34 protein-coding genes and 1 tRNA gene (1 of these 35 running past the window's edge) are annotated in these 57,671 nt (G+C 42.2%); 21 read left to right on the top strand and 14 right to left on the bottom strand.

Annotated features, from left to right (window positions below):
• From ACFO6W_RS25465 to ACFO6W_RS25420, 10 genes are all read left to right on the top strand, one after another.
• On the top strand, window positions 1–909 hold the 3' portion of the coding sequence (locus tag ACFO6W_RS25465; protein WP_380001833.1) for a RagB/SusD family nutrient uptake outer membrane protein. The gene continues 852 nt to the left of window position 1, outside the view; only the last 909 of its 1,761 coding nucleotides appear in the window; the start codon falls outside the window, past its left edge; the stop codon is at window positions 907–909.
• A 26-nt stretch (window positions 910–935) separates the two neighbouring features.
• Window positions 936–3,107, top strand: a complete 2,172-nt coding sequence (locus ACFO6W_RS25460; protein ID WP_380001831.1) for a right-handed parallel beta-helix repeat-containing protein — start codon at window positions 936–938, stop codon at window positions 3,105–3,107.
• Window positions 3,108–3,157: 50 nt separating this feature from the next.
• Window positions 3,158–4,927, top strand: coding sequence for a glycoside hydrolase family 3 protein (locus ACFO6W_RS25455; protein ID WP_380001829.1), 1,770 nt, complete (start codon window positions 3,158–3,160; stop codon window positions 4,925–4,927).
• A 23-nt stretch (window positions 4,928–4,950) separates the two neighbouring features.
• Window positions 4,951–6,237 carry an SGNH/GDSL hydrolase family protein gene (locus ACFO6W_RS25450; RefSeq protein WP_380001827.1) on the top strand — a complete coding sequence of 429 codons (1,287 nt, stop codon included), beginning with the start codon at window positions 4,951–4,953 and terminating at the stop codon, window positions 6,235–6,237.
• Window positions 6,238–6,339: 102 nt separating this feature from the next.
• Window positions 6,340–7,722 carry an alpha-L-fucosidase gene (locus tag ACFO6W_RS25445; protein WP_380001825.1) on the top strand — a complete coding sequence of 461 codons (1,383 nt, stop codon included), beginning with the start codon at window positions 6,340–6,342 and terminating at the stop codon, window positions 7,720–7,722.
• Window positions 7,723–7,773: 51 nt separating this feature from the next.
• Entirely contained in the window at window positions 7,774–9,609 is a 1,836-nt protein-coding gene (locus ACFO6W_RS25440; protein WP_380001823.1) for a glycoside hydrolase family 97 protein, read from the top strand.
• Window positions 9,610–9,617: 8 nt separating this feature from the next.
• Entirely contained in the window at window positions 9,618–10,706 is a 1,089-nt protein-coding gene (locus ACFO6W_RS25435) for an alginate lyase family protein (protein WP_380001821.1), read from the top strand.
• 7 nt (window positions 10,707–10,713) lie between these two features.
• Window positions 10,714–11,631: an alpha/beta hydrolase gene (locus tag ACFO6W_RS25430; RefSeq protein ID WP_380001819.1), complete on the top strand. Its 918-nt coding sequence runs from the start codon at window positions 10,714–10,716 to the stop codon at window positions 11,629–11,631.
• An 81-nt stretch (window positions 11,632–11,712) separates the two neighbouring features.
• On the top strand, window positions 11,713–12,927 hold the full coding sequence (locus ACFO6W_RS25425) for a glycoside hydrolase family 88 protein (protein ID WP_380001817.1): 1,215 nt from the start codon (window positions 11,713–11,715) through the stop codon (window positions 12,925–12,927).
• 23 nt (window positions 12,928–12,950) lie between these two features.
• Window positions 12,951–14,339 (top strand): hypothetical protein, encoded by a 1,389-nt coding sequence (locus ACFO6W_RS25420; RefSeq protein WP_380001815.1) that lies wholly within the window; start codon window positions 12,951–12,953, stop codon window positions 14,337–14,339.
• 181 nt (window positions 14,340–14,520) lie between these two features.
• On the opposite strand, the gene ACFO6W_RS25415 is transcribed toward ACFO6W_RS25420, so the two are convergent.
• The 4 genes from ACFO6W_RS25415 to ACFO6W_RS25400 are packed head-to-tail and all read right to left on the bottom strand — an operon-like array spanning window position 14,521 to window position 21,719.
• Window positions 14,521–16,323, bottom strand: coding sequence for a glycoside hydrolase family 2 protein (locus tag ACFO6W_RS25415; protein WP_380001910.1), 1,803 nt, complete (start codon window positions 16,321–16,323; stop codon window positions 14,521–14,523).
• 45 nt (window positions 16,324–16,368) lie between these two features.
• On the bottom strand, window positions 16,369–18,663 hold the full coding sequence (locus tag ACFO6W_RS25410) for a glycoside hydrolase family 2 protein (protein WP_380001813.1): 2,295 nt from the start codon (window positions 18,661–18,663) through the stop codon (window positions 16,369–16,371).
• A gap of 4 nt (window positions 18,664–18,667) precedes the next feature.
• Complete coding sequence (locus ACFO6W_RS25405) at window positions 18,668–20,314, bottom strand: arylsulfatase (RefSeq protein ID WP_380001908.1); 1,647 nt, start codon at window positions 20,312–20,314, stop codon at window positions 18,668–18,670.
• A gap of 49 nt (window positions 20,315–20,363) precedes the next feature.
• A complete protein-coding gene (locus ACFO6W_RS25400; protein ID WP_380001811.1) occupies window positions 20,364–21,719 on the bottom strand; it encodes a sulfatase family protein in 1,356 nt (451 codons plus the stop codon).
• A gap of 356 nt (window positions 21,720–22,075) precedes the next feature.
• On the opposite strand from ACFO6W_RS25400, the gene ACFO6W_RS25395 reads away from it, so the two are divergent.
• The 3 genes from ACFO6W_RS25395 (at window position 22,076) to ACFO6W_RS25385 (ending at window position 26,986) form a co-directional block, all read left to right on the top strand.
• Window positions 22,076–23,452 (top strand): sulfatase-like hydrolase/transferase, encoded by a 1,377-nt coding sequence (locus tag ACFO6W_RS25395; RefSeq protein WP_380001809.1) that lies wholly within the window; start codon window positions 22,076–22,078, stop codon window positions 23,450–23,452.
• Window positions 23,453–23,467: 15 nt separating this feature from the next.
• Window positions 23,468–24,859 (top strand): arylsulfatase B, encoded by a 1,392-nt coding sequence (locus ACFO6W_RS25390; RefSeq protein ID WP_380001807.1) that lies wholly within the window; start codon window positions 23,468–23,470, stop codon window positions 24,857–24,859.
• Window positions 24,860–25,420: 561 nt separating this feature from the next.
• Complete coding sequence (locus ACFO6W_RS25385) at window positions 25,421–26,986, top strand: sulfatase family protein (protein ID WP_380001805.1); 1,566 nt, start codon at window positions 25,421–25,423, stop codon at window positions 26,984–26,986.
• A gap of 42 nt (window positions 26,987–27,028) precedes the next feature.
• Here ACFO6W_RS25385 and ACFO6W_RS25380 read toward each other — a convergent pair whose 3' ends face one another.
• Window positions 27,029–31,063, bottom strand: a complete 4,035-nt coding sequence (locus tag ACFO6W_RS25380) for a hybrid sensor histidine kinase/response regulator transcription factor (RefSeq protein ID WP_380001803.1) — start codon at window positions 31,061–31,063, stop codon at window positions 27,029–27,031.
• A 531-nt stretch (window positions 31,064–31,594) separates the two neighbouring features.
• Here ACFO6W_RS25380 and ACFO6W_RS25375 point away from each other — a divergent pair.
• Both ACFO6W_RS25375 and ACFO6W_RS25370 read left to right on the top strand, forming a co-directional pair.
• On the top strand, window positions 31,595–32,974 hold the full coding sequence (locus ACFO6W_RS25375; RefSeq protein WP_380001801.1) for a sulfatase family protein: 1,380 nt from the start codon (window positions 31,595–31,597) through the stop codon (window positions 32,972–32,974).
• Entirely contained in the window at window positions 32,971–34,170 is a 1,200-nt protein-coding gene (locus ACFO6W_RS25370) for an anaerobic sulfatase-maturation protein (RefSeq protein WP_380001799.1), read from the top strand. Before ACFO6W_RS25375 ends, ACFO6W_RS25370 begins: the two co-directional genes overlap by 4 nt.
• Window positions 34,171–34,253: 83 nt before the next feature.
• On the opposite strand, the gene ACFO6W_RS25365 is transcribed toward ACFO6W_RS25370, so the two are convergent.
• From ACFO6W_RS25365 to ACFO6W_RS25335, 7 genes are read right to left on the bottom strand one after another with little or no spacing between them, the layout of a single operon-like run.
• Window positions 34,254–35,309 (bottom strand): glycoside hydrolase family 43 protein, encoded by a 1,056-nt coding sequence (locus ACFO6W_RS25365; RefSeq protein ID WP_380001797.1) that lies wholly within the window; start codon window positions 35,307–35,309, stop codon window positions 34,254–34,256.
• A gap of 11 nt (window positions 35,310–35,320) precedes the next feature.
• A complete protein-coding gene (locus ACFO6W_RS25360) occupies window positions 35,321–37,378 on the bottom strand; it encodes an arylsulfatase (RefSeq protein WP_380001795.1) in 2,058 nt (685 codons plus the stop codon).
• A gap of 49 nt (window positions 37,379–37,427) precedes the next feature.
• Window positions 37,428–38,345, bottom strand: coding sequence for a BT_3987 domain-containing protein (locus tag ACFO6W_RS25355; protein WP_380001793.1), 918 nt, complete (start codon window positions 38,343–38,345; stop codon window positions 37,428–37,430).
• Window positions 38,346–38,381: 36 nt separating this feature from the next.
• Window positions 38,382–40,145: a RagB/SusD family nutrient uptake outer membrane protein gene (locus ACFO6W_RS25350; RefSeq protein ID WP_380001791.1), complete on the bottom strand. Its 1,764-nt coding sequence runs from the start codon at window positions 40,143–40,145 to the stop codon at window positions 38,382–38,384.
• Between the two features lie 24 nt (window positions 40,146–40,169).
• Entirely contained in the window at window positions 40,170–43,217 is a 3,048-nt protein-coding gene (locus tag ACFO6W_RS25345) for a SusC/RagA family TonB-linked outer membrane protein (protein WP_380001789.1), read from the bottom strand.
• Window positions 43,218–43,248: 31 nt separating this feature from the next.
• Window positions 43,249–44,997: a RagB/SusD family nutrient uptake outer membrane protein gene (locus ACFO6W_RS25340; RefSeq protein ID WP_380001786.1), complete on the bottom strand. Its 1,749-nt coding sequence runs from the start codon at window positions 44,995–44,997 to the stop codon at window positions 43,249–43,251.
• A 19-nt stretch (window positions 44,998–45,016) separates the two neighbouring features.
• On the bottom strand, window positions 45,017–48,202 hold the full coding sequence (locus tag ACFO6W_RS25335; RefSeq protein ID WP_380001784.1) for a SusC/RagA family TonB-linked outer membrane protein: 3,186 nt from the start codon (window positions 48,200–48,202) through the stop codon (window positions 45,017–45,019).
• 489 nt (window positions 48,203–48,691) lie between these two features.
• Here ACFO6W_RS25335 and ACFO6W_RS25330 point away from each other — a divergent pair, with 489 nt between their 5' ends.
• From ACFO6W_RS25330 to ACFO6W_RS25320, 3 genes are all read left to right on the top strand, one after another.
• Window positions 48,692–48,952 carry an outer membrane protein assembly factor BamD gene (locus ACFO6W_RS25330; RefSeq protein ID WP_380001782.1) on the top strand — a complete coding sequence of 87 codons (261 nt, stop codon included), beginning with the start codon at window positions 48,692–48,694 and terminating at the stop codon, window positions 48,950–48,952.
• A 111-nt stretch (window positions 48,953–49,063) separates the two neighbouring features.
• Window positions 49,064–50,758, top strand: a complete 1,695-nt coding sequence (locus ACFO6W_RS25325) for a glutamine--tRNA ligase/YqeY domain fusion protein (protein WP_380001780.1) — start codon at window positions 49,064–49,066, stop codon at window positions 50,756–50,758.
• Window positions 50,759–51,130: 372 nt separating this feature from the next.
• On the top strand, window positions 51,131–52,546 hold the full coding sequence (locus ACFO6W_RS25320) for a tetratricopeptide repeat protein (protein ID WP_380001778.1): 1,416 nt from the start codon (window positions 51,131–51,133) through the stop codon (window positions 52,544–52,546).
• Here the strand turns inward: ACFO6W_RS25320 and ACFO6W_RS25315 are convergent.
• The gene (locus tag ACFO6W_RS25315; RefSeq protein ID WP_380001776.1) at window positions 52,536–53,747 is read right to left on the bottom strand and encodes an MFS transporter; all 1,212 of its coding nucleotides are present in this window, start codon (window positions 53,745–53,747) and stop codon (window positions 52,536–52,538) included. The genes ACFO6W_RS25320 and ACFO6W_RS25315 overlap by 11 nt on opposite strands.
• Before the next feature lie 650 nt (window positions 53,748–54,397).
• On the opposite strand from ACFO6W_RS25315, the gene thiL reads away from it, so the two are divergent.
• The 3 genes from thiL (at window position 54,398) to ACFO6W_RS25300 (ending at window position 57,161) form a co-directional block, all read left to right on the top strand.
• Window positions 54,398–55,435 (top strand): thiamine-phosphate kinase, encoded by a 1,038-nt coding sequence (gene thiL / locus ACFO6W_RS25310; protein ID WP_380001774.1) that lies wholly within the window; start codon window positions 54,398–54,400, stop codon window positions 55,433–55,435.
• A gap of 195 nt (window positions 55,436–55,630) precedes the next feature.
• Window positions 55,631–55,703: transfer RNA gene (locus ACFO6W_RS25305), tRNA-Phe, on the top strand.
• Window positions 55,704–55,940: 237 nt separating this feature from the next.
• Window positions 55,941–57,161: a site-specific integrase gene (locus ACFO6W_RS25300; RefSeq protein WP_380001773.1), complete on the top strand. Its 1,221-nt coding sequence runs from the start codon at window positions 55,941–55,943 to the stop codon at window positions 57,159–57,161.
• A 66-nt stretch (window positions 57,162–57,227) separates the two neighbouring features.
• Here the strand turns inward: ACFO6W_RS25300 and ACFO6W_RS25295 are convergent, their stop codons facing one another.
• Window positions 57,228–57,443 (bottom strand): helix-turn-helix domain-containing protein, encoded by a 216-nt coding sequence (locus ACFO6W_RS25295; protein WP_380001771.1) that lies wholly within the window; start codon window positions 57,441–57,443, stop codon window positions 57,228–57,230.
• Window positions 57,444–57,671 lie beyond the last annotated feature (228 nt).

The following is a 57,671-nucleotide window of genomic DNA, read 5'->3' as shown; positions in this document are numbered from 1 at the left end:
CGTTCAGCCTTTACCTCCGATTGGAATTATTACATGCCAACCCCTGACCTGGTCGATCTGTATGAAAATAAGGATGGCTCTAAATTCAACTGGGGTAATATTATTCCCGAATATTCAAGTTTAACTGTTGCCGAAAGGGAGGTCTTTTTCCTTAGAGATAATCTGACTGCTGCTGAACAAAGTGCTGCGGCATTAAGAGGAGCTAAAATGAGTTTATATTTACCAACAGGTAATGAGGCACGGATATTAAAAGCTTATGAAAACAGAGATCCGCGTTTGGCTGCAACCGTAATAACCCCTTACTCTACATTTGTAGGAGCATACAATAATACCGCAACAGTAGCTATTGCGACTATGAGATGGCCATATAGGGCTCAGGCATTAATTAATGGAGACTTACAAACCGATACTCAAAACTATTTTTACTATCTGTATCGCAAATTTGTGATCGAAGGTGTAACAGGTATCATAAGCCGGGATTACGGTCCGATAGATATGCCTGTAATCCGTTATGCGGATGTACTGCTTTTGTGGGGCGAAGCATTGAATGAACAAGGTCTATTGACCGAAGCCATAGACAAAGTAAATGAAGTCCGCCAAAGAGCTGGTGTTGCGCTCTTAAACTCTAATATAGCAACTACAGTAAGCGGACAAGCCGATTTGAGGGTACGTATTCAAAACGAACGAAGTATCGAATTTGCAGGTGAAGGTATCAATTATTTCGACCAGCTACGCTGGAAAATATGGAAAGAACGCACATTCTATGAGGGAAATGGGAGTAAACAAGTGTGGGGAGGTATAGTTAGCCCTTATTCATTCAAGGGAGATTATATTTATTCGTGGCCAGTACCGGCTTCGGAGGTCCAAATAAATCCCAATTTGAAACAGAATGACGGATGGATTAACTAGTTATTATCCATTTAAATCATTTACTTATGAGATTTATTTTAATCGCTATTTCTTTTCTCTTTGCCGGACAGCCTGTCGTAGCCAATCCTATAAAAGAGTTCTACATCTCCTCTAATGGGGGTAAACCCGGGAATACAGGGACTATACAAAAGCCATTCATATCTTTGAGTGAAGCGAAGAAGGCAGTGCGTGCATACAAAGAGAAGGGTAAGGCTGGGAAAATAATAGTATGGATAAGAGGAGGTACTTATGAACTGACTGAAAGTTTTGAACTGACAAAAGAAGATTCAGGCTCTGAAACTTGTAATATCTCCTATAAATCCTATGCGAAAGAAAGGGTAATAATAACGGGAGGTCGAAAGATCTCCCCTAAAGTGATAAAACCTGTCACTGATTATTCTCAAAAAGAAAGGTTTATCGATCAAACTGCCCTTAGCAAGATAAGAGTGATCGATCTCAAGGCTTTAGGCCTTTGTGATTATGGACAGACTCGAATAACAGGGTTTCGCAGATCGTATGTCAATCCTGCAATGGAGTTGTTTATCAATGGTCACCCTTTTCATCTGGCACGATATCCAAATAAAACCATGATACGGATAAAGCCTGAAGATGTGATAGATGCAGGCATGATTGATAAGGATTTTTATCCAGGGACAATTCGTTTTGATAAAGACAGGACTGTTCTTTGGAGTAAGGCCTCTGATATTTTTACCTGTGGCAATTATAAATATGCCTGGGCCACCGACCAACTCAGGGTAGAGGATATTGACTCTGATACAGGAGAAGTAAAATTTGCGGATGCTCATATGTTTGGTATTTCGGGAGAGAATGAGTGGAATCAATATTACTATTTCAACCTCATGGAAGAGCTGGATGATCCGGGGGAATACTATATCGAGCATGAAAAAGGGCTGTTGTTTTTTTACCCTTTTACGGAGGTGAAATCTACTGATACAATAATAGTCTCTCTGTTGGAAGATCCTTTGATTACCTTGAAGGATGCCAGTTATATTGAATTTAAAGATATTTCTTTTGAAGCAGGACGCGGTATAGGGATATATATGGAAAATACCGAGTCGAATAAAATTGAGAACTGTACTATCAGGAATATGGGGATTGTGGCCGTTTCTATCGGAAAAGGAAGTAAACCTGCAACAATCTATTGCCATCCGGATGAAGCAACCCCGTTCTTACCCAAGGAGAAGCTTTCGGGAGGTCTTGGCAGCCTCTATGATTATTTATATGAGAACACTACTTTCGACCGGGATGGAGGAAAGAATAATGGTATAATAAATTGTCTGATCGAAAATACAGGTTGTGGAGGTGTTAGTATAGGGGGTGGTAATCGCTTGGCATTGGAAAAAGCTGGAAATTATGTTTATAATTGTGAATTTACGAATTGCGGGCGTTTGGATTATTCTTATAAATCCCCTGTCAATATGGACGGAGTCGGAAACAAAATTCAACACTGCCAGTTCAATACCTGTCAGGCAACAGCTATATACATTCATGGAAATGACCATATAATAGAGTATAATGTCATAGATGGAGCCTGTAAATTTATGGACGACCAGGGAGCTGTCTATTTAGGGCGTGACCCATCGGAATTAGGAACCATTATTCGCTACAATTTCTTAAAGAATATAGGAAATATAGGAATTACCATGGGCGTATACTTCGATGACGGTGCTTGTGGAACACAGTTATACGGTAATGTATTTTATAAAGCCGGCACACGAAACGTTCTTATAGGGGGAGGTCAATATAATAAAGTTGAGAACAATATTTTTATTGATTCTGAAATGGCAATACATCTGGACAATAGGCTCGAAAGCTGGGCTAAAAACTGCCTGTTGCCTAATGGTATATTCGAAATAAGGCTGAATGCCGTGAATTATCAAAAAGAACCTTTTGCCAAAGCATATCCTGAGATGATACATTATTTCGAAGACAGCCCTGCCACTCCAAAGCATAATGCCATTCAAAATAATGTTTTTGTACGGATGAAGCTGATTCATAGTGGAGAAAAAGAATGGGGGCCTGTCCTAGATCAAAATTTGATTACAGATCAGAATATTGGTTTCGCCAGCGAGGAAAATTTAGATTTTTCACTAAAGAGCAATTCTGTTGTTTTTAAAAAACTTCCGGAGTTTAAGGCGATTCCATTTAATAAGATAGGTCGCATAAAGAAAAAATAAAATATTATTATACCCATCTGTTCAGAGGGTATTTAAAAACTGATTATTACATGAAGCATTTATCACTTATTGTATTAATAATTGTTAGTTTATTGGTTTTTAGCTGCAAAAAGAAATCTACCGGTGGTGAACCTATCCCTTTCAATCAGAAAGTAGAATTGTCATTATCCGACACAACCTGGAGATCATTGACTTTGCGGCAAAAGATTGGGCAATTGATGTTGATGCTTCCCGATCGGCAAAAAGAGCTGGAACTCGGAAATGGTTCATTAGCTGCCTATTTTGAAAGGTATCCTGTATCCGGATTTTTCATGGGTTGGAAGTTATGGGATGGCGTACAACGCGATCAATATCTGGATCATATAAAAAAAGCATGTGGCGAATATCAACAGGCCAGTAAATTGCCTCTGATTTTTCAGGAAGATTATGAAAGCGGCGTAACATTACCTGGAATGACATCTTTCCCGAACGAAATGGCTCTTGGCGCTGCAAACTCAACCGAATTGGCTTATCAGTACGGAAAAACAGTTGCACAGGAAAGTAAGTCAGTCGGAATAAAATGGGTATTACATCCTGTTGCCGACCTTAATATAAATCCTTTTAATCCGGTTACAAATACCCGAAGCATTTCTGACGATCCGGATAAGGCGATCCGCTTGTTGAGCCAGCAAATCAAAGGATTGCAAGACAATGGGGTAGCTGCAACAATCAAACATTTTCCGGGCGACGGAGTCGATTATCGTGATCAGCATTTACTGACTACGTGCAATTCGTTACCATATGATGTATGGAAAGAGCATCATGGAAAAGTTTTTAAAGCGCTGATAGATGGGGGAGTCAAATCTATAATGCCCGGGCATATCACATTGCCCGGATATCAGAAAGAAAAGAAAAACGGGCATTATTTGCCTGCAACTTTATCGAAAGAATTGCTGACCGGTTTACTAAAAAATGAAATGGGATTTAAGGGTGTAGTAGTCTCTGATGCAATGGTAATGGGTGGTTTCCGCGGGTGGTATGACAATCTTCTCGAGGGAGAGGTACAGAGTTTTCTGGCAGGTGTCGATGTACTATTATGGCCATCTTATGAATTTATGGATACGCTCGAAGCCCGCATTCTGAGAAAAGAAATACCCGAAGAAAGACTAAATGACGCAGTTAGCAGAGTATGGAACTTCAAAAAAGGGTTAGGCTTGCTGGAGAAAGATATAAAACTAATACAGCCAATGACACCTGAAGAAAAGACATTAGCTCGATCTGTTTCTGATAAAATTTGTGAACGGGCAATTACTTTGATCCGTGACAAAAACAATGTACTTCCTTTGGACAAATCGAAAGATAAAAAAATCCTGGTTGTAGGAGTTACACCTATTAGCCGGAAAGGAGGGGACTCATCACTTACAAGAATGAGATCATTTAGTGATTCACTTCGTCAGAAAGGATTTGAAGTTGATTTCCAACATAATATTCTATATGAGACACAGGATTGGACAGAATCGGTAACCACCCGCTACGATCGCATACTGTTCCTGATAGATCGCCATATGCATGCGCCATTCGGCCCGCTGGAGTTTTGGGATGATGAAGCTCAAACCGTCTGGGGAATTAACGCGATGCCCAAAGACAAACTTATTGTCATATCATTGGGAAGTCCTTACTCTATTAATGAATATTTTGAACGGGTCAATACCTGTATCAATGCATATTCAAATACGACGGTAATGCATACAGCCTTGATAAAGGCCCTGACCGGAGAGATTGAAATGAAAGGGATCTCCCCTGTTAATCTGGATATACAAAGTAAATTTAAGTTATACTGATTTATTAAAGAAGTTTGGTTAGGATGAAGAGAGTAATAAACTATTTCGTTGCTGGTATTATTTTAGCCGGATTGTCTGTTACGGTATATGCACAGACAGCAGACAGTCCGGATTTTGTATCCAGGGAATTACAGATCAGGGGAGGATTGCCAAATTTCATGTCAAAAGCCAATAAGAGTAATTCCCTCAGAATTGCATATTTGGGAGGAAGTATTACAGAACAAAATGGTTGGAGGATTTATTCGCTTGAATGGTTTAAACAACTTTTTTCAAAAACAGAATTCATTGAGATCAATGCAGCCATAGGAGGGACAGGTTCTGATCTTGGGGCCTACCGTTTAGAAGATCAGGTCTTAAAGTTCAGTCCTGATCTGGTTTTTGTAGAATTCTGCGTAAATGATAACGGAGTTTCTCCAGGAAGGATAATTCGTTCAATGGAAGGGATAGTCAGGCAGATATGGAAGAAAGATCCAACAACGGACATATGCTTTATATATACTATTATGGAAGATTATTTGGCTAAGGAAATAGCTGGAAATTTACCAGAATCGGTTGAACTAATGGAGCAAATAGCCGACAGATATGCGATACCTTCTGTTAATTACGGAAACGAGGTATGCTATCAGATCCATAACAAGCGCCTTGTTTTTAAGGGAAAGTCCAAAGAAATAGCTGGAATTAAAGTATTTAGTCCTGATGGCGTACATCCATATCCGGAAACGGGACAAATGATTTATCACGAGGTATTAACACGCTCATTAAAAAAAATGATACAGAGTTCGGCACAACAGAGCCGGCCGCATATGTTACCTTTCCCAATCGATCCGGAATGCTTTGTCAACACCCGGATGGTAGATATCTCTCAGTTACATTTAGGGGAAGGGTGGGAGGTACTGCCTGTAAAAGATAATCCACTTTTCTCAGAATTTACAAAACACTTAGAGAAAATAGGGAAGGCTACTCTCGGTTCCAAATTAAATTTTCGGTTCAAAGGCACATCATTTGGCGTATTTGATGTTATCGGCCCCGGATCCGGCAAGGTCGAGGTGATGATAGACGGAACTGTTGTTGACACGATAATGCGTTTTGATGCATATTGTACCTATTGGCGCAAACATTATTTCATTATCGACCAATTAGAAGATACTACGCACGATATCACTATACGGGTATTGCCCGGTTCGTTTGATAAAAGCCTGATTCTATCAAGGCTCAATCGTAGCATGAAAGATCCTGATGAATATAAAGAATATAACTGGTATGCAGGTAAAATTCTGATTGATGGTATCTGTCTATCCATACGGGAATGAGCAGTATATAATCATTTGCATTTATTGAAATATTTATATTAATTGATTTGGGAAAGTTAACGAAAGGTGTAAAGCTCAAATCTGATTTATAAACTTTTACTTATGAAAAAAACATTTTTTATTTCTTTGATTTTATCGTTTAGTTTACATTGCGGATATGCTCAGGTATATAAGCCAACCTGGGAATCGATCGATAGCAGACCTGTTCCTGAATGGTTTTCGGATGCTAAATTTGGAATTTTTATTCATTGGGGATTATATTCAGTTCCGGCATGGGCGCCAACAAAAGGTCCTGTATATGAAAAATACTCGGAATGGTATTGGGCCCGGCAAAATCCTAAGGACAAACCTTTCCCCGCGTTTACGGAGTTTCACAATTCTGTATATGGAGCTAAAACAAGTTATACCGACTTTGTGAGTGACTTTAAAGCGGAGATGTTCGATCCGGCCAAGTGGGCTGAAATTTTTAAGCAATCGGGAGCAAAATATATTGTCCTAACATCCAAGCATCATGATGGTTTCACCTTATGGCCATCCGAACAGGCCTGGAATTGGAATTCTGTAGAAGCAGGTCCTCATCGCGACTTAGCAGGAGATCTTACTCAAGCCGTGAAACAGGCAGGTTTGCATATGGGATTTTACTACTCACTATACGAATGGTACAATCCCCTCTATAAAAAAGATCTGCCGAAATATGTTTCAGATCACATGATCCCTCAAATGAAAGATTTGGTAGACCGCTATCGTCCTGAAATATTGTGGACAGACGGAGAATGGGAACAAACAAGTGATCAGTGGAAGAGTCCTGATTTTTTAGCCTGGTTATACAATGAATCTCCTGTGAAAGAAACAGTGGTAGTAAACGATAGATGGGGAAAGGAAACACGAGGTAAACACGGCGGATTCTACACCACAGAGTATGATCTGGTTGGAGATCTGGCTGCTGATCGCGTAAAATTCGGGCATCCTTGGGAAGAGTGCCGGGGTATCGGAGGCTCTTTCGGTTATAATCGTAACGAAAATCTGGAAGATTATGAGTCATCCGAATCATTGATCCGTATTCTGATCGATAAAGTCTCTATGGGAGGTAACCTGTTACTCAATATAGGGCCAACAGCAGATGGACGAATCCCTGTTATTATGCAGCAGCGATTGAAGGATATAGGCGATTGGCTTTCCATAAATGGAGAGGCTATCTATGGTACCCGTGCATGGAAAAATACAATTAAAGAAAAAAAAGGGGAAAATATCTTTTTTACCGCCAAAGGAGATGATCTGTATGTTATTGCTACCCAATGGCAGAATCAGCCGATCAAGGTGCAGGGCGTAACCAAAGCAAATACAGTTTCGATGTTAGGATTCAAAGGAAAAATCAATTATAAGGTTTCAGAAAATACGATCACAATTAATTTCCCGCAAGTTTCTCCTTCTCATAGCCTCAGTAAATATGCCTGGGTATTGAAGATAGCGGGCGGAGCCAAATAAATTATAATTTATAGATAAAGGATAAATGAAATATTATATAAAACCAAAAATATGAGAACGAATCATATTCTCTTTATTCTGTTGGTGCTACTAATATCGGTTGCGTGCAGGGATAATAGTATTATATCCGTTAAAAGCCCTGGAGAAAAAGTAGTAGCAACGGTCGATCTTTCCGGCAATCGGGTGAAGTTATCCGTATCTAAAAACGGGAATACAGTGCTGACGGATTGTTCGTTAGGGTTGCTTATCGATAGTGTCGATATTGGGACAGAGGCTTCCCTTGCTGATAAAGTAAGAGAAAAAACTATCAATGAAGAATATCCGCTGCATGGAAATCATAGCAAGGCGGTCAATCACTGTAAAGAAATATCAATCCCACTGAAATATCAAAAACTGAATTATCAATTGCTTATAAGAGCGTATGATGATGGTATAGCTGTAAGATATATTATACCCAATGCAAAAGGCAAAATAATAAACAGTGATAATACAACTTTTTATTTACCGGATTCAGTTCAATGTTTCTGGGCAGATTATGCAGATAGTAACGAAGAATTGCATAAAGAATCTAAATTTGGAGACATTCCGGATAATCATGCGATTGCGGCCCCAGTCACTGTATATACCGGTGTGAACTACCTTGCTTTCAGTGAAGCGGAAGGTCTCGATTTTCCGGACATGAGCTGGATAAAACGAAATGGACGGATCAAAGCGAATTTCACAACCAATCCGGATGGATGGGAAAGCCGGAAAGATACCATTATATCACCTTGGAGATCGGTTATTTTAGCTGACGACCTCACTCAGTTAGCCAATAGCGACCTAATTACTAACTTATGCAAGCCTCCTCTTTCCGGCACTGATTTTAGTTGGGCTAACCCGGGGCGTGTATTGTGGCAATGGTGGAGTGTAGGAGCTCCTCAATTCGCAGATCAGAAACAATGGTATGATGCCGCTGCCCGGCTCACATGGGAATACTATCTGGTCGATGATGGCTGGCGGGATTGGAAACAGCCGGGTAAAGATCAGTGGCAATGCCTGAAAGAGGTTATTAGCTATGGCGACTCAGTTGGAGTAAAAAGCATAGTATGGGTCAACTCTGAAGAGATGCGGGACAGAGAGGGTATTCGAAAATATCTGACTAAAGTAAAAGAGGTTGGAGCAAAAGGTATTAAGATAGATTTTATTCCTTCCGGAACACCGGAAATCATGCAATGGTACGAAGCTGCACGTGAGGAAACCTATAAACTGCAGTTAATGTGTGTATTCCATGGTTGTGTAAAACCCTCCGGATTACAAAGGACGTGGCCTCACGAAATGACGCGCGAAGCTGTACGTGGTAATGAATATCAGATTACCCGCTACGACAGGTTGATGCCCCAGGATCAGGATGTAATTATTCCGTTTACCAGATTTCTTATAGGCCCTGCCGATTATACGCCTGTTATATTTGACAGGAGAGAACTCAGAGGATACACATGGGCACACGAATTGGCTCAGGTTATAGTTTATTACTCTCCATTAACACACTTTGCGGATAACTACCGGAATTATTTGGGTAATCCGGCAGAAGACATGCTGAGGGATATACCTGTAGTATGGGATGAAACAATTGTTTTGCCGTGTTCAGATATTGGTAAGGTTGTTGCTTTTGCCAAAAGAAAGGGTACTGAGTGGTGGATTGGTGTAATGAATGGTAAAGAAACGTCGGATATTTCATTTTCACTCGACTTCTTAGCGGGTGATGCTACTGCATTTATCCTTTCAGATAATAAGAACGATACTCCTGATTCCTTTATTTACGAAGAAAAGGAAGTCAGTAAAGGAGACTTTGTCTCCATGCAGTTGCAGCCTGGTGGCGGATATGTGATGAGACTGAAAAATTAGTAATAGCGATGAAGAAAATATTATTGTCAATACTTATCTTATGCTCCGCTGTATGTATGGCACATCAAAGTTCAATGCATCCGGATGCCCAGATTCGTTATGTAAAATCGCAGATAAAGCAGAAAGCAGGACCCTGTTTTGATACATATCTGCAATTGATACATACAGTAGATTCTCTTTTGGGAGTATCGCATCGTGCTGTTGAAGATTTTTCTGTTCCGGGTTTTTATTTCAATGCTCAGGGGCACAGGGCCAGTTCTATGGCATTATCCGGTGATGCTTTTGCAGCGTATGCCTGTGCCCTGTCATATCGCCTGTCGGGCAATCGTAAGTATGGCGAAAAGGCATGCTACTTTCTGAATGCCTGGGCTTCAGTTAACAAGAAATATTCCGAATACGATGGGGAATTAGTAATGGCCTATAACGGATCGGCACTATTAATTGCTGCCGAGCTGATGCATGATTCAGGTATCTGGAAGAAAAAAGAAAAAGAACAGTTTGAGAATTGGGTAGTAAATGTTTATCGGAAGGCTACGGATGCAATCCGCACCAAACCAAATAACTGGGCTGACTGGGGGCGTTTTGGTTCTCTGCTATCGGCCTCATTCCTCAGGGACAAGAATGAAGTACAGACCAATATACAGCTGATAAGATCGGATATTGATCATAAAATCGCAACTGACGGTAGTATGACAGAAGAGGTAAAGCGGGAAAAAAACGGGATATGGTATACCTACTTTTCATTGGCCCCTATCACTGCTTCGTGTTGGGTTGTTTACAATCTTACAGGAGATAACCTGTTTGTGGATAAAGAAGGGCGATTGATAAAAAAAGCTTTGGATTACCTGCTATACTATACAGAACAACCTGACGAATGGCCTTGGTTTTCCAATCCCAGAAATGGAGAGGGAGAACATTGGCCCGAAAATCTGATGCAGGCAATGAGTGGAATATATAATGATAAAAACTATTTGGAATTTGCTTTATCGAGAAGGCCAACAATACATGCCTATCATCATCATGCATGGACTTTTACAGGCTTAATGCCTCTCAGGCCGGAATTTGTTTCACCAAAACCAATATTCAAGCATAAGTAATATAAGTATGAAGCAATATCCAATTTTAATCTTTTTGGTATGGCTATTGGCCGTTAATACTGCTAGTACGCAAGAGTTTACCCAACTCTGGCCGGCCGGTCATATGCCTAATAGCAGAGGTGTGGCTGTAAAAGACAAGATGAATGACGAGCTGATTTATCAGGTGTCGGTTCCCGGTGTTTACGTATTCAGGCCGTCAAATGCCGAAAATAAAGGTGCTGCCGTATTAATACTGCCTTCGGGCGGATATTCTGTTCTTTCGTATGCTACCGGCTTTCAGCTGGCCAAATGGTTCAATAGTATAGGTATTACTGCCTATGTTCTGAAATACAGGCTGCCACATTCACCGGATGTAATTGAGTCTTATAAAGCTCCATTGCAGGATGCACAAAGAGCGATGAGATTGATACGTTCTAAAGCCAAGGAATGGAGGTATGATGAGTCAAAAGTTGGTGTGATGGGAGCTTCTGCCGGAGGACATATTGCAGCTTGTCTCTCGACCATAAGCAAATATTGGTATAATCCGGTCGATACTATCGATAATAAAAGCTTTACACCGGCCTTTGCTATTTTAGTTTCTCCTGTTATTTCCATGTTGGAAGCCACACATGTTCCCAGTCGTAACACGCTCCTGGGGAAGGAGGCCCCTCAAAAAATTGCAGAAGAGCTCTCATGCCAATTACATGTCAATCCCCAAACTCCATCATCCTTTATCATACATGCAGAAAATGACGAAACGGTATCGCCAATAAACAGTATGCTATATTACACCAGTCTGATGAAACAGAATATCAAAGGCTCTACCTTACATGTATTCCCTGAAGGAGGCCATAGTATACGGGTCAGGAAAAATCCGGGTACTACCCGGCTCTGGCCCGAATTGGCAGAAAATTGGTTGATCGAAATAGGAATAATTAATCCATAAGGTAATTATTCAATATGCAGGACTATATAAAAATATCATTATTAGCATTTTATCATTAATCAGATTTAAATATAAACAATTATGAGATCAAATATGCGCATTACAATACTTTTATGGATAACAGGCTTTATCACTGTATGTGCACAATCCCAAACGGGATCAAAGGCCTTTTTGTCAAACATTGATAAGACCCTTGATTTTGCAGTAAAGCAGGAAATAAAGATGGCGAAAAGTGTAAAGGATAAGCCGGGTAAATTTCCGGTCACACTTGATAAAAAAGGAGATCTGGTACTATGTGATACAACCTCATGGACATGCGGATTTTTTCCAGGAACATTATGGTACCTGTACGAATATTCAAAAAATGATGAGATAAAGAAGTATGCACGCCTTTATTCCGATCGTCTCGAAGGCATGCAATATACGACCAATACACATGATATAGGGTTTATCATTTATTGTAGCTATGGCAACGGATATCGATTGACCGGCGATACCGGTTACAGGACTAAAATAGAAAAAGCCGCAGAGGCCCTGTGTGTACGATTTAATCCGGTAACAGGATGTATAAAGTCGTGGGACAGGGGAGAAGGGATTTATCCTGTGATTATTGACAATATGATGAACCTCGAATTGCTATTTGAAGCCTCCAAGCTTACAGGGAATAACAAGTTTAGGGAAGTCGCTATTACACATGCAAATACCACGTTGAAAAATCATTTTCGCGATGATGCCAGCTGTTATCACGTAGTTTTTTATGACCCCAAAACAGGAGATGTGGTTGCCCGCAAAACCCGCCAAGGATTTGCAGATGAATCAGCTTGGTCTCGAGGCCAGGCATGGGCTTTATACGGGTATGTATTATGCTACCGTGAAACAAAAGACCCTGTATATCTCCGTCAGGCTCAGAAAATAGCTGGATTTATATTGAATCATCCCCGCCTGCCAGAAGACAAAGTTCCATATTGGGACTTTGATGACACCAAGATACCAAATACAGAAAGGGATGCGTCGGCAGGAGCAATCATCAGCTCAGCCCTCATAGAATTGAGCCAATATGTTCCCGAAGCTGAAGCAAAAAAATACCTAGAGATAGCAAAAATTCAGATAGAGTCATTATCATCACCAGCATATCTGGCACAAGATGCATCGAATAAAAACTTCCTTCTGAGGCATAGTGTTGGATCTATGCCCGATAATATTGAAGTGGATGTACCTTTGTCCTATGCCGACTATTATTATTTGGAGGCTATGATCCGCTATCGTAAGTTAATCAGCGGTGTCTCATTATTTTGAGTAAGCAATTAAAGCCAACAAATATGAAGTTTAAATCAATCCTGACGCCTGTATTACTATTTTTGAACGTCGTAATTTTTTTCCCGAATAATTCATTTGCACAGGGAGATAGAACCATACATGAAGCGTTCAGTAATGATATTTGCTTGCCATCTAAACTGTATATGCTTAGCCATGTACAGAATAATATATTTGTAGAGCCATTAATTAAGCGTTGGCGTCCTTATAATGATGTTGTACGCTTTTCGGGAACTGTCGAATATGAAAGAAAGTTACAACGTGTAGCAAGTGTGGTATCTCCTGTCAATGGAGATACTGTACTGTTACAATTGGTAAATCTTGATGAATTTGAAACGTTAAAGACAGTGAGCTCTGTGATTCAGGTTGGACAGCAAGGTATTGGTAAGGACACCATTACTGTTTCAATTATCGGAGACAGTTTTACCTATGGAGCCTTTTTCAAAGATGCTCTGATCTCAAAAAGATATGTCCCTAAAATCAGGATGATAGGACTTCAGGAGGTTGATGGTTGTCCCGGGCAATTTGACGAAGGCCGGCCGGGATGGACATTGCGAGGATATTTTAAAATAAGTAAAGAACGGTCGCAAGCCTATAATGGATTCTGGCAGCCTGAAGGAGAGAATAAGTATTGGGGATCTACAGCATATTGGCAGCTGGTACATGAAATTAATCTTTTTCCGGATAAGCAGTGGAAACCGGCAGAAATTTATTTTACCAAGCGATTCATTAAAGGAGCCTCTTCCTTTGACAGGCAAACAGGATACAAACTGAATCCTGCAAAGAATGATATAATGTATGATAACGCATCCGAACATTTTGTAAAATATGATGGTAAAAAATGGGTGAAAACAGAATATGATCAATATAAGTGGAGTTTTGACTATGGCAAATATCTTTCTATGTGGAAACTAAAAGCGCCGTCTATCCTTGTTGAGTTTCTGGGCCTTAATGATTTCAGGGATTATCCTGATCCTGCGGTTATAAATTTCGACACATGGAACATGCAAATAGAACTGATGGCTGAATCGTATCTGAAAGCTGTACCTTCAGGCAAATTTGTAATAATGATCCCTCAATCTACTTGTGGTGTCCTGGATAATATGGCCGGGGATTTTACTATTAAACAAAATGCTTGTATGTGGCAATTACGGAAAAATATAATTGAAAAATTTGACAATAGGGAGGCAGGGCAGATTTATATCGTGGATGCAGCCATTGGCATAGATAATCTGGATGGTTATAAATTTATTACAGACGATAAGTACGCAGTTCCTTATGCCGAATATCCCGAAGTAAACAAGATCGATGTTCAGTGGGGGAATCCTCATCCCTATCCGAACTATCCGGTGATGGGAATACCTCTTGCTGCTTTTATTCAGAAATACAGATAGTCTTTAATTATGACTGTCTCAGATTCCGGGTTTTTAGGTATCAACCTGATGCTCCGTTCCTTCTTTCGTATAATCTGGAACAAAAGCCGAAAGACAGACGCAATGAACCTGAATATTTGGTACATATACAGAACGAACCTGCTACTGATTGTAACAGGTTCGAATTTTCAAAAGATATTTTTTAATCCAAAGCCTTGCATATTTCCTGATTGACCTGCTTCAGGCGGGGTTCATCCACCTTTATAACTTTACGGTCATAGGTAATCAATCCGTTAACTTCTACTTCAACATCTGTTGTCTGTGTATAGACTGCCGCCGAGAATCCTGCTTTGATAAGGGTTTTCAGGTTGTTTGCGTATTTTATATATTCATCCGTAACTTCTTTTGAATTTTTGAACTGAACATATCCCCAGTTCTTGTCGGGTTGCCAGATATGATCGGCCAAAGGTAGTCCGATCCCTCCATATTCTCCCAGTACCGTTGCACGCTGGGCATCATAAAGAAACATGTCGGGGCCCGGATAGTTATGCAGGTCAAGTATATCTCCGCATGTATAATGATTGCCCCCGCTGGCAGGATTTACCAGACGGGACGGATCATAAGTTTTTGTCCACTCTGCTATTTCCTGCGTTTTGAACTGGCCCCATGCTTCATTAAACGGAACCCAAACGCCTATACATGGATAGGAATAAAGATAGTCGATGATCTCTTTCCATTCTTTTTTGTAGTTCGTTTCAGAATTTGCCGCTCTTTTTAATTCGTTACCATCGAAATATTTCTTGTTTTGCCATTGAGGGGACTTATCCCCGTTCGGCATATCCTGCCATACAATAATACCCAGTTTATCACAATGGGTATACCATCGGGCAGGCTCTACTTTTACATGTTTACGGATCATATTATAACCAAAATCTTTTGTCTTGATTATATCATACGCCAATGCTTCATCTGTCGGCGCCGTGTAAAGCCCGTCGGGCCACCAGCCCTGGTCTAGCGGGCCGAACTGGAATAAGTCCTTATTATTTAATTGAAGACGTACAATCCCGTTTTTATCCCGTTGAGTCGAATACTTACGCATTGCGGCATAGCTTTTTACTTCATCCAGGACTTTGCCCGCATTCGAAAGCGTTACTTTCAGATCATACAAATGCGGAGAATCGGGTGACCACAGTTTGATGTCTTTCATCAAAACCTCGACTGCCTGACCGCTTACAGATTTTCCCGAGGCAACAAGCTTCCCACTATCCCAAACTGATACTTCTATAATATCAGACAAATTATTCTCATTTGTAGCGACTTCTACGCAAAGACGGTTCCCATCAATATCGGGAGTAGTCTTCAGATTGGTAATATAGTGTTTTGGGACAGACTCCATCCATACGGTCTGCCAAATACCACTGACAGGGGTGTACCATATCCCATGGGGATTATTTATTTGCTTTCCTCTGGGCTGGAATCCATCGTTTGTAGGGTCCCAAACCTTTACGGTTAGCTTATTGTTTCCTTTAGTCAATACGGCAGTAATATCGAAAGAAAAAGGAGTATATCCCCCTGTATGGCTTCCTATCTTTATGCCGTTTACCCAGACATCCGCTTTCCAGTCCACAGCTCCAAAATGTAATAGGACCTTGCCGTTATTCCAGCGTTCGGGAACAGTAAATTCCCGGCTATACCATAGCTCGTTATTTTTCCCTAATGTTTTCTGAATGCTCGATAAACTCGATTCTACAGGAAAAGGGACCAGTATCTTTCCGTCGGATTTATCCCACTCATGCATTCCAACCGGAGCAATTGCATAATCCCAAAGGCCGTTAAGGTTTTGCCAGTTGGGACGCTCCATTATAGGGCGCGGATATTCGAGCAATACATTATTGATATCTATTTCCGATGCCCATTTTGTTTTTATTTTATCTCCTGCCGGGGACCACTGCGAATACCCTGTTAGAGTAAACGAACATAATACAATCAAAAATATCTTTCTCATCATTATCAAGTTCTTCATATGATTATTTTTACTGTTAATACTATTTTATGGAATATGTATCACTTCTACAATACCTAAATCAAACATCTGGTTCCCTCTTTTTTTCATATCGTTCCGGCAATGAACCGCAATGATGTTCTTCCCTGTTTTTAAAACATTTTCGATAGGCAGATAACCATGATGGCCGTAATGTGCCACACGCCCGTTAACATATAATACCTTTTTGTCATTGATATATATTTCGGCACTGTCGTCATATGTTACTTTCAATAAGGGGTTAACCGGAATCTCCATCAGTTCTATTTCCTTTCTCAGCCATAGATCTTCTGTATTCCATGTTGTTTTCGGGATATGTGCAAAGGATGTACGCTCATCGACCGGATAGCCTAACTGAAATTTTGGATTGTTATACCCGAAGCTGCCTTTACCACTCTTCCATCCTGCATCATTATAATCCGCCGATGTCCAGTTATCCTGTGGTTTATCAATTGTGTATTTCCACATTTGGGATTCTGTCTCCGAATCGGGTAAATAGACTTTTACCGCGGTTTTTCCTTCATATAGTTTTTTATGCAGTTGGTTTAAATCAGCTGCAGGTATTTTTTCTTTCTTACGGTCATAGGTTAATAGTCCGTTTGTTTCTATCTCCACATCTGTAGTCTGTGTATAAATAGCGGCGCTTAGGCCCTGGTCTGCCAGCAAATCGAGTTCGAATATCAAATGCTCATAATTTTTCCTGAAGACATCGATATCCGTAAACGTTTCATATCCCCAGTTCTTATCGGATTCGATCCATGTATGACCTTGAACCGGCAATCCCAGGCCGCCAAATTCACCGACAACGAAGGCCCTGCCTTTACCCGCATTTTCGATGCGACCCGGCCCCGGATATCTGTGCACGTCGCTTATATCGCCATTTCCGAAATCTACCCAGCCGCTTATATTAGTTAGCCTTGAAGGGTCGTATTGCTTTGTCCAGTCGATCAGTGCTTTTTCTCCGTACTGTCCCCAGCCCTCGTTGAAGACTACCCACATGACTATACTCGGATAATTTCCTAATTGATCGATCATTTGTTTCAGCTCGTACTCAAACTGTTTTGCGGAACGGGGTTGCTTGCCGGGATTCCGGTCTTTCAGGTTATATTCACTGCTGCATACAGCATCCTGCCAGACTATCATTCCCATTTTATCGCAATGGTAATAGAAGCGCTCAGGTTCTATCTTTATATGTTTCCGGATGGTATTGAACCCTGCTTTTTTCAAAAACTCGATATCGTATTTCAGCGCCTCATCGCTTGGAGGGGTCAGTAATCCATCGGGCCACCATCCCTGATCAAGTGTCCCATACTGGAATACGAATTCATTATTCAGCATCATACGGTCAATGCCGTTTTCATCTTTTGCCACCGATATTTTACGCATGGCAAAATAAGAGTCTACACTATCGACGACTTTGTTATCATTTACCAGTTCTATCTTCATATCGTAAAGATATGGGTTGTCCGGGCTCCAGCGCTTTGCATCAGGAATTCCGAGAACAAGGGTTTCTGTTATTTTACTTTCTTTGGAAACCAATTCTTTTCCCTGGTCAAAAACCGTAATCCTGACTTTCTCATTGCCGCTGATGTTACGCCCTGCTACCCTGATGCTATATGTACCATTGTCGATGTCGGCAGAACCTTTGAATGTTTCTATTGATTTTTGAGATACCGGTTCGAGCCACACTGTTTTCCATATTCCCGATACGGCGGTATATTTTATTCCCCGGGGATTTAGCGTTTGCTTTCCGATGGGCTGATGGGAGGTGTCCGTCGAATCTATTACGGAAACAATGATCTCCTGGGAATTCCCATTTTTCAGATAAGCAGTGATATCGAATGTAAAAGCATCGGAACTGCCTTCGTGTGAGCCTACTTTTTCCCCATTGATCCATATCTGGGATGCAAAGTCGACAGCTCCGAAATGCAGCAATACATTTTTCCCTTCCCAATTACCGGGTATTGAAAACGTTCTCTTATACCATAGCTGGTGCTCGGGTAGAAACGTTTTTTGCACTCCCGACAAGGCAGATTCAATCGCAAACGGGACCAGTATCTTACCCTCGTTTATATCGGAGGGGGTGTTTTCCTGATGCTGTGTAATTTTATACTCCCACAGTCCGTTGAGGTTTTGCCAGTCTTTCCGTTGCATGATAGGACGGGGATACTCCTGCCATACGTTGTCAGGTGTGACTTTGAGGGCAAAATCGGATACTATTTTTGTCTTTTTCAATTCCCATCCCTTGTCGGCACATGCATACAGGGAAAAGATGGAAAGTATTATCAAGAAGATTTTGTTCATAATATTATTTAGGTGATGGTTCTACTAATGCCCTTACAGCCCATTCGTCATAGGCCTGGTTAAGGCGGGTTACTATATCGGGATATTGGTCTGCCAGATTATGCATCTCCGTTCTGTCTGTTTTCAGATTATACAATTCCCACGGCTTTTTATTCGGGGCGACTATCTTCCAATCGCCGGAAACGACGGCACGTTCCCTGAAATGTTCAAAAAACAGATAGTTGTGTCCTTCCCGTTTCCCTTTTTTGAAAGCAGGGACAAGGCTTTTCCCTTCGATCGGGATAATGTTATTATTGCCGTATCTTTCCGGATATCTCGCGCCGGCCAGTTCCACGGCTGTGGCCATAATATCCATCAAATGCCCGCTGCCACGGTAAACAGAGCCCTTTTTCATATTGATGCCCTTAGGATAATGGGCGATAAAAGGTGTACAGATACCGCCTTCATATGTTTTTGCTTTCCAGAAGCGGAACGGCGTGTTTGCAACATTGGCCCAGCTTGCGCCCAACGAGGCAAACGTATTCTGAGGCCCGGGCAGCACTTCTTTCTGTTTGGGGTAAATGATCGGTTCCCCGTTCCTCATCATATCGGGACGGTCGTTGTCTCCCGGTGAATAATTCTGACAAACTTCGGGACTACAGCCGTTATCACTCATAAATAGGATAAGTGTATTGTCCAGAGCGCCATTGTCTTTCAGCGTCTTTATCAGCCTGCCGATGCCCTGGTCTACCCTGTCTATCATTGCGGCATGAACAGCCATTGCACGGGCGTCCCAAACGGAATCCTTATTCTGCATCCACTCCCGGTCGGGATTTTGTTTCGACAGGAATTCATCCTCCGATGCCAGCAGGTCCATTTTCTTTATCCTGTCGTATCGCTCTTCACGGATACTTTCCCATCCGCCTTTATACCGGTCCTTGTATTTGTCTATATCTTCGGGCAGGGCATGCAACGGCCAATGGGGTGCAGTATGTGCCAGATAAAGGAAGAACGGTTTATCCAGTTTCGCATTCCTGTTCACATAGGCAACCGCGCTGTCGCTTAACGCATCGGTTATATAGTAATTTGACGGTACTTCTTTAACAGGCTTATCACCATAGACCAGGCTGAAAGGGTCGAAGAAGTTAACTACTCCATACAATACGCCGTAATAATAATCGAAACCTTTTGCCGTAGGATACTGGGATGGCGCTATATAATCGCTATAATCGCGCTGATGTGCCAGCCATTCGCGCTGGTCTTCCTTCAGAGGCGTTTCCGAAACATGCCATTTGCCTACCATTCCGGTATTGTATCCGGCACTTTTCAGTACTTGCGCTATAGTTACGGCATTGTCGCTCAGCGAGCCGATATATCCGGGCAGGTTCTGATTGAATGTCATTCGCCCGATGCCCGCCTGATGCGGATATAAGCCTGTAAGCAAACTGGCGCGGGAAGGGCAACTCCGGCCTGCGTTATACATATTGGTAAAGCGTACGCCGTTGTCTGCCAGACCGTCTATATTCGGGGTATTCATCTCCCCGCCAAAGCATCCTAAGTCCGACCAGCCCATATCATCCACCATGACGACGATAATATTGGGGCGCTCGTCTTTTTGTTTCTTTTCCTGTGAGAAGCATGGCAGCAACGGGACTAATCCCGTACCAAGCATCACTATCGATATAGGTTTATTCATTTTCAGTCATTTATATCGTTTATAATTAGAATTCTATATCCATGGCTGCTCCCGTATCCCCCTGCTGTTGCATCCATTTTTCGAGTTCTTTCTTCATTCCGGTCATTCTTTTACTGTATTTTTCATTGCCAGCCAGATTATTTAGCTCCCACGGATCGTTTTGCATATCATAAAATTCCACGGCAGGACGTTTTACATATCTATCGACAAAACGCTTTGCTTCAGGGTCGGATTGGGCGCTTTCGAGCCAGCTTGCCCAGACGCTCCGGTTGTTTTTCACATTCATCAGGTGTTTTTCAAAATATTCGGCTTCGGGCGTAAGATTAAGTATCAGCTTATACCTTTTATCCCTTATACTTCGTATCGGATATGCAGTTCCTTCCGGAATATTATTATGAATGCCGTAAGCATATTGGCGATGCTCTTTTTCTTTACCGTAAAGAACTTTTAAGAAACTCGTCCCGTCTATCCCGTCTATCGCTCCGCCACCGGCAAAGTCCATCAGGGTAGGGAGGATGTCTTCGTACTGGACTATTGCATTATTCGTGGTATTTGCTTTTATTTTTCCGGGGAAGCGTGCGACTAAAGCGCTGTTTTGTCCATAATTCCAACATGTCCACTTACCTCCGGGGAATTGCGGGCCTTGTTCCCCCAGGAATATGACCAATGTATTATCGAGCTTTCCTGTTTCTTCCAGCACTTTTAAAACGGCTCCGACCTCATCATCCAAAGCTCTTACCTCGGCCAGATAGTTTCTGTATAATTGGCGTGTTCTTTCATTATCTACAGAATTAGGAGGCAATACTATTCTGTCGGCATCGAACTCGTCCGGATTGCCCCAGGTCCATGGCGCATGGGGATGTATGCTGCAAACAAAAAGGCAGAAAGGGTTGTCATCTCTTTTCATAAACTCGCGTATGCCGTCTGTCGTATAATTGGCAGTAGGGGATACGCAATCAACTTCAAAGCCCGGTACTTTTTCAAAATTATAAACCTTTTGCGGTTGTGTATGCGTTTTTCCGGTCCGTCCCACCCTGTAGCCGGCCTGCGGAAAGTAATGGGTGATGCTCTTTATATCGGGATTAGAGGCCTTGTGATTTTGATAAGATCCATGTTTTGCCGGATACAATCCGGTGTATAAAGATGCCCTGATAGGTACGCTCATGGTACATGAAGCGTAATTGTTGGTAAATCTCACTCCTTCTTTAGCAATCCTGTCGATATTGGGAGTGACAAGGTTTTTTCCTCCGTAACAACTAATTTCGTTTGAGGCTAAGTCATCGGCAAGGATAACTACAATGTTTGGCTTTTCCTGTGCATTTGCTGTATATGCGATTGGGAGCAACAGGAATATTGTTCTTTTTACAGTCCTTAAATTCATAATGTACTTCGGTGTGTTTTAATTAATTATTCATCATGGTATAGCACATGACAAAATTAACAGAAGTATTCAGTCGGCATTTGCAGGCATGTTCACGAAACACACACTATTGTACAAAAGCTATAACTCTTTATAAAAAGAATATTTATGCTACCGGTCTTACCTTTTTATTCTTGCCCGCCCTGTAGTCCGGTTTATTCCTTTTCCGCTCAACTGAAAATAGCCGGCCTCAATAGTCCGTATAAACATAAATACTAATATTTGAAACAATAATGCATCCTATCCGGAATTTATTCTACTAATTTTGGGTATGGCTAATCAGGCTGATTACTGTAAACCAAACAATTCTCAATATTATGAATACTAAATTTATCAACTGTTTTTTTGCCGGAATCTGTGTTGTGTCATATGCAAGTAAAATAAAGGCGCAAAGTGAGCATCGTCCCAATATTATTTTTATCCTGACCGATGATATGGGTTACAGCGATGTCGGTGTCTATGGCGGCAAATTTGTCCCTACTCCCAATATTGACCGGATGGCATCCGAAGGAATATATTTTAACCAATATTATAGCGCCTCTCCTATAAGCTCGCCTTCGCGGGCCGGCTTATTAACAGGGATGCATCCTGCCAGATGGAATATTACAAGTTATCTGCAAACCCGTAAAGGGAACCGCGATGCCGAAATGGCGGACTTTCTGGACCCGAATGCCCCGACAATACCAAAGGCCATGAAAGCGGCCGGATATAAGACCGGACATTTCGGTAAATGGCATCTGGGCGGAGGCCGTGATGTAAAGAATGCTCCTGTGTTCGATGCTTACGGATATGATGAATATGCCAGCACATACGAAAGCCCGGCAGCTGACCCGCTATTGACCGCGACCGACTGGATATGGTCTCCTCAGGACAGTGTAAAGCGTTGGGACAGGACTGCCTATTTTGTAGATAAAACAATAGATTTCCTGAAAAAGCATAAAGGCGAACCCTGCTTTATCAACCTCTGGCCCGATGATATGCATACTCCCTGGGTAGGCAATATAGAAGAACAGGATATTGTTCCTCACGATTATCAGAGTGAGAAAAACTTCTGTACGGTCTTAACCGAGTATGACAAACAAATAGGACGGTTGCTGAGTGAAATAAAAAAGCTGAACCTCGATAATAACACGATTGTCATTTTTGCAAGCGACAACGGGCCTGCCCCAAGTTTTCGCGGTAGCCGGGCAGGCAACCTGCGGGGCTGCAAAGCCTCTTTGTTCGAGGGGGGGACCCGTCTGCCGTTTATCGTCTGGGATACTAAGGGTGCCGTTCCTCAGGGGAAATCGGATAATACGAGCGTCGTGAGTGCATTGGATATGTTCAAAAGCCTGTGCGCGATAGCCGGCACACCGCTGCCTGAAGGATACCGGAGCGACGGTACGGATATGAGTAAAGCTCTATTGGGTAAAGAACTGAAACGGGATAAAGCGATATTCTGGGAGTACAGACGAAATGAAAGCGAGGCATTTCCTAAGCCCAAAGGTGAAGATGCCAGCCCTAATGTCGCGGTAAGAAAAGGCGACTGGAAATTACTGGTAAATAAAGACGGCTCGGATGTAATGCTGTATGACCTTTATAAGAATCCGCGGGAAAATGTAAACGTTGCGGAGAAATACCCCGAGGTAACAAAAGAACTGAAGAAACTGGCCTTAGACTGGCGAAATTCCTTACCGGAACTACCCCGTAAATAATTTGTACGAAAAGGTATGGATAAAAGTAAAGCGCTTTCATTTATTTTGCCGTCCTTATTTCTCGGATATGCGGATGGCGCGTCTGCCCACGAAAAAGATAAAAGGCCGAATATAGTTATCATATTAGCCGATGATCTGGGTTGGGGCGATGTGGGTTTTCATGGGAGTAATATTAAGACTCCCAATCTGGATAAGCTGGCAGAAGAAGGTATCCGGATGAACCGTTTCTACACGGCTCCCGTAAGTTCACCTACAAGAGCGGGATTGCTCACGGGGCGGTATCCTAACCGTTACGGATTAAGGGAGACCGTTATTCCGCCCTGGCGCGATTTCGGATTGGATACGGAAGAAGAATTACTGCCCGAAATGCTGGGAAAGGCGGGTTACACAGAGCGTGCAATCATAGGAAAATGGCATCTGGGGCATTCCCGGAAAGAATATTATCCGCTAAGCAGGGGATTTACATATTTCTACGGACACCTAAACGGGGCTATCGACTATTTTGACCATAAGAGGGAAGGAGAGCTGGATTGGCATCGCAACTGGGATTCTTCGTATGACGAAGGTTATTCCACAGACCTGATTACACAGGAGGCCATAAACTATATAGACAATCATTCGCAGGATGAGAATCCGTTCTTCCTGTATGTAGCCTATAATGCGCCGCATACGCCCTTGCAGGCCAAACCCGAAGATATCGCCCTGTATACGGACAATATAGAGGCTTTATCGCCCAGGGAACGTAAAAAAGCTACCTATGCGGCAATGGTAACATGCCTGGACAGGGGTATAGGTAAGATACGCGAAGCGCTAAAGGCCAAAGGCATGGATGAAAATACGCTGTTCATATTCTTTAGCGACAATGGGGCGGAACCCAACGGAGGGGGGAATAATAAGCCGTTGCGCGGGACAAAATTTGAAGAATGGGACGGGGGAGTAAGAACTCCTGCAATAATCTCATATCCGGCTAAGTATAAAGGAGGCCGCGAAATCAGCCAGGTCACCGGCTTTGTAGATATAATGCCTACAATAAAGTCGATACTTTCTATCAAAGGTAAACCTCACCGGCCTTTCGACGGAATTGATATTTCACCGGTGTTATCAGGAAAAGAAAATATTATAAAACGGGACCTGTATTTAGGTTGCGGAGCCGTGGTAAATAATGATTATAAATTAATCGTTCGGGGGAAGAACGACAGGATAAAAACGGATGAAGATTTTTTAATCTATTACCCGGAAGACAGTTATGAAAAAATGAATGTCAGCGATAAATACCCGGCCGAACTGCAAAGACTGAAGAAAATCGCAGAAAAATATGATGCGATAGAACCTCCGTTCAAGGTTCTTCCATACGGTCACGGACGCGAGGATTTTGTAGTTCCCTCCGAATGGAAAGTAGCAAAATAAGTGGACTGTCCGAAGCTGTTGGCTATGCTGTAAAAGTCAATAGAAAAAGCGGATAAGAAACGGAAAACTTTATCTATATATGCAGTTGATAGCTTTTAGCCATTAGCTTATAGCTCTTTGAAGGAATGAGAAAAAGTAAATTTGTAAATTAGCAGATGAGCAAATTAGTAAAAAGTGTTACATGTGTTACTTTTGTAACTTTTTTGGAAAGCCGTAGGGGCGAATAAATGCAGAACCTGTTACCTTTGTTACTTTTTTAAGTTGCGAGATACAAGAAAAAGGCTAACGGCTAAAAGCTATCAGCTAAAAAACTGTTACTTTTGTTACCTTTTAACCAAATATAGTTAACAAATATAAAAACCACAGTAAGAAAATAGTAGAAAAAGTGTCAGATATGTCAAGTTTTAACTATATATAGTTAATAAATGCAAAGGTAAGAGGCAGATCGCAAGCTTCAGCATATTGACTAATTACAACCGATAAATTGACATAAGTAGAATATTTAATATCCATACAGGCAATCAGCCCTTTTTATATCTTTAGCAACCAAAGAAATAAACTATGATATCACTTTGCGACAAAAAATTATTTTTCGGGATAGCGGCATCCATATCCCCGTTTTCAGGCATTCTGGGACAAGATTCGCCCAAGAGTCCGAACATTATTATTATCATGGCAGACCAGCTGCGTGCCGATTTATTGCAGCGCGAGCAATACCCGTTGAATACAATGCCTTTTGCCGATAATCTGGCGAAGAATGGAGTGTGGTTCGACAAAGCCTATACCGCAGCTCCGGCCAGCGGCCCGGCCCGGGTGTCCATGCTGACCGGAAGATATCCCGGTGCAACACATGTACGTTCCAACCATAATATTAAAGATGCTTTTTATAACAAAGACCTTTTTGATGTGGCCAGAGAGAAGGGATACGCAACGGCCCTGATCGGAAAAAACCATTCGCACCTGTCTCCCGACAGGGTAGATTACTGGAGTGCTTATAACCATGACGGGCAGGATTCGAAAGATAAAAGCGAGTTAGGCAACGCTTTTGACAAATATCTGAAGACCCTGGATATGTATGCCAATATGGAACCCTCACCCTATGGGATAGAAGCGCAATTGCCATACCGTATGGTAGACGATGCTTCCCGCTGGATAGATTCGGTATCCGGCAAGCCTTTCCTGATGTGGCTTTCTATTGCTGAGCCTCACAACCCGTACCAGACTTGTGAACCTTATTATTCGATGTTTCCTCCCGGGTCACTGCCGGAGATGAGAAGCTCTGCCGGAGATATGAAATCGAAAGGCGAAGAGTATGAGTTACTCTCGGAAATGATGGGGCAGGGGCATGTAGGCTATCAGAGGGATTTGCAGCGGCTCCGTTCTGTTTATCACGGAATGCTGAGGATGATCGACGACCAGCTGGCCCGTTTGGTAAATGAACTGAAAGAAAAGCATATCTATGATAATACTATCATTGTGTTTGTCGCAGATCATGGGGATTATGCCGGCGAATACGGCCTGATGAAAAAAGGCGTGGGACTGGACGATGCTATTGCCCGCATACCCATGCAATGGACAGGCCCCGGAATAAAGCCTTCTGCAAACCCGCATAAAGCGCATGTGAATATTGTTGATATTTTTCCTACCATTTGCGAAGTTATGGGTGCTGACATCCCGGTAGGAGTACAAGGGCGCAGCCTGTGGCCCATGTTGCAGGGAAAGGAGTATCCCGAAAAAGAATTCGGGAGCGTAATGGTGCAGGACGGCTTTGGCGGAATGTATTATACAAAGGAAGACGCTACCGATTATAAGGAAGAAGGCGCGGTAGGTAAGAAAGGCCTGTTTTTTGACGAACTCAATACATGGACGCAGAGCGGGACAATGCGTATGCTTCGCAAGGGAGACTGGAAGCTGGTTTACGATATGGATGGTAACGGAGAGCTTTATAACATGAAAAACGATCCGTCGGAACTGGATAATCTTTTTGGAAATAAAGAATATAGTGATATCAGGAATGAAATGATTGAAACCTTGTTAAGGTGGGATATTTCTACACAAGACCCTTTGCCGGTACCCAGAAACCGTTACCGTTTCAAAAGGAATGAACATAACTATATGTTCCGTTGAGGGAGGAACAAACAGCATAGATTAAGGAGGACGTTAATGAAATCATCCTCCTTTTCTTGAAGCATATTCACGCGGAGAAATGTTAAAGGCTTTCTTGAAGCATCGTGAGAAGTAATTAGGTGATGTGAAGCCGGCCATATATGCGACTTCCGAAACATTCCGGCCTTCATTTATAAGTTTAAGGCTATGTTCCAGGCGTATTTTGGTAATATATTCGGTAGCAGACAGTCCTACCAGCTTCTTAAGCTTGGTATGCAGCAGGGTACGGCTTATTCCCACGGCTTCGGTGATATCGGTTACCGAAAATGACTTGTCGATGTGTTCTTTGACATAATTGTGTATAGACTCCAGCAGCTTTTTATCGTGGACACATATATCAGGCTCTTCGGTAAATGATGTGGCCAGATTATCCCGCATCCTTTTACTTAATTGCTGTTGCATCTTCAACAGGTTTTTCACTCTCTGCTGCAAAATGGCCGGATTGAAAGGCTTCTCAACATAGGCTTCCGCCCCGTATTCATAGCCTTCCATCTTATTCTCATCCCCGGATTTCGCAGTGAGGATGACAAACGGGATATGGCATGTTTCTATCGAGGACTTTATTTCGTTGCAGAATTGCAGTCCGTCCATGACCGGCATCATCAGGTCGCTTATGATGAGATCGGGGCTTAAGTCCAAAGCGGCTATAAGTCCCTCCTGCCCGTTGACGCAAAGGGTTGTCCGGTAATCCTTGTTAAAGATTCCATCAATAAAGTTCAACAGTTCATGATTATCTTCGACAATAAGTATATGCGGCCTTTCCTGAGAATTGTCTGTATTGAGCGTGTTTATCTCCGTTTTATTTTCTTCGGGGATCAGGTATGAATAGCTGTCTATTACCTGGTTATCGAATCTCTTTGATGATATTTCATTCTCTTTGAATGAGTCTCTATCGACATTCACTACCACGGTAAATTTGCTGCCCTTACCTTCACTGCTTTCGACAGAGATATCACCTTTGTGTAATTGGGCAAGTTGTCTTACCATATTCAGTCCTATACCGAAGCCGCTGTTCTCCTTTGTGTTAATAGTCTGATAGTATTTGTCGAATATCTGGGAGAGTTCCCCTTCGGAAATCCCACAACCCGAATCGGCGACTTCTATCCGGAGTTTCTCTGTTCCGTTATCGTTATACAATTCGGCAGATATACGGATCTCTCCCCCGGCATCAGTAAATTTCAACGCATTCGAAAGCAGGTTGAAAACAATCTTTTCCAGTTTTGAGGGATCGAAATAAACGGGGTACCTTGATACCGTTATATTTATAGAGAATAAGATATTCTTACTCTCGGCCAATAGCTTGAATCCGTTCGCTATCTCTATAATGAAACGCAAGACATATCCTTCTTTGACCCTGATCTTTTCTACTTCCGTTTCTATTTTACTCAGCAGGATCAGTTCGTCTACCAGATTCTGCATTCTTTGCACATTTTTTTGTATCGCCTGTATTTTTACCCTTGCCTCTTCAGGGAGAGCGGATTGAGTCAATATAGTATAGATCGGTGATACGATCAATGTCAATGGTGTACGGAGTTCGTGTGATATATTAGTGAAGAAATTGATCTTTAGCCTGTTTACTTCTTTGAGCTTCTCCTTTTCTAATCGTTCTGTAATTATCAGACGGTGTTCTTTCTGACGTATGGAAATTATACGGTATACTAAGAATATGAGTAATAAAAGTATCAGAAAGTATATCACATATGCAGTCTCCGATTTCCAGAATGGCGGCAGCACTGTCAGATGAATGACCCTTATTTCACTCTCATTCCAGTTATTATCGAGTGCGGCCCGGACCATGAAGTCATATGCTCCTGCCGGAAGATTTGCATATGTAACCTGATCCTGGTTGCCCAGATCAACCCACTCCTTGTCTATATCGCTGAGTTTTATGGCATAAGATATATTGCGCGAATGCACAAGGGAAGGCGCCGAGAATATGAAAGAGAAGGATTTCGCCTGACTTTCGGTAAGGGTTATATCACTGGTTTCATTGATTGATTTTTTCAACGGGGAATTTTCTTCATTCGGGAAAACGCTTTTACCCATTATCCTCATATCAACGATATCGACCCGTGGATTTGTCTGGCTGATATTGAGCATACCGGGTTGTATACGGATCAGACCGTTGATAGTGCCGAAATAGATTCGCCCCAATTTATCTTTGTAAACGGAATTGTAGTTGAACTGGTCGTTCGGCAGGCCGTCCTGAGTTGTAAACTTCGAGAATAGCCGCCGTTCTCTGTCAAATCTCGCCAGTCCGTTATTGGTTGCGATCCACAGGTTGCCTTCATTGTCTTCCGTAAGTCCGTAAGTAGTATTGGACGGCAGGCCGTCCTCTTTATCATATGCCTTGACGGTATTATCTTTTGTCCGGATAAGATTCAAGCCTCCGTAATGGGTAGACACCCATATATTCTTATCTTTATCTTCATAGACATAGTTTATGTAATCGTCTGAAATACTCGGTGTCGTTCTTGTCGAATAATTTATCACCTCCTGATTGTGTTTATTATACTTGAACACCCCTCTGAAATGTGTGCCCAGCCATATATTCCCTGAAGAATCTTCGAAAAGGACATCTATTTGCCCGGTCCTGAAAATACCGGATTCAAAATCGACAAATTTATTTGTGGATTTGTCGTAATTCAGCAGGCCCGAGGTGGTTCCTATCCAGATAAGACCATCCCTGTCTTGTAATAAGGCGAAAACATTGTTATTATTGAATATAGGATATTGCTGTTTCATGTAATATGTGAACTTCCCCGTTTTGGGATCATACCTGTTCAGGCCACCTAAGTATGTGCCTATCCACAGGATTCCTTCATCGTCCTTTAATAGCGAATGGACGTTATTGCTTGTTAGCCCTCCGCCATTGCTTTTGCTTCCATAACGGGTAAAGTTGTCATCTTCGCTGTGATAATAGTTCAAACCTCCATTTTCAGTAGCAATCCATAGATCATTGCCTTCCGCCCCTATGATCTGGCGTACAGCTTTGCCTCCGATACTGTTCTTGCTCAGTTCCGGAACATACAGGGCAAATCTCTGGTACGATTTAAGTAATAAGTTTACGCCTCCGAAGTATGTACCTATTACCATATTATTATCCCGGTCTTTGTAGATACTGTATACAGCATTGTCATTTATACTGTTATTATCGCTAAGGTCATTCAGGCAGACAAGGTTTTCTCCACTTTCAGTATCGTATATATTCAGTCCCCATTCTGTTCCGACCCAAAGCCTGCCGGAGTCGTCTTCCCTTATATGATGAATATAAGAATTGCTAATACTTTTTACAGTAGAAAATGTTTTCTCATGAGGATCGAAATGTAACAAACCTTTATCTGCTGTGCCAACCCACAGGTTATCTCTTTGATCTTTATAGAGGCAAATAAGGTCGTTGGTAGGGATAGAATTTTTGTTTTTAGGATCATTGTAATACAGAGTAACCGTACTATCCTTTAACGATACGTGGTATAATCCTTTTTTGGTAGCTACCCATAGATCACCTTTTTCATCCTTAACAATATCCATCGCATTCCCGTTTACCACTATGTTATTCGCCCCAACATAATCTTTAACATTAAAAAGGCTGTCAATATGCCTGAGTCCACGGGGAGCGGCTACATAAAATCCTCCTTTTCCATCCTCTATCATTCCGCGTACAAGTACATTCTTGACAACGGTTTCGAAACGGTCTTGTTCCCGGTTATATCTGGTCAAACCATAATTAGTCGCCGCCCATAATGCTTTATTGGAATCTTCATATAAATACCTGATGTCATTACTCAACAGGGAAGTCGTATCTGATGAGTTATGTTCATATACAACAAAGGTTTTGCCATCGTATTTGCATACACCATTTTTTGTCCCGAACCAAAAGTATCCTTTCTGGTCTTCAAGTATTGCAAAAACCGTGTTGCCAGGTAGTCCGTCTTTATTGGTAAGATGAGAAAAACGAAGTCTGTTAACCGAAGTGGGAGAGGCTGTAACTACTACATGTAATAGAAACAAGCATAACAATAAGAACAAGTGTCTCATTTTTAATTCACAGTAAATTAGATTGTAAACAAAACTAATAAAATAATCCAGAATACAACACTTATACAGCCTTCTTAACTTCTGCCAATAAACATTTGTACTAATAATAAGAACATATGTGCTTTTTACGGGCGATATATATAACTACTTTTGATATAAACCTGAATCAATAATCCATTTCATTTTTTAACATGATATTTCCTATAAAATAACGAAAAGGATTGTTGTTTTTTGGAAAATATTTTATCTATGTAATAAGCTTTAGCCTTTAGCTTATAATTCTTTGAAAGAATGGAATAAGTGGTAAATAATGAGTAATAAGTTAAGTTGTAAGTTTCAGGTTTTTATAAAAGATACGGGTTACAAGTTACGAGTTGTTAACTGTTTACTGCTAACTGTTCACTGATTTTCCGTTACCTTTGTTACTTTCTGCTTGCGCAATTAAATATGAAGGCGGAATCCAGGAGGTTCAACTTTTGATTCGCATGATTTACTTATTGTTATTTAACTATAATCAATAATACCGGAAAAATGAATAATAAGAATTTACTTTTATGGATAGCGGCAGGTTTACCCTGTATAACTTCTATCGCTCAAAATTCCCGACCCAATATAGTACTTGTTATAGCCGATGATTGCCGTCGTGGCGACCTCGGTTGTTATGGAAGTGCCGACGCGGTTACCCCGAATATTGACCGTATTGCTTCAGAGGGGCTGAAATTTAATAATTTCTTTCAGGCTACAGCGATGAGTTCCCCAACCCGGCACTGTCTGCTTACCGGCCTGTATCCGGTGAAATCGGGAGCTTATCCTAATCATACTTTTATCGAAGAGGGCATAAAAACCCTTCCCTATTATCTTAAAAATGCCGGTTACCGTGTGGCAATACAGGGAAAAAGGCATATAGCTCCGTTAGAAGCCTTCCCTTTCGAATTTTTGAGTCCGGGAGGTGACAATGTCAATATTGAAAAAATAGAACGCTTCATGGCCGATGTCTCAGAAAAGAAAGAACCTTTCTTCCTATACATCGCTTCTCACGATCCACATTCGCCGTGGACAAGAGGAGACCGTTCCCTTTTTGATGCGGAGAAGCTGGCGCTGCCTCCTTCCCTGGTCGATACAAAAGAAACACGTGAAAAATATGTCAGTTATCTGGCAGAGATCAATCAACTGGATTCAGACGTGGGCAAAATAGATGAACTGATAAAGAAATATAATCTGGATAATAATACTATATTTATATTTACAAGCGAACAAGGATATTCATTCCCTTTTGCAAAATGGACATGTTATGACGCCGGCCTGCAAACGGGCTTTATCATACGCTGGCAGGGAGTAACTTCTCCCGGAACCGAAACGGATGCTATGTGCGAATATGTGGACGTTACGCCTACCCTGCTCGATATAGCGGGTGCAGCGGTTCCTGAGGGACTTGACGGACGCAGCTTCCAGCCTGTAATAAGGGGTAATGCGGACCGGTTTAAAGAATATGTTTTTGCATTGCAGACGACCAGAGGCATCATTAGCGGATCTCCATATTACGGGATACGGTCTGTAAGGAACGACAGGTTTAGTTATATCGTCAATCTTACGCCTGAGGAGCCTTTCAGGTGTGTTTCGACCAAGAATAACGATCTTGTCTGGGCTTCATGGAAAAGAGAAGCCGATACGAACAATCATGCAAAACAGCAGGTGTACAATTACCAGTATCGCCCGCAGGAAGAACTATATGATATTATTAACGACCCTTATCAAATGAATAACCTTATAGGTGACGGTAAATACACCCGGGATGTAGAAATATTGCGCAAAGAGCTTCATAAATGGATGGAATCGCAAGGAGATCTTGGCCAGGCTACAGAAATGGATGCATTGAAACATAAATATAAGGAAAAAAACGAAGAAGAATGAATAATACTACCTACGCTACCCCATTTGCCAAACCACTATATGTAATGCTGAAACCTATCGGTGCGGCATGCAATCTCAGATGTAAGTATTGCTACTATCTGGAGAAAAAAGAGCTGTATCCCGATGATAAGCGTTATGTGATGTCCGATGAGCTTCTTGAGAAGTTCATCAAAGATTATCTGGAATCCCAGACCATGCCGCAGGTACTTTTCACCTGGCACGGAGGCGAAGCGCTGATGAGGAATATATCTTTTTACAAGAAAGCGCTGGAACTGCAAAAGAAATATGGACGTGGACGTCAGATAGACAACAGCATACAGACAAACGGCACATTGCTGACCGACGACTGGTGCCGTTTCTTCAAGGACAACAATTTCCTTGTAGGGATATCCATAGACGGCCCTCAGCATTGCCACGACAAGTACCGCAAGGGAGTGAACAACGAGCCTTCGTTCTACAAAGTAATGAAAGGCCTTTCCCTGCTGAAAAAACACGGGGTAGAGTATAATGCCATGGGAGTAGTCAACGACTATAACGTGGACTATCCGCTGGAATTCTATAATTTCTTCAAGTCCATCGATTGCCGCTTCATCCAGTTCTCTCCTATCGTAGAACGAATAAACGGGGAACCCGCCTCATGGAATGTACCTGCCGCGGGATGGGGAGATTTCCTTATCGCCATCTTCAACGAATGGGTAAGAAACGATGTGGGACAGTTTTACATACAATATTTCGACTCTACCCTGGCAAACTGGGTAGGTGCCGACCCGGGGGTGTGCACGCTGGCAAAATACTGCGGGCATGCCGGAGTAATGGAATTCAACGGGGATGTCTATAGCTGCGACCATTTTGTATATCCCAAATATAAACTGGGCAACATTAAGACACATACCCTGACCGAAATGATGTATTCGCCGCAACAGATGAGATTCGGACAGGACAAATACGATAAGCTGCCGCGGCAATGCAAGGAATGTGACGTGCTGTTTGCCTGCCACGGTGAATGCCCCAAGAACAGGATAATAAAGACAAAAGACGGCGAAGAGGGACTTAACTACCTCTGCGAAGGTTATTACAAGTTCTACAAGCATGTAGCTCCATATATGGACTTTATGAAAAAGGAACTCGACAATAAGAGGCCGCCGGCTAATATTATGCAATATCTGAAGGAGAACAGGATAGACGCAATGATATAGGAAACTGATAAGCGAATGATATTATCAAAGTATATCTTTTACTTCCATCCTGTATCCCCTTATTATTTTGGAGAGAGTAAATGTTAAAAATTTCCCGATGGCTTAGGCTGCCTCCGGCTTGCAGGTTCTGCCTTGCCGAATACAGGAGCGCCACTCTTGCCGAAAGTAAATTGCTGTATGCGTATATCCCTTCTCCATCCGGGTTTTAGGTCGATCTTGGAATGGTAAACGATCCAGTTTTGTGTTCCGTCCGGCGATGTTGTGAAACTGGCATGTCCTACACCGTGAACCTTATTATTCCCCGTAAAAACGGGACCGGATTTTTCCCAGTTAGCCCGCTCCAGAAGATCGGCGTCCTTATCTTTCAACCTCAGTAGAGCCAGCTTGTAGGTTTCCAGCCACGACTGCCCGCAAGAATAGATAATAAACAGGTTATCACCATTTATCAGCACTTCGGGACCTTCATTCAGATCGAGAGGGCCGCCTGTTTCCCATTTTGCATCCGGTTTCGATAACAGTATCCGGCCTGTCGATAAAGTCCAGGGATTTTCCATTCCGGCAATATACAGATATTGCTGCGTCTTGTCCGTTTTCTCTATCTGCTCCCAGCCGGACCACACAGCATATAGCTTGTTTTTCCATTCGAAAACGGTCATATCTATCGCCCAGCGATTTTCCCGCGGATCATCTTTCTTTCTCAGGTCATCCCCCGTGAACATCATCCCCTTATCTATATATGCACCCTGTGGATCTTCGGTGACCGATTCCAGAACTCCTGTACGCTGATGTATGAAAGGGGGGCCTGACTCTCCGGCAGCATAGTAGATGTACCATTTGCCACGGACATAATGCAGTTCGGGAGCCCAGATACACCTTTTGTTCCATCCTTCGGACGGAGGGCTCCATACTGTTACGGGATCACCCTGCTTATGCAGCTCTGTCGTTTTGGAGACAGCAATTCCTGCTCCTTTTACAAAACAATAATAATAACAGCTATCGGTTTTAATAACCCATGGATCAGCCCCCTTGGCTATAGGATTATTAAAATACTTGTCACCGCTATCATCCTTATCCTGTGCGTACAGAAACGGCACAGGATAAAGAATAAGTATCAAGAATATTATGCAACAGTTTTTCATGGAATTGTATATTATTTCACTATAAGCCTGACATCATCTATCCAGCTGGTGTTGCCCGAAGCGCCCACATAAAAGACGATCTGGTAACGTCCCTTGTCCGGGATGGGAATGTCCTTGAAATCGAATGTCTGCAACTCTTTAGTGAGGGTTATCTCTTTATCCAAAGCCTTAGCCGCCTGATTTCCGGCTTCTTCTACCCTGAAGAAAATAGTCGATGTCTTATCCGACCTGCCTTTGAAAGAAACAGTAGCGACCGCATTTTCTTTTCCGGTATTGAATACCCACTTCATAAGGGATGAATTAGGCTTCCTTCCTTTTTTCTTAATATCGATACGGGCTGTTTTCCTGCCCGATATAGTGTTTACGGTATCGATACTGAACCTTACATCCGCGCCATCCTTTGTAACGATATTCCAATCGCCGAAATTGTCATCGAATTCCCCGTTTATATCGTCACGCTTATAAGCCTGCTGACGCTGCCCGTATCCGCGGGTGTCCATAGGTGTTACTCCTATCCTGTCCGCCCATTGCTTCCACCATTCATACATTCTGGCACGCCTTTCAGGGAATTTTCCGGACAGATCGGTCATTTCTGTCGGATCGGCTTCCATATCATACAGTTTAACGGATGACTCGTCATACCTGGTTCCCTCGTCCGTTTTCGACACTATCTTCCACTTGCCGTCCCTTACTGCTATATTTGCTTCATGTTCCCAGAATGTGATGTCGCGGTTTGTCGTTCCCCCTTTAAAATTAGGGACAAGGCTGACGCCCTGCATCGGCGTAATTTGGTGGCCTTTGTAATTTTTCGGATATTCGGCTCCCGACAGGTCGACACATGTAGCCATAATGTCGGTAAAATGGCCATACTCATTCACAAACGATCTGTTCAGCTTCTTATCAATTCCGGCCGGGTAATGTACGATAAGCGGGGAAGCTATCCCCCCTTCATTTGTATAGTGTTTGTATTCCCTGTAGGGTGTACTGCTCAGATTTGCCCAGTTGATACGATAGCTTTCATATGTATCCTGTTTTCCATCTACGGCTTTGCGTTTTCCGCCACTGATAAACTCCGCGCAGGCGCCATTATCTGCCATAAACATAATGATTGTATTATCCGACTGTCCTTTTTCCTTCAGCTTTTCAACCAATCGTCCGATACCCTGGTCCATGGCATCTATTTGCGCGGCATATATTGCCATACGCATCGTAAATTCGTGCTGCTGCTCCGGCGTGAGTTTGTCCCATGCTTCTACAGCCTGATCCCGTGGAGAAAGAACAGCGTCGCTCCCGAATAATCCCATTTTTTGCTGGCGTTCGAATCGTTCCGCCCTCAGTTGGTCCCACCCGGCTTTGTACCGTTGCACATACTTTTCTATATCCTTTTCTAAAGCATGCAGCGGCCAGTGGGGAGCATTGTAGGCAAGGTAAAGGAAAAACGGGCTTTCCGAAAAGTTATGCTTGTCTATATAGTTTATAGCATTGTCGCTGATGGCATGGGTAAAATAGAATGAACCGTCTTTAGGTGTTTCAACCCTTTTGTTATTAATATTTACAACAGTTTCGAAATAGTTTGCCGCTCCTCCTACGATTCCGTAGAACTTATCAAATCCTCTCTGGTTCGGCCAGTTGTCCATTACCGCCCCTTCGTTCTGACGGTCACTGCTCAAATGCCATTTACCGCTCATATACGTTTTATAACCGGCTGTCCTGAGCACTTCGGCAATAGTAACACATTCGTTATTTAAAAATCCCTGGTAGGGAGGACGTTGCAGATTGGCAGCAGCCATCCATCCCATTCCTGCCTGATGAGGATACAGACCGGTCATTAACGCGGCCCTGGACGGACAGCTACGGGCCGAATTGTAAAACTGGCGGTAGCGGATACCGTCTTCGGCCAGTTTATCCAGATTGGGCGTTTCCACCTCGCCTCCATAACATCCCAGGTCGGAATATCCCATATCGTCGGCAAGGATAACTATTATATTGGGCTTTTCCTGAGCATTGCTTATTGCAGATGCTCCGGCAAAGGCCAATCCTAAATAGGAGAATTTTCTACTGACTTTCATTTTTTCATTAAAGTTATTCGATTTATTCGAGAGAGAAAATTAAGATCAACTAAAAACCTCTCCATTCATTTATATATAACCCGTTGCTCTGAACATCCCGTATTCTGTTCCTGAATACCAGCTCTTCCGAAACCTTGTATGTAGAACCACCCTTTGCATACTGATAATTCAGCCTGAAAGTTTTCGTAGATACATCATAGGTCGATTTTCCGTCGGGAGATACCACTACCGGCGAAGTTGGGTCGGGAAGTATGCTAATTTCCCCGCCTCCATATACCGGAACATCCACAATAAACGAATATGTGGCCTTTGCCGGGTCCTTCGACTGGGAGGTTGCATCTGCAACGACACGCATCCTGGTAGGGCCTGTAGTTTTCAGCAAACGATAACTTTCCGTAACGGTGGAAATATTTGCATAAGTAGTTTCTGTTGAAACTCCCGCGTTTGTTGCAGTGATCTTTCCACTATATGTATAATTCCCATGCTGTTTGGCAAAATAGCTGACAGAGAGTTTCATATAATTCATCCCTGCATTTATCGAGTCTATAGTTGAAGATGAGACCAGTCGTATAGGTATTATGTATTCTCCTGTCAAGGATTTTGGATCGTTCAGGAAAGTAAGCGAATCTAATTTTACCGGGAGGTAACCCTTCAACTGGCCTTTAGGTATTCTGATTTCCGAATCCCCAAAGCTATAGAAGGTCTGAGGTAATTCGTACTGACCTGCCGTGTTGATCAGTGACGGGTCTATGGTATAGCTGACAGACCTGTCCTGTCTGTTGTCTACTACTCCCGAAAAAATAACTCCTATTTCCAGCTCAAGCCCTTCCCCCACTATAATGTTCCTGTTATAGGACTGGTTGGGGAGATAAACAGAAGTGTAGGGATAAACAACATCTTCTTCTTCGAAACCGCAAGAGTAGAATATTCCCAGAAGTATTACGGATATTAATAAATATTTTTTCATATTATAAGCTTTTTTGTAGTACAATCATGTAATGTATTATTGCCAGCCATAATTTTGTACAAGGCTCGGAGCATTGTATAATTCCATGTATGGTATAGGCTGATATGGTGATAAAAACCTTCTTTTTTCCAATAATATTTTCTCGTAAGAAAATGTATTGTCTTCTTTCTTCGTGATTTTCATACCGTATACATCCACATTGAGGCTTGTCACACTGTTATTGCCGATCCAGCGGCGCAGGTCATAAAAGTAATGGCCTTCAAAACTTAATTCCAATCTGCGCTCATTCCGGAGATAAGTTCGGAATTTATTTCCATCCGCCCCTATCACCTTATTAAGGTATGCTTCTCCGCTTCCGTACTTGACTAGTATGCTTTTCAAAGCATCGTAAGCCGTAAAGCCAAATCCGCGGGGATCGCTCTTGACACCCCATGCTTCATTAGCCGCTTCCGCATAATTGAGGTATAACTCGGGCATGCCCAATATGATATTGGCCCGTTGAGTTTTCGTATCATTTCCGGGGATTAACTGAACCTGGTTTGTACGTAATAGCTTCTTTATATAGTAGGATGTTCTGGATGTCTTTTTCAATGGAACGTAAGCATCGGCACCCCCCTCATACGACTCGATGGTATAATAATTTCCCGGGCCCATTTTGCTTCCATTATAACCGACAAACAACGCCAGTCTGGGGTCCCTGTTCTGGAAAGGATTGGCAGAATAGTCATAGCTGCTTTCGGATAAAGGATATCCGTCTTTGTCGGGAAATGCATCCACATAATTTTGAGATGCGCCACTGGTAGCCGCCCCATACATCGATTGCGGATAGTGATTCAATTCATATAGCTGGTTCCCTGTCATTATCGGGCCTCTGAATAATATATCCCGGTTTTCATAGTTCTTATTATTCAGTTTGGCAAAATAATAATCATCCATTTTCGAAAGGTTACTTAACCCCCCGGCTGCTTTTATGGCCTCACCGGCAGCAATGGCCGCCTTCTCCCATTTTACCATATCATTATCCTTGTTGAATGCCGGGCTCGCAGCGTAGAGCAGTATTCTGGCCTTTAGGGCCATTGCACTTATACCTGCTGCACGGCCGTTTATACTGGCCCCGATGACCCTGTCCGTTCCCTTATACTCTACAGGAAGGTATTTGATCGCACTGTCGCAGTCGTTAACGATAGCCTGTACACATTCATCGTATGTCGCACGGGGAATATCCAGGTTATCGTCTATGTTCAGGATACGTCCTTGTACAAGAGGTACGCCAAGCATGGACCCGTCCTTTGCCTCTCCGCCAAAATTACGAAGAAGGTCTGCCAGCCAGTACGAACGCATGAAATAAGCTTCGCCGAGCAGCCGTTGAAATTCCCGCACATTATCTATACTGTCATTCTTATTATTGATTACATAGAAACGTACCGGAGTAGGCAGCTTCGCTGTAGGGTCCAACACCATTTTACTCAGGAAGATATTTATATTACGGATTTGCTTATATCTTGTCTCCCAGTTGTTCAGAGGGTTGTTGTCAGGGCGTAGCGCTCCCGTTCCGCAAATATAATAATCGCCTGAGAAATCATTGTCTACTGCGTTATCAGTCATATTTTCGAATTCGATATTATAGAAACCCGGCAAGGCTGAATAACTATCCATCAATGGCCCGCAGAAATATGCGGCATTGGCAAATACTTCCTCTTCCGTCATCGTGTTGTCTTGTTCGAGATCGAAAAAATCGGAACAAGAAGATAGACTTACAAACAGAAGTATGAGTACCGATATATTAATCTTATGTTTCATAATGATTATTTTTCTGTTTTTTGATTAGAATGAAAATGATAAACCACCTGTCAGTGTCATGCATAGAGGGAAGTTTGAAACTCCGGCGCTAAGACTTTCCGGATCGAGGTCTTTTATTTTAGAGATAGTAAATAAATTGGCTCCCCTCGCGAAAAACTTAAGATTATTGATACCGAACTTCGAAGTCGTTATATGAGGAAGCGTATATCCCAGTTCCACATTCCTTAACTTGAAGAAACTGCCATCTACAACCCAATAATCGGACGTTTTGAAATTATTGTTGCTGTATTCCGCCCTCAGTACCGGATGAGGATTTCCGTTTGGAAGACCGTCCTTCAATACGTTCGAATATTTTCTGTTACCGTATATCTGGTAATATTTGTTATCCAGCACCCGGTCGAAACCAGCCAGACCGTATCCTAACAGGTCGAGGTTAAATCCTTTATACGCTAATTTAATGGTGATCCCATATTCGACAGACGGAGATGTGTTAGCTATGACAGTCCTGTCCCTGTCATCGATGAACCCGTCGTTATTTGTGTCTTCGTATCTGAAATCCCCCGGGACAACAGTTCCGAACAGCTGGACAGGCGCTTTATCTATTTCATTCTGGTCGGCGAATGTACCGGTCACCCTGAGTCCCTGTATATCTCCCATGGCCTGAATTTTAAGCAAACCTTCATATCCCGCCGGATAATCGGGATTAGCCTCTTTGGTGATGTCAGTTTTTCCATATGTAATATTAGCGCCTGCGGCTACCTGTAATTCCCCGAACTTTTTCTGATATAGGAATTCGGCTTCAAAGCCTTTGCTGACATAATCTTTGTAATTGCGCATCACCAATGCCGGGCCTTTACCTATTACACCGGGAGTGATATCGGTAAGATTGGCCAAAGCTCCCTTCAGTTTATTATTGAAGTATCCGGCCGAAAGGCTGAGGGAACGGTTCAGCAACAAGAAGTCAGCACCTATATTAAATTCGTAGCTTTTTTGAAAACCTATATCCGGATTCCCCGTCTGATATGGACGCGCAATATTATTGAGTCCGTTGAGGTCGGCATGTGCGCCACCCCTTTCCCAGACATCACGGTATAAGTATGCCGAAAACAGGCCGTCTGCCGTATAAGCGGTAGAACCAAGTATTCCGTAAGAAGCCCTGAGCTTCAGATAATCGAGCCACGGGATGTTTTTCATAAACGATTCTTCGGAAAGAATCCATCCTGCACCGAAGGTCGGGAATGTGCCGAATCTCTTATCGGGAGCGAAGGAGCCCACTCCTACATAATTCACACTCAGGTCGGCAATGTACCTGTCGCTGTACATATAGTTGATATTTCCTCCTATATTTTGTCTTTTAAGTTTTTGTATCAGCGAATTATATTCTTTCGTCTGCTGGAAATATACAATTAGGGCATTGATGTCATGTTCTCCGAATTTACGATTGTAAGTTGCCGTTACATTATAGGCAAAATTACGTTGTGTGACATCAGATGTCCTTGTCTTATTGGTTTCACGGGTATCTTTTCCCCATATCTTATATCCGGTAACTTCGGAACGATCCTGATTCATTACAGGTTCAAAGACGGAGAAAGTTCCTCCTTGCGATGATGTCATCGCAGTATATACATCGAAGGTTACACTTGGCTTTATCACCAGTCCCTGCACCCATTTGTTCAGATCAATATCCAAAGTCATATCCGATTGGATATAAGAATATTCACCCTCTCTATAACCATTATTCATAAGCATACCATATACATTATTCTGGTTTTCGGCAGTACCTCCCAATACAAATTCAGTATCGGGTTTTCCGGCCTTGTCTCCCGGAATGAATATAGGGAACTCATTGGGGCGGGTATCCGATAGCAGATTGAAGAAGGTCTGGGTAGACATATTAGGCCATTGCTTGTTGCGTAATGCCGCATTGAAACCTGCCTTGAATGTTATAAAATCCTTTATCGTATTGTCTACGTTTCCTCGTAATGTAAATGTCTGGTCGTTGTTCGGATATTTGGTGTATTTTTCTAATCCGCCATTTGTCTGGAAACCGACATGCGTGAAAAAGGATGTTTTCTCATTTCCTCCCGTAAACTGCGCATTGGCTTTGGTTATACCCATATTACTGTTCAGAAACATCTCATAGTAATCGATATCGGGATATAAGACAGGATCTCCGTTGACATAGTTGCCGGGATTTTTAAAATATGGCGCCTGCCCCGAATTGATCAGGGCCTGATTGTACATCGAGGTATATTCATATGCATTCAGGTATTTAGGCAAACGTGTAGGCTTTTGTATGCCTGTCTGGACATTTACCCTGACTTTGTTTTCATATTTTTTACCTCTTTTGGTTTTTACCATCAGTATCCCATTCGTCTGTATACCTCCATACAATGCTTTTAATGAAGCATCTTTAAGCAGCTGCACGCTTTCTACCGTTTCGGGTTCTATATAATCTAAAGAACGCTCCACACCATCAACCAGAATTATGATATTCCCCAAAGGAGTACGCACAAAACTTGTATTGTTGGTTAGTCCCTGATCCATCGTATTGCTGATTATAGCATTATCCATAGAGAACAGCCCGTTGAGCCGCCCATTCAAGGCATTCATCATGTTTGTCGTAGGGTTTGCCTCAAGGTCTTCCCCCTTTACCTTGGAGTACGCTCCCACGGTACGGCGCTCATTTGTTTCTCCAAATGGTGTGTATATACGGCTTTCATCGCCCGTATAACCGACGATCGTTTTCATGGTCACTTTACCTGCCTCTAATTGTGATACAGACATCGTTTGCGTAGCATACCCCTCTGCCGTTATCTTGATTTTATCGTCCTTATATAAGGAAATTGTTCCTTTACCGGAGCCATCAACAGTATATGTATGACGGTTTTTGGAAGAAACTATTTTGGCCTTGCTTACCGGCAGCCCTTCCGTATTCACAATTTCGATTTGCACAGGTGTTTTGGTTTCTTTCTTTACTTTCTTTTCTTGTCCTGTTATAGGTTGTAGGCTGGATATCAAAAAGAAACCGACAAATAATATGCGATATATTCTGGATAAATTATTATTCATACTGTTTTAATTTTTCTGAGTAATTATTTGTTTACCAACCCGGATTTTGTTTGAAATTAGGACCTATATTAGTGTCGTCAAGCTTGATTACAAAAAGGTTGTGCCTGTCTTCGTAGATTCTTCTCATATAGAACTGTTTCTCAAATTTATATCCCGTAGGATAGACTGAGGCATTATAACCAGGGGCAAGTTTTGCTATATACATTCTCCATATATCCCTGTTCTCCGGCTGCGTACCGATTTTCCAACGGCGCAGGTCGAATATGCGATGCTCTTCGAAGCAAAGTTCGATACGTCTTTCATTACGAACGCGTTCGCGGAATTTGTCTTTTGTCAGGAATTTAGAATGTATTCCAGGCATCTGAGCCCGGTTGCGAACCTTATTAATAGCCTGTTCGGGCGTATACAAACATCCGCTATGCAGACTGTTTGGGGCACTCCATGCTTCATTTGCAGCTTCGGCGTATCCCATATAGATTTCGGCTGTACGTATATATGGCCATAAAAGCGGAAGATGTGCATTAAAAGTCATTCCCAACCATTTCTTTGCATAATACCCTGTTTGAGTAAAGCCCATTAGGGGTACGCCTCCACTCATTGACAGGTCTTTGCTGCCCTCAATGCCGGGTTTACTTTCATCCGTCTGATATATCTCCATTGTGCGGTTCATAACCTGCTGTCCGTTATATATGATGTTATAACTGAAGCGCGGATCTCTTCCGGCATATGGATTCTGTTCTTTATATTGAGACTCAGGATCATCTACAGGCAGTCCCGTAGCCTGCATTTCAAAACAGTCTACAAGTAACTGATTTACAGCCACACCGTATTTACCCGAAAGCTGGCCGGGCGGGCGTGCGGTATTCGTATAGGCATCCGATCCCCATTGGTGGTTGGCTCTCCTTCCAAATAATACTTCTTTAGTATAAATGGATTCATTATCCCCTTTGAATATGTAATAATAATCGTCCCAGTCGACAAGTCCGTGGCCAGCTTCTTCCATTACACGTATTGCCTCGTCTGCTGCCAGAGCAGCTTCCTCCCACAGGTCTTCTCCGGTACCATTTTCATACCGTGCCAGATCACTGGCTGCATATAGCAGGATACGGGATTTCAGTGCGAGAGCCGCAACGCGTGTGGGATGTTGAAATTCGGAATTCGGGATAGTATTTTTCAGGTACATTGCGGCAGAATCACAGTCTACTGCCGCTCTCTTATACGTTTCCTGCATACTTAGGCGGGGGTAATCCATATCTTCCGAGGCATTTGTTATAGGTGCATATAAATATGGCATTCCTCCCCAGCGGCGAGTTAGGTCCATATAGCAAAAAGCGCGGTAAAAATAGCACATGCCAAGTATTTTGTCACGGGAAACCGATCCTCCCGAGTAGAAATCTATATTACGTATTCCGGTATTGGCCACACGCAAATGCTTCCATATCTGCCCCCATGTTTCGTTATTACACATCGGTGCATCGCCATTGGTACGTAAAGCGTAGTAGTTTCCCAATTGTGCCTGTACCGACGGCACGCCCGAGTATAAAGCTGTAGAGATGGAGTTATCGGTAAGGCAATCGTAACTTCCTAAAGGCTTTACACCATTTTCATGATACAGGAAAAATGGATTTATAACCAGATATTCGCAAAAATTACGGTAATTAACAGAGTCTTTGAATACTTTATCAAAATCATATCCGTCAGCTTCCGGCATCTTATCGAGATAATCGCCGCACGATGCGAAAATGAATGTAAGGCAAAGTATGTATATATATTTTTTCATAACATTTATATTTTGATAATTAGAATGTCAATTGCGCCCCTATTAGTATTCTTCTGAGCATAGGATAATATCCGTTAACTAATCTCGCGGCAGAACCACCGTCACTGGCTTCGGGATCGGCAAGCGGATAATTGGGAGCCCATGTGAAAATATTATTTCCGCGCAGGAATATTTTCATATTGTCTATTCCCATGCTCTTTACTACTTTTTTGGGAATAGAATATCCTATGTTCACTGTTTTCAAGCGTATATAGCTGCCATCGTAAAGGTTTGTACTCCTGACGGCCCCATCACCAATATTGTTATGTGTCCTGTTAGCATCGAAGTGATAAGCATTGTATTGAGCGTTCCGGTTATCAGGGCTCCAGGCATCTCTCTCATAATCAAATACATGGTTCGACAACCGGTGCAGAGGCCATGAATAGGCATCGATAACAACTTTAGATACATGGCTGACACCCTGGAACAGAAAGTCGAATTCAAAGTTCTTATACTGGAAACCTCCACTCAAGCTGTAGTTATAAAGCGGATAAAGAGTCGAATACCCCATAGGTACCTGATCCTGTTCGTCAATTTTCCCGTCGCCGTTAAAATCGACCCACTGGGAATCCCCCAGTCCCATAATTCCCGAGCCATACCGCAAACTGTTCATCTGCTGGTCTGCATTTTGTATCATACCTACAGAAACATAGCCCATTTGCTGGAAAATCCTGTTTCCGGCCTGCTTCTGGTATTCCGGCTTATACATTGGCTCGTCACGTTCTATTATCCGGTTGTCACTGAAACTCATACCCGGTTTTAACCAATAATGGAACCCTGAAGACAATTCGTGCTGGAACTTAAGTTCCATCTCGTAGCCTTTTGTCTCCGTTTCCCCCAGGTTTTGCTGTTTCATACCTACTCCGAACCAGGCAGGGACAGACATCCTGTCCAATAATATCTGATCCCTGTTCTCTTTATAAAAATCGAGCGTAAGGGTAAACATATTATTGGGCAAAAATGCCATTTCTATTCCGATATCTTTTTTTATGGCTCTTTCCCATGTAGCATCGATATTAGCCGCATTTTCTTCAATCACCGAAGTAATTGTCGGCCCGGTTTCGCCAGCGGTTCCCGGTCTGAACTTATTCCCTGTGTTTCCGTTTACATAGGACGAAACATATAACCAGCGGGACGAACTGTTGTCGCTACCCACTTCTCCATACGAAGCCCTGATCTTAGCCCTGCTCACGATAGAAGAGACCGGTTTGAAAAACTTTTCATGGTGCAGATTCCAACCAACGGCGAATGATGGGAAAAGACCATATCTTTTATGCGGAGCAAACTGTTCCGAACCATTATAGGCAAGGTTGGCCTCGAACAGGTAGCGGTTATTGAAGTCATACGTTATACGTCCTGTAACTCCTTGCTCGTAAGTAGGGAATTGGATGTTGGTCTGGGTTTTCCTTCTTTGTCCCAAAAATAAGGCTGTAATATCATGCTTTCCGAATTTTTGTGCATAATTCAATGCCGCTTCGAAATACCATGACCGGAAAGGGAGCTTGTCGGCATATATACCTTCACTTTCGCTGGTTACCGGAGACTGGGGAGATTCCCCGTCAAGTTTTCCGTCGCGTCCTCTATAACGGGCCCAGGCTAGATCAGCATTTAGTTTGTAACTGACGGCATCGTATGAATATGCTTTCGAATAGGTTGTATTATTGTTGTAAGCCGCTTTACCCGTAAAACTTAATCCTTCGGTTATAAAATCCAGCTTTTGGCTTAACTTCAGCGTAACGTTCAGGTCGGTTGTCTTCAGTTGTCTGCTTCCGCTATAGTTATTCGCAATATTAGGATTCTCTGAATTGGGGAGTCCTGTGGATGCCAATCTATCGCCTACTTCTTCGGGGCGGCGGTTATCCGGATACATATTCAGTGCCTCGGCCGGATAATACGGCGGTATATCCATCGGCCCCAACATGAATATAGGGCGGTAGAGCCGTTGAATGTTTGTTTCATACGGCGAGTTACGTATTCCTATATATCCGCCTGCATCCAGCGACAGCAGTGTTGTCCTGGTAATATCTGTATCGATATTGAACCTGTAATTGTAGCGGTTGTATTTAAATCTGGGATCGTATGTCGGTTGCTTCTTGGTCTTTATAATATCACCCTCATTGGTATATGATACCGAAGCAAATACTCTTGCATATTCGGTTCCGCCGGCTATGTTGACATTATATTTCTGGGAAAAGGCAACATCTTTTATCATTTCCTCCTGCCAATTGGTATTCGGATATAAATAGGGCATATCCTGTATCCTGTAATGTTCCAGTACCTCATTGGAAAGGATGGAGCCCCAGTTATTGTCATTCTTAAAGGCTTCATTCATCACAAGGCCTGTAATGTAGCTATTTTCGGGCGCTATCATCCCGATGGGCTGCTTCATGGTGAATTCCAGCGTGGCGTTGACTTTAATTTCGCCCTTTGTTCCCCGTTTTGTGGTAATCAATATTACTCCGTTCGCACCGCGTACCCCGAATACGGCTGTGGCAGAAGCATCTTTCAGAACCGAAATAGATTCGACTTCGTTCGGGTCTATGTCATTAAAGCTGCGTTCTACTCCATCTACCATTACCAAAGGGTCATTCCCTACCCATGAGGAAACTCCGCGGATGTATATTTTGGATGCGTCCGCACCCGGTTGTCCTGATGATTGTACAGTGCTGATACCTGGGATTTGTCCGGCAAGCGCATTAGCTAATGATGTGGTAGAGGCTTTTGCAAGGTCATCTCCTTTTACCTGGCTGATAGCAGCGACGGAGCTTTCTTTTTTCTGAACTCCGTATCCGACAACTACTACTTCGTCCAGAGCGGAAGATAATTCCTGCATGGTAACATTAACTATTTGTTTATCAGATATGTCTATCACCTCCTCTGCAAAGCCTATATATTTGAAAGTAAGACTTTTGCGGCCAGAAGGAACTGATATTCTATATCTTCCGTCTGCATCTGTTATCGTTGCCGTTTGTGTACCTGATACTATTACGGAAACACCGGGTAGTTCCAAGCCTTGATTATCGAGCACGATACCTGTAATAATACGAGAACTTGCCTTTTCCTGACCGGCCAATGTCAATGGGGTTAATAACATGGTGACGAGAATACAGGAAAAAGACACGTAAAAAACAAATAGACCTTTTTTATTCTTGTGTTTTTTCTTCATAGTGAAATTTATAAAAGTGTTACATACTTAGATTAACAGAATAAATAATTGTTATTCCCATAATTTCAGATTTTGATGGTTTAATAAGAATGTTTCGTCATAATATTAGATAATAAAATATGTTAATATTTAAGGTTTCGATATCACCTGATATAAAAGCTGATTATGTGCAGGATCTGTTCATACTGTTTGGATTGAGTTTAACGGTTAATGTGTTTTTCAGAAATTTAATAATACAAAACAATTATTTTAATAGATAAACCAATAGCATCAATGTTCTTTTTATAAACATTATTGTTCATTGTTTATAATTCTTGTACAATAGTGTGTATTTCGTGAACATGTTTGCAAATACCGGTGAAATTGGACGTTTATACCAAATATTGTTCATTTTCCCTTCATCCTGGTGGAAAGTCTAAAAAACTTACTGTTTATTACTTCTAACTTATTACTAAAGAATTATCTTTGTACCCTAATTAAAATTTTTATATGAAACTTGCATTTTTACTTACTTTTATCTCTTTCATTATTTTATTCACTGCATGTTCCTCTGTGGATAGCGACGCCAAAAAGGCGGCTCAGCTGAATAAAGAATCGATAGGATATGTAAAAGAAGGTGACCTCGAGGAAGCCGAAAGAGCATATAAAGAAGCACAGGAGATTTTATCCCGCTATAAAGGGACGGAGAAATATGAAGAGTTCCAGTCCGCATATAACACATATATGCAGGGTGAAACTTCAAATAACTGATAATAAAAAAGAAACTAACGTAAGGTCGCAGACCTGTTTATTAAAGAAACAAGAACAAATTATAATTCGATAGCATATCATTAGATTCTATCCATTACTTATTTTAACCGTATGTCTGAGAATATATTAAATGCAGAAGAGCCGAAAAAGAGCCTCAACTTTATAGAGGCAGCAGTGGTAAACGACCTGGCAACAGGTAAAAACGATGGCCGTGTCCAGACCCGTTTCCCGCCCGAACCGAACGGTTATCTGCATATTGGTCATGCAAAAGCTATCTGTATAGATTTCGGCATTGCAAAAGAATACGGGGGTATTTGCAACCTCCGTTTCGACGATACCAATCCGGTGAAGGAAGACGTGGAGTATGTGGATTCCATTATGGAAGATATTAAATGGCTGGGTTACGACTGGCCGAATGTTTATTATGCATCCGACTATTTTGGTAAATTATGGGATTTTGCCGTTCAGCTGATAAAAGAAGGCAAAGCTTACATTGACGAGCAGCCGGCGGAAGAAATTGCCAGGCAGAAAGGTACTCCGACACAACCGGGGGTAAACAGCCCCTATCGCGGCCGTCCTATCGAAGAAAGCCTCGACCTTTTTCATAAAATGAATGAAGGAGTGTTCGAAGAAGGTAGCATGGTGCTTCGCGCGAAAATAGATATGGCATCGCCGAACATGCACTTCCGCGACCCTATCATATACCGTATCATCAAACATCCGCACCACCGTACGGGAACTACCTGGCAGGCCTATCCGATGTACGATTTCGCTCATGGACAGTGTGACTACTTCGAAGGGGTGACTCACTCTATCTGTACGCTTGAGTTTGAAGTACACCGCCCGCTATACGATTGGTTTATCGATCAGCTTGCTACGGATAATTACCGCCCGCATCAATACGAGTTCAACAAGCTGCAGTTTACCTATACTATCCTGAGCAAGCGTAATCTGAGGCGTATGGTAGAAGAAAAAATACTTTCGGGCTGGGATGACCCGCGTATGCCCACTCTTGTCGGATTTCGCCGCAGGGGATATACGCCCGAGTCTATTCACAATCTGATAGACCGTATAGGCTATACCAAATACGATGGGGTAAATGATATAAGCCTGCTGGAATATGCTGTACGTGAAGACCTGAATAAAAAATCGACCCGCGTATCGGCTGTGCTCGACCCTGTGAAACTGGTTATAACTAACTATCCTGAAGGACAGACCGAGGTAATGGAAGCTCAAAACAATCCGGAAGATGAAACCGCAGGAAGCCATAATATACTCTTCTCCCGTGAATTATTTATCGAAAGGGACGATTTTATGGAAGATGCTCCTAAGAAATATTTCCGCCTGACTCCGGGTAATGAGGTCCGCCTGAAAAATGCATATATAATAAAATGCACAGGCTGTAAAAAGGATGAGGATGGAAATGTAACGGAGGTATATGCCGAATACGATCCCCAGACCAGGAGCGGTATGCCTGAAAGCGGCCGCAAGGTGAAAGGTACTATCCACTGGGTCTCTACGGAAGATTGTTTCGATGCTGAAGTCCGCCTTTACGACCGTTTGTTCATAGTAGAGAATCCGGCCGACGACGGAAGGGATCTGACAGAACTGCTGAACCCCGATTCGCTTCGTGTTCTTACAGGCTGTAAAATGGAATCGTATCTGAAAGACGCCAAGGCAGGAGACAAATTCCAGTTCCAGCGTACAGGTTATTTCTGCGTAGATAAGGATACTACCGATAATAATATGGTGTTTAACCGTACGGTATCGCTTAAGGATTCGTGGGCAAAAACAAAAGATAAATAACAATCTTTATCTGTATTATTAGCCGATGGCCTTTAGCCTACAGTTCTTTGACAGATTTGAAGGGACTTAAAAATTTAATGTTTAAGAATATAAAGATTGGGAAAAAGTAATGAAAAATATAACCTTTGTTACCTTTTTTAAGAGTTACAAGTTTGCCTCGCCTTCGCTTCGGCGAATGTTATTTCTGCGCCCTGCGGGCAGTTACGAGTTACAAGTAAACATGATACGAGTAAACAAGATACGAGATACAAGATACAAGTTGTTAACTGATGACTGCTGACTGTTAACTGTAAAGTCGCTTTGCGTCATTGGCATATTTGCACATTGAATTCTGTTACTTTTGTAACCTTTTTAAGATTAAAACAACACCGAATGCCGGACAAAGATATATCATCACTTGTAAAACGATATCAACAGGCCCACGAATCGGGAAAGAATCCCTATTTTGACGCAGACGAATTCAGCGATCTGGCCGAATACTTCGATTCGATAGACGAACTGGACACAGCCCGCGAAATAATAGATGCCGGGCTGGCTATTCATCCGGGCAATACACCTTTACTTATAAAAAAGGCGAAACTGGCTGTTTATGACAGTGAATATGAGCTGGCGCTGGAGCTTCTGGATTCTTCATCGGAATATGACTTCGACCTTTATCTGTTAAAGATTGAATGCTATCTGCAACTTGAACAGTATCAGGATGCCTTTAAGCTGTCGGAGGAGCTGCTCGAAAAAGAAGAAGACGAACCCTTGGATAATGTGCTTGCCGAACTCGGGTTTCTCCATGTGGAAGCCGATTGCTTCAAAGAAGCGGTATTGTATCTTCAGGAAAGTCTGAAGTACAACCCCGAAAATATAGAAGTATTGTCGGATCTGGCTTATGCCCATGAGATGCTGGGAGACTTCGACGCTGCCATAGATACTACAAACAAGATACTCGATATAGAACCATATACTTATGAAGCATGGGTAAATCTGGGTAAACTGTATTCATTGAAGGAGCAGTTCGAAAAGGCTATCGATGCTTTCGATTTTGCCCTTACAATCAATGATGCGGACAGTAATGTGCTGAAACTGAAAGCCCATTGTTTATCATTGGCAGATAGGACAGGGGAGGCGATCGAAATATTCAACGACCTGTTGCTGGCCGATCCGGAGGATACTTCCATCCATTTCCTGCTTGCAGAATGTTATGAGTCTCTTGAAATGTATGATGAAGCGTTGTCCTGCTTGCAGAAATATGAAGATATAGAGGGTGAGACCTCCGAACTGTTGTCCAAACAGGCCTATCTTTATCTGGGAAAAGGAGACTATAAGAAAGCTTTAGCTATAGTTGAAAAGGGATTGCTGGATAATCCTTATTCGCTCGACCTGAATATGATTGCCGGAGAGATTGAGTTTCAGCGTGAGGAGTATAAGGAAGCCGAACTTTATTATCTGAGCATTTATTCCCAGAATAAGGAAAATTTCCAGTTACTGGACAGGCTGGCGATGGTGTACATAAAGGAAGAAGATTATCAGCAGGCGGCTTTCTATACAGAAAAACTACTCGAACTCGATCCTAACAATCTGGCGGTGAAGCAACGCTTGGCCTTACTCTACTTCGAACTGGGGGATGAAGTGGAATTCAATGTGTTATTAGACCAGTTTACGGACAAGGAATTACTATCGTTATTCGAACTTATATATACCCCTCAGTCGTCGGCTTATTTCGACCGTGATATGTTGCTCGCTTATCTGAATAAGGCGAGGGAAGCCCGCACTTTGTTTAAGAACCTCAGGTATTAGAAGCTGTTTCCGTTTTCTTTGTATTTGGTAAAAAGGCAGCTACCAATCCTATCAGCGGCAGGTATGCGCAAATATCGTACACATGCTGTATGCTCGTTTCGTCAGCTACTTTACCCAGTATGGCAGATGCTACACCCGCGATGCCGAATGCCAGGCCGAAGAACAGTCCGCCTATCAGGCCTACTTTGCCCGGAACCAGTTCCTGGGCATATACCAAAATGGCAGAGAAAGCCGAGGATAATATCAATCCGATGAAGATACTCAATATACATGTCCACATAAGCCCTGCATGCGGCATAATAAGGGCGAACGGCGCAGTGCCCAGGATCGATGCCCATATTACATATTTCCGTCCGATGCGGTCGCCTACAGGTCCTCCTATGATTGTGCCCAACGCCACGGCAAACAGGAATGCAAACAGGTATAGCTGTGCATCGTGTACCGAGACACTGAATTTGTCTATCAGGTAGAACATATAATAGCTGCTGAGGCTTGCCATATATACATATTTGGAAAAGATAAGTATAAGCAGTATAGAGATGGCAAAGGCTACCTTCCGGGCCGAATAGCCGGAAGTTTTTTCTGGTATGCTTCCATCCGCTTTTGGTGCGGATTTCAGCCTGTACAGGTTGGCTTTGTACCATTTGCTGATAACAAGCATTATCCAGATAGAAACAAGCGCAATGATTGATAACCAGCCAATATTCCGTTGTCCGTATGGGGTTATTATCCATAGTGCCAGTAAAGGACCTACCGAAGATCCGAAATTTCCTCCTACCTGAAACAGCGATTGTGCCAGCCCGTGCTTTCCTCCCGAAGCCATATAGGCAAGCCGTGAAGCCTCCGGATGGAATATGGAAGAACCCAGCCCTGTAAGGAATACGGCTATAAGTACATGTATAAAATCGTTGGCAAGCGACAAGGACAATATTCCTATCATAGTAAATGTCATACCGATGGGCAGGGAATAGGGCTGTGGCTTCTTATCTGTAATGAGGCCAACAACAGGCTGAAACAAAGATGATGATAACTGAAATACTAATGTTATCAGTCCTATCTGCGTGAAGTTGAGCAGCAGCGAATCTTTCAGCAATGGATAAACTGCTGAAATGATGGACTGGAGCATATCATTGAGCATATGGCATACCGCCAAAAGCGAAAGGATGGTAAAAGCCGTTCCGGTCTGGGTAGTTGTTTTCATTGCAAGCCGAATTGAAGAGCATAAATTAAGCCGCCAAAGGTAAGATTAATATTTAGAGCCTGTTTAAATTTTCCATGAATATTTTTCTATGAGTATCTTTTCAGTTTTTCTTCGTTTGTTTTTAGCCTCTTTTTGTCTGATTTATCCTTTTGAGAAATAGTATAGATACTTGCTAAGATTTAAACATTGATAATATACTGAAAATTTTATCTATATAGTCAGAGCCGAAAGTATTTGGCTTATAGTTCTTTGACAGATTTGGAAGGATTTAAAAATTTAATGTTTAAGAATTTAAAGATTGATTAGAAAAAGTAATGAAAAGTGTAACCTTTGTTACCTTTTAACGAGTAGTAAGTATTGAGTAGTAAGCATAAAGGAGTTCTAATTGTTCACTGATGACTCTTTACTGTTAACTGATATATCTGTTACCTTTGTTACTTTTTAACATTATACAGATAATCAACGAAAGAATATGAGAAGCAGAAATAAAGAAATGATGACACTGAAGCTCGCTGGAAAGACACGCAGATACACCGGGAGAAATTAGGTTTACAAGAAAGGATTGTTAACTGCTAACTGTTTACTTATTTTCTGTTACCTTTGTTACTTTTTATATATTTACCTTTGTATCTTATTCAAAATCTGAAGGAATGAAACGGACAGAAATAGCAAGTCTGGGTGAATTCGGCCTTATCGATCACCTGACAAAAAATATAACACTTAGGAATACCAGCTCTGAGAAAGGGGTAGGGGATGACGCCGCGGTTTTATCTTATGGTAATAAAAAAACATTGGTAACTACTGATCTCTTACTCGAAGGTATCCATTTCGACCTGATGTATGTGCCGTTAAAGCATCTGGGATACAAGTCGGCCGTTGTCAATTTTTCTGATATTTATGCTATGAATGGCCAGCCTAAACAGATTACGGTTTCGTTGGGACTATCGAAACGTTTTTCGGTAGAAGATCTGGAAATATTCTACGAAGGGCTTAGTTTAGCATGTGAAGAATATGGCGTAGACTTGGTAGGGGGTGATACGTCAGCCTCACTTACAGGTCTGGCTATCAGTATTACCTGTATCGGTGAGGGAGAAGAAGGTAAAATCTCTTATCGGAATGGAGCGAAGGAGACGGATTTGGTTTGTGTTTCGGGTGACCTGGGAGCGGCTTTCATGGGGCTTCAGTTACTGGAGCGTGAAAAAGCTGTATATGGAGGAGAGAAAGATTTCCAACCCGATTTTACAGGTAAAGAATACTTGCTGGAGCGCCAGTTGAAACCGGAAGCGCGGAAAGATATTGTAAAATTTCTGGCAGAAGAAGGCATTGTACCCACATCGATGATTGATATATCGGATGGCTTGTCTTCCGAGTTGAGGCATATATGCAAGCAAAGTAAGGTTGGATGCCATATTTATGAAGAACGTGTTCCGATAGATTATCAGACGGCCATGATGGCAGAGCAATTTAATATGAATGTGACAACGGTTGCCCTGAATGGAGGGGAGGATTACGAACTGTTGTTTACTGTGCCTCTTTATCTGCACGATAAGGTCTCGAAAATAAAAGGGATTCATATCATCGGGCATATAACTAAAGAAGGTCTAGGCCTTGTAATGGAAACCCGTGATGGAACTGAGATAGAGCTTAAAGCTCAGGGCTGGGACTCGATAGGGGAAGAAGAGAAGTAATACTTCCGTAAAATATGGTAGGAACTGTTACTTTTCATACGCTAGGCTCCTGTGATGTAAAGTCTTCATAATAAATATACTAAATTAATATTGTCTTTGCTTTGATTCTTAATATTAAAATATTTTATACGATATTTTTGGTAAATGTAAAATATATTCTATCTTTGCACACGCAAACGCAAAGCTACAAAGATTGGTGCCATAGCTCAGTTGGTAGAGCAAAGGACTGAAAATCCTTGTGTCCCCGGTTCGATTCCTGGTGGCACCACTTTTAAAAGACTTAAAATTTGGTAAATCCCTGAAATTTAGACGTTTCAGGGATTTTTATTTTATACCAATCCCCACTTTTCGGCAATATTAGGCAATTCCGCAGGGCTAAATCGTGGTCATTTTTTGATTACGAAAAATTGACCACGAATGGTATTGTAAGTCACTGATTGTCTTATCGTTTAATGCTCTCTGTTTTGCATGGTTCAAGTATCTTTAAACCATTAATTTTCAGAGTATGAAACAGACATTTAATGTGCTTTTCTTTGTGAGAAGAACAAAGTTGAAAAAATCTGGTGATACGCCAATCATGCTGCGCATCACTATTGAAGGGCAATTAGTTGAATTACAACTCAAACGGGATGTAAAACCAAATCTTTGGAATCAGAACAAAGAACGATGCATAGGCAAAGATGCCATATCGTTAGAAATTAATCGTTATCTGCAATCGGTAAAACTCCGCTTGTTTGAAATCCATCGGAAGATGGAGGAAGACGACAAACTAATCAACCCAATGGAGATAAGGCGGAAGTTTCTCGGACTGGATGAAGAACACAAAATGTTCTTTCAGGTATTTCAAGAACATAATGACAAATGCAGAGAGTTGATCGGCAAAGATTATGCAAAAGTGACGGTTTCCCGCTTCGATACTTGCTTGAAGTATTTTCGGGAAATGAGCCAAGCTCAATATCAGCGGAAAGATATTCCATTAAAGGAAGTCTCCAACGGCATGATTCATGATTACATTCATTTCCTGAAAGCCGAAAAGGGATTACAAGAGAATACGGTCATCCGTTACATGAAGGTAGTAAAGAAAGTACTAAACATTGCGGTAAACTATGACTGGATACAAAAGAATCCGTTCGGCAATATCCGTTTCCACGAAAAAGAGGTAAACAAAGAATTTCTAACTAAAGAAGAACTGGAAACACTTCGTACGAAAGAATTTGAAATACCACGATTAGAACTGGTACGGGATGTGTTTTTAGTACAGTGTTGGACTGGACTTGCCTTCATAGATGTGTCCCAACTAAAAGAAGAACATATCATTGCCGATAATGAAGGAAACTTATGGATACGAAAGGAAAGGCATAAAACCGGAATTATGTGCAACGTGCCATTGCTCGATGTACCATTAGAAATTATTGAAAAGTACAAAGGCCACCCACTTAGCCAGAAGAGAGGTATTTTACTACCCGTATTAAGCAATCAAAAATGTAACGCTTACTTGAAGGAAATTGCTGATTGCTGTGGAATTAAAAAGAATCTCTCGACTCACACCGGCCGACATACGTTCTGTTCCGTGGTTACGCTGGCTAATAATGTTTCGTTGGAAAACATAGCGAAAATGGTCGGGCACACGAATACCCGAATGACGCAACGTTATGCGAAAGTATTAGACCAGAGTATTTGGCGGGATATGGAGAAAGTTAGAAGCAGCTTTGCTATTGAGGAATAAAAAGGAAAAACGGCTGAATTATTCATTTTGAATGTTCAGCCGTTTTAGACAACCAATAAGCAATATTTACAAAGAACTGTTATAAGCCGGACGAAGGCGTTCTTCTAAGACGTTCTTAATGTCGGACTCACGAAACAGAACCTTTCCCGGTAACTGAATAAATGGCAAAATTCCGTTACTTCGGTAATCCTGTAGCGTGCGCCGACTAATTTTGAGGATAGAACAAAGTTCTTCACTTGTCAGGTAACGCTCTCCGTCGAATAGAGGCTTATGTGTTTTCAAAACATGCTCAATGTAAGGTAAAGCATCGCTTAGTGCCTGCAATAGTTCTTGGCTATCTTGATTGGTATATAGTTGCATAGAAATATTATTTAGAATTGATGTTACTTTGTTCCAGCAGAAGTTTTACTTCGGATATTCGATAATAGATTTTCTTCCCAATGTTAGAGAATGGAAAATCCAGTGAGCGTTGCCCCCTCGTGCCAAATCTAAATTGACCCCTGAAAAAAC

Source organism: Dysgonomonas termitidis (assembly GCF_042654545.1).
GTDB classification, from domain to species: domain Bacteria; phylum Bacteroidota; class Bacteroidia; order Bacteroidales; family Dysgonomonadaceae; genus Dysgonomonas; species Dysgonomonas termitidis.
Note: the sequence above shows the minus strand (reverse complement) of the source record. Positions and strands in the feature narration are given on the sequence as shown.

Bases quoted from the DNA above. Each gene is read 5' to 3' on its own strand.
- ACFO6W_RS25460 (WP_380001831.1), top strand. From the start codon at position 936: ATGAGATTTATTTTAATCGCTATTTCTTTTCTCTTTGCCGGACAGCCT.
- ACFO6W_RS25455 (WP_380001829.1), top strand. From the start codon at position 3,158: ATGAAGCATTTATCACTTATTGTATTAATAATTGTTAGTTTATTGGTT.
- ACFO6W_RS25450 (WP_380001827.1), top strand. From the start codon at position 4,951: ATGAAGAGAGTAATAAACTATTTCGTTGCTGGTATTATTTTAGCCGGA.
- ACFO6W_RS25445 (WP_380001825.1), top strand. From the start codon at position 6,340: ATGAAAAAAACATTTTTTATTTCTTTGATTTTATCGTTTAGTTTACAT.
- ACFO6W_RS25440 (WP_380001823.1), top strand. From the start codon at position 7,774: ATGAGAACGAATCATATTCTCTTTATTCTGTTGGTGCTACTAATATCG.
- ACFO6W_RS25435 (WP_380001821.1), top strand. From the start codon at position 9,618: ATGAAGAAAATATTATTGTCAATACTTATCTTATGCTCCGCTGTATGT.
- ACFO6W_RS25430 (WP_380001819.1), top strand. From the start codon at position 10,714: ATGAAGCAATATCCAATTTTAATCTTTTTGGTATGGCTATTGGCCGTT.
- ACFO6W_RS25425 (WP_380001817.1), top strand. From the start codon at position 11,713: ATGAGATCAAATATGCGCATTACAATACTTTTATGGATAACAGGCTTT.
- ACFO6W_RS25420 (WP_380001815.1), top strand. From the start codon at position 12,951: ATGAAGTTTAAATCAATCCTGACGCCTGTATTACTATTTTTGAACGTC.
- ACFO6W_RS25415 (WP_380001910.1), bottom strand. From the start codon at position 16,323: ATGAGAAAGATATTTTTGATTGTATTATGTTCGTTTACTCTAACAGGG.
- ACFO6W_RS25410 (WP_380001813.1), bottom strand. From the start codon at position 18,663: ATGAACAAAATCTTCTTGATAATACTTTCCATCTTTTCCCTGTATGCA.
- ACFO6W_RS25405 (WP_380001908.1), bottom strand. From the start codon at position 20,314: ATGCTTGGTACGGGATTAGTCCCGTTGCTGCCATGCTTCTCACAGGAA.
- ACFO6W_RS25400 (WP_380001811.1), bottom strand. From the start codon at position 21,719: ATGAATTTAAGGACTGTAAAAAGAACAATATTCCTGTTGCTCCCAATC.
- ACFO6W_RS25395 (WP_380001809.1), top strand. From the start codon at position 22,076: ATGAATACTAAATTTATCAACTGTTTTTTTGCCGGAATCTGTGTTGTG.
- ACFO6W_RS25390 (WP_380001807.1), top strand. From the start codon at position 23,468: ATGGATAAAAGTAAAGCGCTTTCATTTATTTTGCCGTCCTTATTTCTC.
- ACFO6W_RS25385 (WP_380001805.1), top strand. From the start codon at position 25,421: ATGATATCACTTTGCGACAAAAAATTATTTTTCGGGATAGCGGCATCC.
- ACFO6W_RS25380 (WP_380001803.1), bottom strand. From the start codon at position 31,063: ATGAGACACTTGTTCTTATTGTTATGCTTGTTTCTATTACATGTAGTA.
- ACFO6W_RS25375 (WP_380001801.1), top strand. From the start codon at position 31,595: ATGAATAATAAGAATTTACTTTTATGGATAGCGGCAGGTTTACCCTGT.
- ACFO6W_RS25370 (WP_380001799.1), top strand. From the start codon at position 32,971: ATGAATAATACTACCTACGCTACCCCATTTGCCAAACCACTATATGTA.
- ACFO6W_RS25365 (WP_380001797.1), bottom strand. From the start codon at position 35,309: ATGAAAAACTGTTGCATAATATTCTTGATACTTATTCTTTATCCTGTG.
- ACFO6W_RS25360 (WP_380001795.1), bottom strand. From the start codon at position 37,378: ATGAAAGTCAGTAGAAAATTCTCCTATTTAGGATTGGCCTTTGCCGGA.
- ACFO6W_RS25355 (WP_380001793.1), bottom strand. From the start codon at position 38,345: ATGAAAAAATATTTATTAATATCCGTAATACTTCTGGGAATATTCTAC.
- ACFO6W_RS25350 (WP_380001791.1), bottom strand. From the start codon at position 40,145: ATGAAACATAAGATTAATATATCGGTACTCATACTTCTGTTTGTAAGT.
- ACFO6W_RS25345 (WP_380001789.1), bottom strand. From the start codon at position 43,217: ATGAATAATAATTTATCCAGAATATATCGCATATTATTTGTCGGTTTC.
- ACFO6W_RS25340 (WP_380001786.1), bottom strand. From the start codon at position 44,997: ATGAAAAAATATATATACATACTTTGCCTTACATTCATTTTCGCATCG.
- ACFO6W_RS25335 (WP_380001784.1), bottom strand. From the start codon at position 48,202: ATGAAGAAAAAACACAAGAATAAAAAAGGTCTATTTGTTTTTTACGTG.
- ACFO6W_RS25330 (WP_380001782.1), top strand. From the start codon at position 48,692: ATGAAACTTGCATTTTTACTTACTTTTATCTCTTTCATTATTTTATTC.
- ACFO6W_RS25325 (WP_380001780.1), top strand. From the start codon at position 49,064: ATGTCTGAGAATATATTAAATGCAGAAGAGCCGAAAAAGAGCCTCAAC.
- ACFO6W_RS25320 (WP_380001778.1), top strand. From the start codon at position 51,131: ATGCCGGACAAAGATATATCATCACTTGTAAAACGATATCAACAGGCC.
- ACFO6W_RS25315 (WP_380001776.1), bottom strand. From the start codon at position 53,747: ATGAAAACAACTACCCAGACCGGAACGGCTTTTACCATCCTTTCGCTT.
- thiL (WP_380001774.1), top strand. From the start codon at position 54,398: ATGAAACGGACAGAAATAGCAAGTCTGGGTGAATTCGGCCTTATCGAT.
- ACFO6W_RS25300 (WP_380001773.1), top strand. From the start codon at position 55,941: ATGAAACAGACATTTAATGTGCTTTTCTTTGTGAGAAGAACAAAGTTG.